Source organism: Corynebacterium sp. zg254 (genome assembly GCF_024701495.1).
Taxonomy (GTDB): domain Bacteria; phylum Actinomycetota; class Actinomycetes; order Mycobacteriales; family Mycobacteriaceae; genus Corynebacterium; species Corynebacterium zhongnanshanii.
The window spans coordinates 1-56071 of the sequence record NZ_WIAR01000003.1 but is presented as its reverse complement, the minus strand read 5'-3'; the positions used below and the strand labels follow the sequence as shown (position 1 = coordinate 56071).

Here is a 56071-nt window from a genome sequence, read left to right as displayed (position 1 = left end):
AGGAACGTGGCCAGGGTGGACCGCCGCCCCCAACGCTCGATCAGGAACGCGCTGACCGCGTAGCCCGGCAGCTGCGCCAGGGTGATGATGAGCGTGAAGGAGAAGCTCTTCACCAGCGTGAACCCCTGGGCGTGCAGGATGGACGGGATCCAGATGAACGCGCCGTAGTAGCTCAGATTGATGCAGAACCAGATGATCCACAGTGCCGCGGTGCGCTTCCGTAGATGGGCCGACCAGATGCTTTTTTCTTCGACGCCCAGCGCGCCGTCCCGATGCTCCTCGTCCTCATCGCTCGTCCTGTTGAACAGCGGGATCGCCGGCGAGTTCTTGAAGCTGTCCACCACGCGCCGGGCCTCCTCGTGGCGGCCTCTGCTCTCCAGGAAGCGGACGGACTCCGGTAAGCCGAGTCGCACCACCAGCGCGTAGGCCGCGGGGATGCAGCCCAGCGCCAGCGCCCAGCGCCAACCCTCGTCACTGGCTGCCACCACGAACGTGCCGATGGCCGCCGCAGCGATCCACCCCACGGCCCAGAACGCCTCCAGCAGCACCACCATGCGCCCGCGGATCCGGCGCGGGGAGAACTCGGAGATCAGCGTGGAGGCCACGGGCAGCTCTGCCCCCAGGCCCAGGCCCACGAAGAAGCGGAAGATCATGAGCACCGCCAGGCTGCCCGCCAGGGCCGAAGCGCCGGTGGCCAATCCATAGACGAGGAGTGTGAGGGCGAAGACTTGGCGTCGTCCTAATTTATCGGCCAGCAGCCCGCCGAGCGTGGCACCCAGCGCCATCCCCACAAACCCGATGGAGCCCAGCCAGGAGGTCTGCGTGGCGGACAGGCCCCAGTGGGCGGCCAGGGCGGCCATGATGAAACTGATCAATCCCACGTCCATCGCGTCCAGCGCCCAGCCGATGCCGGATCCGCCCAGCATGGTGGCGTGTCTGCGGGTGACGGGAAGCTCATCTAATTCTCGACTCAGAGACGACATGTAGCGAATAGTACATTGTGGCCCTGACATATAGAATGGTCAGGTACATTTTTCACGCGGGTACAACCCACGAATTGAGGTAACACAACTATGGCCGGTAACTCCCAACGGCAGGGCGCTGTCCGCAAGAGCAATAAAAAAGGCTCCGCGAAGGGCTCTGGTGGGCAACGCCGCCGCGGCCTGAGGGGCAAGGGTGCCACCCCGAAGGCGGAGGACCGCGTATACCACGCGGCGTATAAGAAGAAGCGGGCGGCGCAGCGCCGCGCCTCCGGTGCTCACGATCGCCGCCGCGGTGGCGTGGAGGAGCAGATGGAATTGGTGGTGGGCCGCAACCCGGTGGTGGAGTGCCTGCACGCGAAGGTTCCGGCCACGGCGCTGTACGTGGCGGAGGGCTCTAAGAGCGATCAGCGCCTGGCGGAGGCCGTGCACACCTGCGCGGACCGCGGCATTGCGGTGCTGGAGGTCTCCCGCCAGGAGCTGGACCGCATGACGGGCAACGGCATGCACCAGGGCATCGGCCTGCAGATCCCGCCGTTCGACTATGCGGAGGTGGAGGACCTGATCGAGAAGGCCGCCACCGCCCCCACCCCGGGCATGATCGTGGCGCTGGACAACATCACGGACCCCCGCAACTTGGGCGCGGTGATCCGTTCCGTGGCGGCGTTCGGGGGCCACGGTGTGGTGATCCCGGAGCGTCGATCGGCCTCGGTGACTGCGGTGGCGTGGCGCACCTCGGCGGGCACGGCGGCGCGCCTGCCGGTGACGAAGGCCACGAACATGGTGCGGTCTTTGAAGCAGTTCCAGCAGGCCGGCTACCAGATCGTGGGCTTGGACGCCGGCGGCGAGCACACCCTGGACACCTACGACGGCACAACACCTGTGGTCATTGTGGTCGGTTCGGAGGGCAAGGGCATGTCCCGCCTGGTCCGGGAGACCTGCGATAGCATCATGTCCATTCCGATGGCCCCGTGGGTGGAGTCCCTGAACGCCTCAGTGGCAGCGGGCGTGGTGCTCAGCGAGTTCGCGCGCCAGCGTCGGGCGCCTTCAGCCCGTCGATGACGATCCGCGTCATCTGAGACATGAACTGGGGTGCTTCCGCGTTGATGGGCTGGGGGAGCGGCCGGGAGGTGGCCGCGAGGATGAGGTGAAAGTCCAGGGGGGTGAGGTCGTCCCGGATGAGCCCCCAGCGCCGGCCGCGGTCCATGAATGTGGTGGCGGCGCCGAGGAGCTCCGCGAGTAGTTGGTCGGCCTCGCGGGTCCTTTTGCCGTCGACCAGCAGCGTGGGGATGAGCTGCGTGGCGAAGGCGCCGATGCCCAGATCGATGATGCGGGTGATGATGTCCTCCCACGCCTGCGTGGCCGTATCGCGCGCGTCCCACGCGTCCGGGTGGGCTGTGTAGAGGTCCGCCACCAGGGTTTTTCCGTGCTCGATCACGCCCATGGCGAGATCCTGCTGGGTGGGGAAGTGGCGTTGTAGTGTTGCGACGCCGACGCCGGCCTCCTTCGCAATAGCGCGCCGGGAGACGTCGATGCCGTGCGTGGAGAACAGCCTCCAGGCGGCATTCAGGATGGCTTCTCGATTTTCGACGGCGTCTGCGCGCACGATTGTTGCCTTCTTTCAGGTGTTTTCTTCGGTTGCTTGCATCCTACATAAGTGGAGCGTAATGTTCCATTTGTATGAAGCGGAACATGGTGTTCCAGTTAAGGAGAACCGACAGTGATGAAGAAACTTCTGATCACAGCCCTTGCCCTACCGGCCGTGGTAGCCCTCATGCTCCTGGCCTTCCTGGCCCCCACCATCAACTCGGGTCCGGACGACCTCCCGCTGGCCGTCGCAGGACCTCAGCCCGCCGTGTCTCGGGTGACCGGCATGTTGGAGCAGAAGAGCCCCGGCGCCTTCGAGGTCACCACCTATGACTCGCCGCAGGCGGCCACGGAGGCTGTGCGTGAGCGCGACGCCATCGGCGCGCTCAACCTTGGGGCCGACGGCGTGGAGGTCATCGTCGCCAGCGGTGCGGGAACGCCCTACAAGAATGTGCTCACCGGCATGGCCGAGGGTCTGAAGGCCACGGGCCAGACGGTGACCATGACGGACGTCGCCCCACTTCCCGAGGCTGACCCCGCCGGATCGGCACTCGCCATGCTGGGCCTGCCGGTGGCCTTCGGGGGCATCGCTTCGGCACTCGCCGTGTCCCGCCTGATGAACCGTCGCCTGTTGCAATTGGCCGGAGTGCTCGCGACCGCCGTGGTGGCAGGCCTGGCTGTGGCCGCGATCATCCAGTTCGGCTACAACGCCGTGGAGGCCAACTACTGGGCCTTCGCCGGAGTACTCACGCTCGGAATCGCCGCCACCAGCCTGTTTGTCCTGGCCTTGGAGAGCCTGTGGGGACTTAAAGGCATCGCGCTCGGCGCCATCGTGACGATGTTCGTGTCCAACCCCCTGTCCGGCCTGGCGACCGGATGGCAGTGGCTGCCCAAGCCCTGGGGTGCGATGGGCCAGTTCCTGCCCCTCGGCGCGGCCGGTGACGCGGCTCGCTCCGTGGCCTACTTCGACGGCGCCGGCGCGGCCGGCTCCGTGTGGATCCTCCTAGGCTGGATCCTCGTCGCAGTGTGTGGCGTACTCCCGCTGGCGCACTTCATCGGCGTTCAGCGTGCGTCCGCGCAGCCAGGCGATGCCGCGGCAGATTAGGTAGATCACGAAGCTGAGCGTGGTGACGAACACGGACACGGGCAGGCCCGGTGCCAGGGAGAGCACCAGCCCGCCCACGGCTGCGATCATGGAGAACGCACCGGACAGTATCACCGCCATCGCGGGGCTGGACGTCACCTTCACGGCCGCAGCCCCCGGCGTGATGAGCAGCGCGATGAGCAGCAGCGCGCCGACGATCTGCACGCCCTGGCTCGCCACCACGCCAATCAGTGCCGCAAAAACCAAAGACAGCGTGCGCACCTTCACCCCACGCGTGGCCGCCAGAATCGGGTCCACCGTGGAAAATAGCAGCGGCCGCCACAGCAGCGCCATGACCGCCACCACCAGGATCGTCACAATTATTAGCGCCCGCATATTCGCGGAGCTCACGCCCACGATCTGGCCTGTGAGCAGGCTAAACGCCGAGGACGACCGGCCAGGGTAGAGGTGGATAAACAGCACGGACAGGCCCATTCCGAAGCTTAAGACCACCGCCACGATGGAGTCCTGCTCCCTATTGCCCAGCAGCGTGAGTACCACCGCCGCCAGCACTGCGCCGAATAGCGCGCCCCAGCTCACCCCGATGCCGCACAGCAGCGCCGCGGAGGCACCCATCAGCGCCAGCTCGCCCGTGGAGTGCGCGGCGAAGCTCATCTGCCGCATCACAATCAGCGGCGCAATGGCGCCGGACACAATCCCCAGCAGCAGCGCCGCCAGGATCGCATTCTGCACGAAATCCACGCTCAGCAGGGAGACGGTATCGTGCCACCAGTTGCCCGTGAACATCACACCACCACCAACTTGCCTTCCACGTTGAGCACTCGCACGTCCGTGCGGTAGAGCTCACTGAGCGTCTCGGAGTTCATGACGTCCGCCACCGTCCCAATCGTGTGCGCGTGCGGGGTGAGGTACAGGACCCGGTCCGTGACGTTGAGGATGGGGTTGATGTTGTGGGTCACGAACACCACCGATGTCCCTTTTTCCTTCCGACGCCGATCCAACAGCTCCACCGTGTTCTTTTGCGCACGCATATCCAACGAGAGGGTCGGCTCGTCACACAACAGCAACTCGGGGTCGTTGGCCAGGGCCTGCGCCTGCCGGATGATTTGCTGCTGCCCACCGGACAGCTCGCCCACGCGACGGTCGGCGAGCCCCAGGGCGCCCACTTCCTCCAGGGCGGCGTTCACCACTGAGGCCCGGGGGCGTCGGTTTTTCGAGATTCCGGATGCGACGGACAGGCCCACCAGGTCGCGGGCGCGGATCGGCAGGTCGGGGTCGAACATGCGCTGCTGGGGGATGTAGCCCACTCGCCCATCGACGGTGCAGGTGCCCTGGGTGAGCGACCGGATGCCGAGGGCAACATGCAGCAGCGTGGACTTGCCCACGCCATTAGTGCCAAGAACCGCCAGGAACTCCCCGGGCTGGACGTCAAGATTCAGTCCGCGCCAGAGGGGTTCCACGGCGGCGTTGTGGAAGTGAAGAGTCATCCCTACTTGGAGGCCTCTTCAAGATCGTTGATGACGGTGTCCACGTAGCCGAAGTAGTCCTGGCCGTTGTCCGGGGTTTCGTTCACGTTCACGATGGGGGTCTTGTGGGACTTCGCGGCCTCGATCAGGGTGTTCGCGGCGGCGGTGTGGGACTGCTCGTTGGTGATGAGGATGTCCGCCTTGCCGTCGTTGATGAGCTTCTGGGCCTCGGCCACATCCGCGGCGGACGGCTCGGACTCGCGGGCGACGGAATCGGCGTAGCCGTCGGGGGTGATGTCCTTCAGGTCGGACTGGTCGATGATGCCCTCGGCCACAGACTCGGTGAGGATCACGTTCTTGTCCTTGAGCGTGCCCATGCGCTCGGCGAACTCGTGGGTCTTGTCCGTGACAGCCGAGGTGTCGATGGAGGCATCGGGGTCGATCTTCTCGATGGCGTCCTTCAGCTGCTCCACGAAGTGGTCCACGATCGTCATGTTGAACCAGATGTGGGGGTTGAAGCCGCCGTGGTCATGGCCGTGTTCGTGCTCATGCTCATGCTCGTGCTCGCCATCGTGGTCGTGGTGGTGATGGTGGTGCCCCTCGGTCAGCTCGGTGGCGGAGACGATGGGGGTCTGGCCCTCCACGTGGTCGGTGAGCCAGTTGTCGTAGCCGCCGCCGTTGGCGACCACGATGTCCGCGCTGGAGAGGGTGGCGAGGTCCTTGGCGGAGGCCTCGTACTCGTGGGGGTCGTCCTGGTTGTTGTCCAGGATGGTGGTGACGGTGATGTTGTCGTTGCCCTCGACCAGCGTCTTGGCGATGCTGCCCCAGGTGGAGACGGAGGCGACGATGTTGATGTGGTCGTTGCCCTTGGCTGGGTCGGAGGAGCCTCCGTCGGAGCAGGAGGCCAGGGTAAGGCCCAGTGTGGACAGGAGGGCAAGTGCAGTCATCGTCTTCTTCATGGGTGCAGAGTGTAGCCCTGACCAGCACTTGTTGTCAAACGTTTTCATTAAGGTGTCATTTACGATCTGTGCAGGTCGATACGCTGTACAGTGCTAGAATCGCAAGAAGTGAGCGCACCAGGGAAGCAGAGAGGGCAGATGGATAGCAAGAGACCACGAGCACCACGCCGCCGCGGAACGCTCGCCTCCATCGCGGATGAACTAGGTGTCTCACCCACCACCGTGTCCAACGCCTACAATCGGCCGGACCAACTATCCAAAGCCCTAAGAAAACGCATCCTGGAGACCGCCGAAAAGCGTGGCTATCCCGGCCCCGATCCCCTGGCCCGCTCCCTGCGCCGCGGCCACGCCGGAGCCATCGGGGTGCTCCTCACCGAAGAGCTCACCTACGCCTTCGAGGACCAGGCCTCCCTGGAGTTCGTCTCCGGTGTGTCCATCGCCTGCTCGGAAATGAAGGCCTCCATGCTCCTCATCCCCGCCGGCGTGAACCCGGACGCCCGCTCCCAGGACGCCGCCCACCTCATCAATCAGGCCAGCGTGGACGGCTTCATCGTCTACTCCGTCGCCGCGGACGACCCCCACCTGGACGCCGTCATGCACCGCGGCCTGCCCACCGTCATCTGCGACCAGCCGGTGAACACGGCGCAAGCGCACTTCGTGGGTATCGACGACCGCGAAGCCATCAAACCCGCAGCCCAGGCAGTGGTGGACGCCGGCCACACCCACATCGGCATCCTCTGCATCCGCCTGGACCGCGACCCCAACAACGGCCCCGTCAGCCCCCAGCGCCGCACCGACGCCACCATGGACGTGCAGCGCCTCCGCGTCGCTGGTGTGCTCGACGTTTTAACCGACGCCGGCCTGGACCCCACCCACGTCCCCATCGTGGAACGGCACATCAACAACCGCGAGACGGCCTACAGTGCCGCCCAGGAACTCTTGACTGCGCACCCGGAGCTCACCGCCGTGATCTGCACCACGGACTCCATGGCCATGGGCGTGCTGGAATACACCCGTGACCAGGGGATCTCCATCCCGGACGACCTCTCCGTCACCGGCTTCGACGGAATCCCCCAGGCCATCGCCGCCGGCATCACCACGGTGCGCCAGCCCTCCCGGGAGAAGGGCCGCCTCAGCGGCACATGCTTGGCCGCCATCATCCGCGGCAACCACGACGTCCACGCCCAGTTCCTGGACACGGAACTGGTGCCCGGAACCTCAGTCCAGCCGCCGCGCCTCCACCAGCTGGGCTAGGAAATCGCGCACGGCTACCGTCCCGGACAGTCGCCGGTTCGCCCGGGAAGCCCCGGCGCCCACCTTGATACCCATGTCCGTGCGCTGGGTGTGCAGCACCCGCATCACGGACTCGTCGGTGGTATCATCCCCCGCGAACACCACCGTGGGGATGCAGTGCTCCTCACGAAACGCGGAGATGTAGTCCCCCTTGGACGTGGAGTCCACCGCAACCTCAATCACCGCCTTACCTTGGGTGATCATCACGTTGTCCATCCCCTGGGCGTGGCTCAAGAAGGACGCATGCGCCTGATCCGCCACATCCTTGTTGTCGCACGTGCGGGAGTGCAGCCCTACGGACAGCGGCTTGCGCTCCACCCATAGCCCCGGGTGCAGAGACGCCGCCGCCTCCGCCGCCACTGCCAAGGACTCATACAGCTCCCGCTGTGCCTCGGACAGGGGAGTGAAGCCCGTCCCCGCGGGCTCGGCGCCGTGGCTGCCGATCAGGTGAATCCCCGCCTCGTTGCCCTCGGACAGTCCCGTGACCTCGCGCAGCTGAGCCAGGTTCCGGCCGGAGACAATCATCGCGATCGTGTCATCCATCGCCGCCAGCGCCTTCAGGCTCTCGATGCATCCGTCCTCGGCCCGCGCACTCATGGGGTCGTCGTGAAAAGGCGCCATGGTCCCATCGAAATCCATGGCAACCAGGAGGCAGTCAGCCGCAGCCAAAGCCTCTATATCGGAGGCGCTGATGTCCGGCGCGTGGGTGGTCACTGTCTTCTCCCTACTTGTCTTCTTCTGGCTGGTGAGAGATGAATTCCACAAAAGGAGCCGTGTGAATCTCATCGTTCTCGGTGCCTATCGCTGTCAATTTTAGGCTGTTCTCGCTCGGCCTGCTCCAGTGAAAGCGATGACCGTCCAGCGCGTCCGCCATCTTTTGCGCGGTGGTGACGTCATTCGGCAGGCAGGACACGTCCGGATTCTCAATCGTCCGCACCTTGGTGACCTCTACCGTGTCATCCTTACCCCACTCAAGATCCGCGGTGAGATCCACGCACCCCGACGCCCCACGCAGCACGTCGTCACCGAATACAACGAACACGCGCCCGGCCTGCGCATCGGCCAAATAGGACCCCGTGTCCGCGCTGTCATCCACATCGTTGCTGAGCGTACCCCCGGCGGAGAGCTGCACCACCTGCCACTGGGTCGAGCCGAGCGGGGCGCTGGAGTCCCCGCCGCACGCAGCCAGCCCAAGGCCCGCCGCGGCGAGGAGGCCTGCTGCGGCCAGGCGGCGTCGGGGGGAGATCATAGTTGCTCCAGGAACGATTGAGCCCAGTGGTCCACATCATTGACCCGCACGTGCTCCCACATGGCGCGCATGCGGTGCTTCTTATCCTCCGGATCGCCGGCCATGGCGCGCTGGATGGCCAGGCCGATGGAGTCGGGGTCGTAGGGGTTGCACAGGTGCGCCTGCACCAGCTGCGTGGCAGCACCCGTGAACTCGGAGAGCACCAGCGCGCCCGAGCCATCGGAGTGGCAGGCCACGTACTCCTTGGCCACCAGGTTCATGCCGTCCTTCAAGGCCGTGACCAGCATCAAATCGGTGGCGGTGTAGAGCGCCAGCAAGCTGGTAAACGGCAGATTCGTGTGCACGTACTGCACCACGGGGCGGGTGAGGGATCCGTGGTTACCGTTGATGCGGGTCACCACCTTCTCCACCTCTTCGCGGGAGACACGGTAGTCATTGAGGCGCTCGCGCGAGGGCGTGGCGACCTGAATCATCACCACGTCCTTCGGCTCGATGGTGCCCTCGTCCAACAGCTTCTCCAGCGCGGTCAGGCGGTGCAGGATGCCCTTCGTGTAGTCCATCCGGTCCACACCGGCCAGCAAGAAGCGGGGGTTGCCCAGCTCCTCGCGCAGGCGATCCGCGGCGGCCCGGGTGTCCGGCGTGATGGCCTGCTGCTGCACCTTCGTGGAATCAATGGAGATGGGGAACACGCCCACGGTCACGGTGCGCGCGTCATCCATGCGCACATAGCCCACCGTGTGGCCGGAGTCCGGCAGGCGGGCGCCGCGCAGGAAGGCGGCGTTGTCATCGTCGTCCAGGATCTCCACCTCGTAGCCCAGGGCACGCAGGGTGATCATGAAGTTGCGGGCGCTGTCCTGGGTGTGGAAGCCCACCAGGTCCGCGCCCAGCGTGCCTTCCAGGATGTCCCGGCGCCACGGCAACTGGCGGAACAGCTCCGGGGAGGGGAACGGAATGTGCAGGAAGAACCCAATCTGCAGCTTGGGGTGGCGCGTGCGGAGCATCCCCGGAACCAGGTGCAGCTGGTAGTCCTGCACCCACACGGTTGCGTCCTCGGACAGGACCTCGGAGCAGGCGTTCGCGAAATGCTGGTTGACCTGCTCGTAGCGCTTCCACCACTGCTTGTTGTAGCTGGGCTTCACGATCAGGTCGTGGTAGAGCGGCCACAGGCAGCCGTTGGAAAAGCCCTCGTAGAACTCCTCGAAGTCCTGGGCGTTTAAGTTCACCGGCATCATCGTGATGCCGGCTTCCTCGTGGGTGGGCATGTCCTCCACCGTCACGGTGTCCGTGGATCCGGGCCAGCCGACCCAGGCCCCGTCGTGGGAGGTCAGCACCGGGCGCAGTGCCGTGACAAGCCCGCCAGGGGAGGGAGTCCATGCCTCCTCGCCAGTTTTCTTGTCCGTTGTCCGGTCCACCGGCAGGCGGTTGGCTACAACAACAAAATCACTCTTGACGGGCGTGGTCACGGGAGCTCCTCGCGTGTGGGTTAGGCCTTCTTTGTGGTCTTCTTCGCGGCCTTTTTCGTGGTTTTCTTAGTGGTCTTTTTCGTCGACTTCTTGGTTGCCTTCTTCGTGGCCTTCTTGGTCGCCTTTTTCGCAGCCTTCTTCGTGGCCTTCTTGGAGGCGCGCTTGGTGGTCTTGCGGGTAGCCTTCTTGGCTTCCTTTTCTTGGGCTTCCAGCTCTTCGACCACGCGGCGGTGGATCAGCCCGTCGGGCTCCACGCCCAGCATGCACATCAGCGTCGCTGCATCGAGGAAATCTTCCGAATAGGTGGCGACGATGCGCTGTGCTGCCTGGGCGGTCTCTGCTTCTACCGCGTGGAGAGATTCAGAATTGGCAGGACGGTTATCAGTAACCTTTGGCGGCACGTGCGCGACCCCTTAACTTCTACGTCGATCGGTGTATTGTTCGTTCCATTTTACGTTATCCCTCAGACATCCGCTCACTGTCCCCTGCATTGCTGTCTGAGCTGCTGTCGTTGAAGTCCAATTCCGTATCGTCGAACACTTCATAAATAGATGTGTCTGTGGATCGACGCCAGGCCCACGGTGCCCGCAGCCCCATCTTTGTTCCCTTGCGCCAATAGACGGGGGAGAATGCTCGCGTTTGCCGCCGGGAGCCTTCGGGGCGGATGACGGGGCGCAGGACGCGTCCGGCGCGGTGCAGGATGTGCGGGCGGCGCACGCGTCGGGCGACCCATTCGCCGAAGACCACGCCGGCGGCCAGGGCGGTGGCGGTGGCCAGCGCGAGCGCCAGGTTGGACAGCCCCTGGATGAACTCGTCGTTCAGCAGGGAGCTCATACCTCTATATAGGGCGAGGCCGGGCAGAAAGGGCACGATGCCCGTGGCGGCGGTGATCTGCGGGGGAAGCAGGAAGCGGCGGGAGAGGATACCTCCGGCGAAGCCCACGGCCAGCGCGCACACGGTGTTGGCCATCATGAGGGACAGCTGCAGCACGTCGGTGATGAAGAAGAAGGAGATGGACGCCAGCAGCGCGGTCGTCCCGGCAACCAGCGTGGCGCGCCGTTCGCAGAAGTTCGCCAGGCAGAAAAACGCCGTCGCGAACGCGCCCGACAGGATCTGCACCGCCGTCGTCCCCAGAATGCCGGAGGTTTGGCTGGTGTTCAGCGGCGGCAGGGACACACCGATGTGATCCACCGCCTGAATCCCCACCGCGATACCCGCGATGATGCCGCCCGTCATCAGGATCGTTTCGAAAAATCGTGCCGACGCCGTGATCGGTGCGCCCGTCACCCCATCCTGGATGGTTTGGACGAGCTGCAGTCCCGCCAACAGAGCCACGATGCAGGAGGCGATCACCAACGACGGCGGCAGGTACAGCCCGGACATCTGCGCCAGGGGGTAACAGATCGCTGCCGGGATCACGGCCATGAATCCGCCCAGCACGTTCTGGAAGAACATGGGCAGAGACTTGGATGCCAGCCAGGCGTTCAGCGTCATGATGAACAGCGTGGTGATCGTGGCGACCACGGCCACGGCCCAGCCACCGCCGAGCAGCAGGGACACTGCGCCGGCGAAGCCGCCCCACGCCAGGAGGGCGTAGCGGTTGCGGAAGGGCAGGGGGGACTGCTCGATCTCGGTGAGGATGGCGCGCGCCTCATCCAGTGGGGCGGCGCCGCGCACGATGGAACGGATCAGCCGGTCGAGTTCCGTGAGGTGGGAGTAGTCCGTGGAGAGCTTGTGGACCACGCGGAAGACGTTGACGGGCGGGGTGTCATCGGTCACGCGGGCGTAGACCGTGATGGTGTTCAACGTGATGTCCACGTGCGTGTAGTACAGGCCGTAGGCGGTGGTGATGGCGTGGATATGCGCGCGGGCGTCGGAATTACCCGTCCCCGCAGCCAGCAGCAAGTCCCCGATGCGCGCGGCGAGGTCCATCACGTCCTGGACCTGGTTGGGGTCGGTGAGGTCCACCGGCGCCAGCGGGGATGGAGGCGGCGCCATGCGGATGGCGTCAATGGTCGCCCGATTTCCGGAAAAGAGCAGATCGGACCCTTTGGCTAAAATCTTTGTTGCGAAGCTTCCCACCCCATTACCGTAGCGGTCTGCGGGGTGGTTTTCACAAAGACCTGTGTACTGCTAATCTCTAGGAGGCTGTACGCCATGCTGAGGTGGCGCAATTGGTAGCGCAACGCACTTGTAATGCGTAGGTTGCGGGTTCAAGTCCCGTCCTCAGCTCCATGAGCCCTGAGAATATGCACCCGGTGTCACCCAAGCTGGTCCCCGTGCGCTACGTGACGCACCTGTCGTTCTGGGCGGTGCTCATCCTGGCAGAGACTGCCGCCGGGTTCTTTGGGCACCCGTGGTTTTACGTCGGCACGGCGGTGCTCCTGGCGATCTTTGTGTGGCTGCTGTGGCTCATCCCGGCGCAGGTGCGCAACATGGGCTGGCTGGAAACCGACGACGAGCTTCTCATCACCACCGGCAAACTCTGGCACACCTTTACTGTGGTGCCCTACGGCCGCATCCAATTCGTCGACGTCACCTCCGGACCGGTGGAGCGTCTGTGGGGGCTCAAGACAGTGCAGCTGCACACGGCCTCGGCAGGTACTGATGCCAAGGTGAAGGGCCTGCCGGCGAAGGAGGCTGACGCGTTACGTGAGCGGCTGACCGTCCAAGCCCGAGAGAGAATGAGCGGGCTATGAGCGAGCAGGGTTACCGCCCGGTGCACCGCCTCACGCCGCTGCTGCGTTTCTGGACAGCCATTCTGGCGGTGTTCACGATTATGGTGCTGAATACCAGCCTGTCTACCGTATCTGACCTGGCCCATTTCTTGAACGAGGGCCACTGGGGCGCGGCCACGCGCTGGGCGCTGGTTGCCTTGGGCGGATTCGTGGCGGTGTGCGCAGGGATCTGGGTGGTCTCGGGGGTGTGGTGGCGCAGGATGGGCTACCGCCTGGGTGACGAGGAGATCGCCTTTCGCCACGGCGTGCTGACCACGGCATTGCGCAGCGCCCGCTATGAGCGCATCCAGGCGGTCGATGTGGTGGAGGACCTGATTGCCCGCGTATTTGGGCTTGCCGCGGTGCGGGTGGAGACTGCCGGCGGCGAGTCCTCGGCGATCCAGATCTTGTACCTGAAAAAGCAGGTGGCGGAGAGCGTGCGGCAGGAGATCCTGTCCCACGTGCACAGTGCTCCTGCTGAACCTACCGACGCCGACGCCAGGCCCATGATCGAACAGGTCCCCATCCAACGTACGATGGTTGCCGAGGCACTTCGACCGGGAACATTGCTGACGGTGGCGGCCGCCGTGGCGGTGGTGTTCACCCCCTTGAGCCTGGCGGCACTGGTGCCTTTCCTGGTGGGCATGGTGCCGACGGTATGGAACTTGGTGGATACGTCCTGGAAGTTCACACTGCACTGCGATGAGGCCGATGGGGACACGGTGTTGAACCTGTCCTATGGCCTGGCGGATAGGCGCCGGCAAACCATCCGCTTGGACCGCATCCACGGGGTGCGGGTGAGCCAGCCGCTGTTGTGGCGGCTGTTCGGGTGGTACCAGGTGCACGTCTCGGTGGCGGGCTATGGTGCTGTGGCCGGCAAGGCGTCCGGCACCACGCGTATCTTGCCGGTCGGTACGCGCGAACAGGCACTGGAGCTATTTGAGCTGGTCTCGGCGCTGTCCGCAGCCGATATCGAGCAGTACGCGCGCCCGGAGGGACACACCCGGCCCACGTACACCTCACCGGACAGGGCGCGGTGGGTCTCCCCGATGGATCTGCGTCAGCAGTCCGTCACGTTGCATGAGGGCGTGGCCATTGTCCACGAGGGCAGGCTGTCGCGGCGAGTGATGGCGGTGGAGACGTCTCACATCCAGGAGCTGACGTACATGGCCGGGCCATTCAGCCAGATGCTGGGCCTCGCCACAGTGAGCTTCGAACTGGTAGGCGGCCCGGTGCGCATGGCGGGGCGCAACCTGGATTCTGCCGACGCCGCCGCCCTTCTCACGCGCCTGCGCCAGCGCCGCCTGCCGGATATGCCTGCGGAGAAATAGCTGAGCCTACCCTAATCTATGATGTCATAAGCTATACTATGTTTGCCGTTAGATCCCGAAGGTAAGGATTAATCATGGGAATCTATGAACTGCTCATTATTATTTTTGTGGTTCTACTGCTGCTGATCGTTCCAACCCTGCTTGTCCTTATCCTCTTAAAGTTGAGAAAATAACGCAGGCGCACAACGAAAAAACCGCCCCTTGGGGGCGGTTTTTATGCGAGGTGGTTCTTAGTAGATGAAGACCTTGTCGCCTGGGTTCAGGTGGTTGAAGAATGCGCGGGCGGAGTCGGCGTCGAGGCGCACGCAGCCTGCAGACTGAACCGTTGGGTCACCCTGGTGGAAAGCGTGACCGGAGTTGGTGAAGTAGGTTGCCCATGGCATCGGGGCGTTGTTAAATTCGCGGGATACTTCATCCTTCACCTTGTACTGGATGGTGAAGGTGCCGCGTGGGGTCTCCTGGCCTGGGCGGCCGGTGTTGGAGCGCACGGGACCGTAGACGGTACGGCCGCCATCCTGGAGCCAGGAGCGGTGGCCGGCGATGTCTACGCAAGCGCGTGCCCATGCGGGGCATGGGGTATTCGCGGTGTTGGTGGCGCGGCGTGCCGCGTCCTGCTCTGCTGCGATGCGGGCCTGCTCGGCGCGGGCTGCGGCGTCGCGGCGCGCGGTCTCGTCGGCGCGTGCCTGCAGGGCGCCTGGTGCCACGAAGTTGGTGGTGTTGTCGATGGCGTCACGCACAGGGCCGCGGAACTGCTCTGGCAGGGCGTCGGCCTGGGCGCTCAAGTTGTCGCGCTGGTCCAGAACCCAGTTGTTGAAGTCACCCTGGGTAGGGGCCGGGGCGCTGCCAGGAGCTGCTGGCTGCGCGGAGGCGATTCCGGTGGACATGCCGGCGACCGTCAAAGCAGACAGTGCCACTGCGGCGACCTTGCCGCGGACGGAGTTCTTGCGATGGGAGATCATGGGGAAAGTATAAAGATTAGCTGAGAATTTGCCAAGTTGAGTCTCGGTGTGTCTCGAATCTGCGTTCACAGCGAACTTCCAGCTAGTATTCAGATTATAGAGACGTCGCTGTTCAACTATGGAGTCTATGACCATGCCTCAATCCCAAGCGATCAAAGTCCTCGTCGTTGATGACGAGGCAAATATTTCTGATCTCATCAAAGTGAGCCTCAAGTTCCAGGGCTTTGACGTGGAAACCGCGGACTCCGGACTCAAGGCCCTGGAGATCGCCGAGGAGTTCCAGCCGGACGCCTTCATCCTGGACGTGATGATGCCTGGCATGGATGGGTTCACACTGCTGTCCAAGCTGCGCGCCCGCGGACACGAGGCACCCGTGCTTTTCCTCACCGCCAAAGATGGCGTGGAGGATCGCATCCACGGCCTGACCATCGGCGCCGACGACTACGTCACCAAACCCTTCAGCCTGGAGGAAGTTATCACCCGCCTGCGCGTGATTCTGCGCCGCGTGTCCGTGGAGGACACGGAGGAGGATTCCTCCGTCCTCACCTATGAGGACATCACCCTGGACGACGATATGCACGAGGTCACCAAGGGCGGCGAGGTCGTGGAGCTGTCTCCCACGGAGTTCAAGCTGCTGCGCTACCTGATGGTCAACGCGGAGGTTGTGCTGTCGAAGTCCAAGATCCTGGATCATGTGTGGAACTACGATTTCGGCGGCGACGGCAACGTGGTGGAGTCCTACGTGTCCTACCTGCGCCGCAAGATTGATACGAAGGAACCACGCTTGATCCACACCGTCCGCGGCGTGGGCTACGTGCTGCGGAAGCCGCGAGTCTAGTGCCGAAAACAACGCGCAAAGTAAAAGGTATCCTGGCGCGCTTCCCCCTCAGGGTGTCCTTGGTGCTGCTGATCACCGTGATCGTGGCCATCGGGCTGTTCCTGTCCAGCCTGGCCGTCACTGGAATCCTCCAGGGCTTCCTGGTTCATCGCGTGGATCAGCAGCTGGAGCAGGCCACCCGCACGTGGGCGTTCAACCACTCCACGGATGAGGACTCCCACGGCGACGCCACATCGGAGTGGGGCAGCACCATGCCCCAGACGGGGCCGGACCACCCGCCGTCGAAGTTCGTGGTGCTCAAAGTCTCCGGGGACACGGTGTACCAGTACCTCAACTCGATTAACGACTCGAAGCCGGACCTCACCACCCTGATCGAGCCCACTGGCCCCGTGACCGTCCCCGCGCAGCAGGGCTCCGCCTCCTCCGACCCGTGGCGCGCGATTAGCGTGCGGGATTCGGACGGCATCGTCACCATTGTCGCGTTGCCCCTGTCCGACGAGAACCGCATCATCCGGCACCTCCTGTCCCTGCAGTTCTTCATCGGCGCGGGCGTCCTGATCCTCGTGATCGTGTTCAGTATGCTGCTGGTCCGCCGCGCCCTGCGGCCGCTCAACGAGGTGGAGAACACCGCCTCCCTCATCTCCCAGGGCCAGCTGGATCAGCGCGTGCCGGCCCTGCCGGAGCACACCGAGGTGGGGCGCCTGTCCGCCGCCCTGAACCGCATGCTGACCCAGATCCAGTACGCGTTCATGGCCGTCGCCGGCTCCGAAAAGGCCGCGCGCCAGTCCGAACAATCGATGCGCCGCTTCATCGGCGACGCCTCCCACGAACTGCGTACCCCCCTGACCTCCGTGCGAGGTTACGCTGAGCTGTACCAATCTGGTGCCACCGACGACGCCGACATGGTGCTCGCCAAGATATCCGAAGAATCCGCCCGCATGTCCTTGCTTGTGGAGGACCTCCTGGCGCTGGTGCGCATGGACGAGGGTCGTCCGCTGGTGGAGGAGAAGGTGGACATGCTGGAGCTGGTGCTGGAGTCCGCCGATTCCGCCCGCGCCGGGTTCCCCGACCGCACCATCACCGTCAACAACCGCACCGGCTCGATCCCCGTGGTGATTGGCGACGTCAACCGCCTCCACCAGGTGGTGGGCAACCTGCTGACCAACTCCCTGCGCCACGGCGGCGAGGACGCGGAGGTGAGCATCGTGCTGGACAAGAGGGACGACCAGGTGATCCTCGACGTGGTGGATAACGGCGTGGGCATCGCCGAGAAGGACCTGCCGCACCTCTTCGAGCGCTTCTATCGCCCGGACGTCTCCCGCAGCCGCGCCTCCGGAGGCTCCGGCCTGGGACTGTCCATCGTGAAGGGACTTGTGGAGGCGCACCGCGGAAAGATCACGGTCGACAGCACCCTCGGGGAGGGCACCACCTTCCACATCACCCTGCCCGCCGCACCGGACAGCGACTAAGAATGCTGCGGCGGGTGCTCTAGCGCGTACTTCACCATGCGCGCCACCTTGTTATTCCGCAGCAACATGTTGTGCGCCACCCGCAACTCCGGGTAGTACTGCTGCACCAGCACCAGCCGCAGCGGCCCGGGGTGCGCGGGCAGGCCCGTCAGCTCGTTGTCATCAGCCAAGGAAAACGCTGCCTCCACCGGCACCGTGCGGTCGTACTGCGTGGCAATCTGCGTGATGGGCACAGTGCAATCGCCCACCTCGCGCAGCATCGTCTCCAACTGAGGCGAGCCCGCGATCTGCTGGGCAAACGCCGGACCCGCAACCCCCTCGACGACCTGGTTGAACCACGCGCGCCGGGCGTCGGGCAAGGAGGACCATGGCATCCGCACCCCGCGGAAGTCAGCGCCCAGGCCCACAATGTGATGGATCAGGTGGCCCGCCGTGGGGCGGGACGCCACCGCCAGCGACTGCAACCCACCCTGGGAGTGCGCCACCACGTCGAAGCTGCGGGCCTTCGTGGAGGACTGCAGGGTGAGCAGCTGCTGCTCGATCTCCTCCAGGGACTCCAGGAGGTGCGTGGTGCCGTTGTCCCCGTAGGACACGCTGAACACGCGGCGCGAGCGGCCGTCGAAGCGGGAGCGCAGGTACGGCACCAGGCGGGCGAAGTTGCCGCGCCCTCCCACGGTGCCATGGATCACCACCACGGGGCGGGGCTCAGACGGGGAGACCGGGTAGTCCGGTGATTCCTCCCAGTGGCCCACCTCGTTGATCCGTCGGATGAAGGAATTGGGCATCGGGCGCCTTATACCCCCGTGGCGACACCCGCCGAGGACAGTGCCGCGCGGATACGTTCGGCGGCGTCGTCCATTTTCTGCGGATCGGTCTCGTTCATCCCGAGTGCCTTGCTGAAGTCGTAATCGCTCATCTTCGACGTGGGGAACACGTGGATGTGGGTGTGGGGCACGTCGAATCCGGCGATGATGTAGCCGGCGCGCGGGGAGCCGAACGCGGCGATCACGGCTTGCCCGATCTGCTGCGCCACCTCGTTGAGGTGCGCCCACGTGGCGGGATCCAGGTCGGTCCACTTGTCCGTTTCCTCGATGGGGACGACCAGCACGTGACCGTAGGCCAGCGGCTCGATGGTGAGGAATGCGACCACGCTGTCGTCGCGGTAGACGAAGCGGCCGGGCAGCTCACCGTTAATAATCTTCGTGAATACACTTGGCATACTGTTCGATGGTAGCGGGCGGTAGTATTGTCTGCATGCGCATTCTTGTCATTGGTAATGGAGCCCGCGAACACGCGTTGGCTTATTCTTTGTCTTCCGATCCTCGCGTGAGCGACGTGCACGTCAGCCCTGGCAATGCGGGCATGACCGGCTGCGCCACGATCCACCCCGACGCCGACCCCGTAGAACTTGCGAAGCAACTCCAGCCTGAGCTGGTTGTTATTGGCCCGGAGATCCCCCTGGTGGCCGGTCTGGCGGACATGCTGCGCGCGGAGGGCTTCTCCGTGTTCGGCCCGTCGAAGGAGGCCGCGCAGATCGAGGGCTCGAAGGCGTTCGCCAAGGATATTATGCTCCGTGCGGGGGTGAAAACCGCCCGTGCTCAGTCCCTGGAACCTGGTGCGCGTGATGAGGATATCGACGCCGCCCTCGCCCACTTCGGCCCCACCTTCGTGGTGAAGGACGATGGCCTGGCTGGCGGTAAGGGCGTGGTGGTGACCGAGGACCGCGAGGCCGCCGTGGCGCACATTAAGTCTGTGCATCAGGCCGGCAACCCCGTCCTGCTGGAGAGCTTCCTGGAGGGCCCGGAGATCTCCCTGTTCTGCCTGGTCGATGGCACTACCGTGGTTCCGTTGCTGCCCGCGCAGGATCACAAGCGCGTGGGCAACAACGACGAGGGGCCGAACACCGGCGGCATGGGCGCGTACACCCCGCTGCCGTGGCTGCCGGCTGATGGCGTGGAGACCATCGTGAACGACGTGGTGAAGCCTGTAGCGGAGCAGATGGCCGAGGACGGCGTGCCGTTCAGCGGCCTGCTGTACGCGGGACTGGCGTGGGGTGCCGAGGGCCCCGCCGTGGTGGAGTTCAACTGCCGCTTCGGTGACCCGGAGACCCAGGCGGTGCTGGACCTGCTGGAGACCCCGCTGGCCGGTGTGCTGTCCGCCGTGGCGGAGGGCACCTTGGATCAGCTGCCTCCATTGGAGTGGAAGGATGGCTACGCCCTGACCGTGGTGCTGGCCGCCGAGGGCTACCCGGAGTCCCCGAAGACCGGCGCAGAGATCACCGGCGCGGAGCCCGGCAGCGAGGAGCGCGGCATCCGTGCCGCGGGCGTGGCCGAGAAGGATGGGAAGCTTGTCTCCGCCGGCGGCCGTGTGCTGAACGTGATCGCCCGCGGCGAGACCTTGGAGGAGGCCCGCCACGCGGCCTATCGCGTCCTGGACACCGTGGATCTGCCGGGCGGCCACTACCGCACGGATATCGCGCTTCCGGCCGTGGAAGGCCGCATCGAGATCTAGTGCCCGAAGGTCACGTGATTCACCGGCTGGCCCGCATGCTCACCACCGAGTTCGCGGGCCAGCCGGTGCATGTTTTTTCGCCCCAGGGTGTGTTCGCATCCCAAGCCGCGCTCCTTGACGGCACAGTCCTGGAGCGCGCCGAGGCCTTCGGCAAGCACCTGTTCATCCACTTCAGCGCCCCGTCCCCCGAACGCATCGTCCACATCCATCTGGGCCTGATCGGGTCGCTGGGGTTCCAGGCTGCCGACCGTCCCCTCCAGGGGAAGGTGCGTCTTGCCCTGTCCAACGACGCCCAAGTTGCCCATCTCCACGGCCCCCAATGGTGCCGACTGATCACGGAGGAGGAGATGGCTGCTGCCACCGCGAAGCTCGGCGCGGATCCGTTGAGAACCGACCAGGACGAGAAGCGTGCCGAGATGCGCGCCCGTGTCCTGAAGTCCCGCCGGACGGTGGGTTCCCTGTTGATGGATCAGGGGCTGTACGCGGGCGTCGGAAATATATATCGAGCGGAGACCCTGTTTCGCCTGGGGATTCATCCGGATGTGCGCGGCGTGGACTTGGAGCCGGCGCAGGTGGATGCTGTGTGGGAGGACTTGGTGGCGCTGATGCGCGCGGGGGAGGCCGCGGGTCGGATTGATACGGTGCGGCCGGAGCACATGCCGGAGGCGATGGGGCGAGCGCCGCGCAAGGACGACCATGGCGGCGAGGTGTATGTGTATCGACGTGCAGGTTTGCCGTGTTATGTGTGCGGCGCGGAGATTCAGGAGCGGGTGTTGGAGGGGCGCAATCTGTTTTGGTGTCCAGGCTGCCAGGGGCGGTAGGGGTGCATAGTGGGAATGCTTACTAATTGCGTAGGAAACCTGTAGTTGCTTTTCAGCTTTTTGGCAGAATCGGGCTTTAGATTAGGTCTCACTGGTTCGAAAAGTTGAGCTGGTAACCATCGACTCCCACGTGAAAGGTGAATGCTACGAAGTAACGGTCTAACTCTCCTCTTGAAACGTCAGCACCTCAACCCCGATCCCTCCGGACCGGGGTTGAGGTGTTTCTTGCGAAAAAGTTGTATCGAACACTTGACCTAATGTGTTGTGTGTTGTAGGCTTGTGCGCAAGGGAGTTGAGGGGATTCAACTCAGAAGAATAGAACACTATAATGATAGAAATAGGGGGAAGGGGGAGACCGCTATGGTGTACCGTCCACCGTATGCACGCGCCGGGGCCTGCTGGATCCTTGCTGCGGAGAATGACGAGCTAGCCGAGCTGGGGCGCAGCGCTAACCGCGTGCACGTCCAGCGCATGATCGCAGCGATTCCTGCCGAGGATGACTATGTGTGCGACCATGCCACGCGCATCGCCGCGCGGCTGGGGCTCACGAATTATCAGGCGGAAAAGCTCAGCGTGGAGGCCATGGTGCTGGCCAGGTATCCGGAGGTGATGGGGCTGCTCGTGACGGGGCATTACACTCCGCAGGCTGTCTCGAAGCTGGCGGATTGCCTGTCCTACGTTCCGGATGGTCTGGAAGGGGAAGTGGAACCCGACGTGCTCGTGGCACTCGCGCCCATCGTGGTGAACCAGTGCCCCTTGTCCCCAGCGCAGGTAGTGAAGAGGATCTTTGCTGTGCTGGAGGTGCACTGCCAGGACGCTCTACCCCGCGAGATGAAGCGCAAGAAGCCTGAGTTTCGCGTTACGCGAGGCGAGCACAGCGCCGAGATCACTGTGAACCTTCCTCTCATCGAAGGCCATGCGATCGAACAGCTGGTCCGGAACACAGCAGAGAAATATCACATCTCCACCGGCGAGGCCGTGGTGCGCCTGATTCTGGGGCAAGCCGATGTGCGGATCACGCTGAACCTCTTCAAGAGCGAGAGCGGACAGGTGTTCGCCAACGGCATTCGCCTGGATGAGGAGGACGCGGCGCGTTGGGAAGATCGCGCCACGCACGTGCGGGACCTGGCACCCTCCGAGACTGACGGCTACACCCCTACGGAGGCCCAACGGGCCTTCGTGGAGGGGCGCGACATGCACTGCCGCTTCCCCGGCTGTGCTGTTCCCGCGCATCAGTGCGACATCGACCACATTCACCGCTACAGCGATGGCGGCCCCACCCACACCGACAACCTGCACCTGCTGTGCCGCAGGCATCACCGGTTGAAGACCGCGGGAATCTGGGATGTGGCCCGCTACCCGGACTCCACCGAAGTCTGGACCTCGCAGGGCGACGGACACACGGTCTCGACCACCGCCGAAGGGCCCCTCGCCCGAGCGACCTTCGCCGAGAGGTTGTCCCGCAAACGCGCCCGGGCCCAGGACACGCCGGCCGACCCTATCCGGCCTGCCTACCTGGACGGGGAGGACCTCCTCAACGCCGAGGTGACCGTGCTGGGGCATCTGCAGTTCGGCATGCCCGGGGATCCGGAGGAACTCGCGGTGTTTCGCAGCAAGCTCGCGCACCTCTATTACTGGGGTGAAACAGCAATCTAAAAGTATGGGATAATGACAGTCGTGCCTGCAAAGAAGAATATTTCCAACGTCCTAGCCAACCGATACGCCTCCCCGGACATGGTGTCCATCTGGTCTCCCGAAGACAAGATCATCCTGGAGCGCCAACTGTGGATCTCCGTGATGAAGGCCCAGGCATCCCTGGGAATCGACGTGCCCGAAGACGCCATCGCCGCCTACGAAGCTGTCATCGACCAGGTTGATCTGGACTCCATCGCCGAGCGCGAGAAGGTGACCCGCCACGACGTCAAGGCCCGCATCGAAGAGTTCAACGCCCTGGCCGGCCACGAGCACATCCACAAGGGAATGACCTCCCGCGACCTGACGGAAAACGTGGAGCAGCTGCAGATCGTCACCGCATTGAAGCTAGCCCGGGACAAGGCAGTTGCCGTGCTCAACCGCATCGCGAAGCGGGCAGGGGAGTACCAGTCCCTCGTCATGGCCGGACGCTCCCACAACGTGGCGGCGCAAGCAACCACGCTGGGCAAGCGCTTCGCCTCCGCGGCGGATGAGCTGATGGTCGGCCTGGAGCGCCTCGAGGATCTGCTGTCCCGCTACCCGCTGCGCGGCATCAAGGGGCCCATGGGTACCTCGCAGGACATGCTGGACCTCGTGGGCGGCGACGAATCGAAGCTGGGTGAGCTGGAGCAGAACATCGCCTCCACCCTGGGCTTCACCCGGGTTTTCGACTCCGTGGGTCAGGTCTACCCGCGCTCCCTGGACATGGACGCCCTGTCTGCCCTGGTGCAGGTGGGTGCGGCGCTGTCCTCTCTGTCGATGACCATCCGCCTCATGGCCGGCAACGAGACCGTGACCGAGGGCTTCAAGGAAGGTCAAGTGGGATCCTCCGCGATGCCACACAAGATGAACGCCCGCTCCTGCGAACGTGTGGGAGGCATGCAGATCCTCCTGCGCGGATACCTCACCATGGCCGCGGACCTCGCCGGCGCGCAGTGGAACGAAGGCGACGTGTTCTGCTCCGTGGTGCGCCGCGTTGCACTGCCGGATGCGTTCTTCACCTTCGACGGCATGTGCGAGACCTTCCTCACCGTCTTGGATGAATTCGGTGCGTTCCCCGCAATGATTGAGCGCGAGCTCGATCGGTACCTACCTTTCCTGGCAACCACCCGCATCTTGATGGCGGCGGTGCGTGCTGGCGTCGGACGGGAAACGGCACATGAGGTCATCAAGGAAAACGCAGTGGCGGTGGCCCTGAACATGCGGGAAAACGGTGGTGAGCAGGATCTGGTGCAGCGTCTGGCGGCCGACGAGCGGCTGCCGATGAGCGAGCAGGACCTCGAGCAGGCGCTGGAAGACCGTCACGCGTTCATCGGTGCGGCGGAGTCCCAGGTAGCACGGGTGCTCGAGCGTGCGGATGCGATTGTGCAGAAGTATCCCGAGGCCGCTCGCTACACCCCGGGCGACATTTTGTAGGGCGAGGGGAAAGGTCTAGACTGTTCAGTCATGCGTCCAGAACTCTGTGAGTATGAGCACATTTCTGCTGGAAAAGTGCGCGAAATTTATGAAATCGATGAGGACAACCTGTTGATGGTCGTCTCCGATCGGATCAGTGCCTACGATTTCATCCTGGAAACCGAGATCCCGGATAAGGGCCGTGTCCTCACGGCCATGAGTGCCTTCTTCTTCGAGCAGATCGACTTCCCCAACCACCTGGCGGGAGCGCTGGATGACGAGCGGATTCCGCAGGCGGTGCTGGGTCGCGCGATGGTGTGCAAGAAGCTGGATATGATCCCCTTCGAGTGCGTGGCACGCGGCTACCTCACCGGATCGGGGCTGAAGGAGTACCAGGAGACGGGCTCCGTCTGTGGGGTGGAGCTTCCGGAGGGGCTCACTGAGGCGTCGAAATTGCCGGAACCCATCTTCACCCCGGCCACGAAGGCAGAAGTAGGAGACCACGACGAGAACGTGTCCTTCGACGTGGTGGTGGACGCGCTGGGCGAAAAGCGTGCCACGGAGCTGCGGGATGCCACCCTGGCGATTTACTCTGCGGCGGCGAAGATCGCGGAGGAACGTGGCGTGATTCTGGCGGACACGAAGTTCGAATTCGGCCTGGACGACGAGGGTAACCTGGTGCTGGCCGATGAGGTTCTGACCCCGGATTCCTCCCGCTACTGGCCAGCAGACGAGTACGAAGAGGGCAGGGTACAGCCGTCCTTTGATAAGCAGTACGTCCGTAACTGGCTGACCGGGCAGAAGTCCGGCTGGGACAAGAATGAAGGCACTCCGCCGCCGGCCCTGCCCGGATCTGTGGTGGAGGCGACCCGCTCCCGCTACGTGGAGGCGTACGAGAAAATCTCCGGTAAGCGCTTTTCCGACTGGATTGGTAGCTGCGTCTAGTCAGTAACGTAAGCAATAGCTAAGATATTCCTCAGAGACTTTCATCTGAGGAGTATTTTTATGCGCGCTGTGCCTAAGACCGCCCTCGTGGGCGTGATGTCCGCCGGAATGATTCTTCTGGGAGGCTGCTCCCAGCCCACTCTCACGGAGGGGAACTGGGCATTGACGAACTCGGCGTCGGAGGATGACAATGATGACGGCGATGACGGCGCCACCATCTCCAAGCACAAGGGCGATCACCGCAGCGCCAAGGATTTCAAAGATGGCGGCAAGTACGTGGTGGAATCCGCGGACGGCTCCGTTGCCTGCACGATCGGCCGCGGCTCCGTGGACTGCGACGTGGACTTCGCCGACCCACCGATCTACTACGAGCAGGGCGTGGACACCATCTACTCCAACAAGGTGAAGTGGAAAGGCGAGCTGGAAATGTTCCAGCCAGTGGTGTCCAACAAGTCAGCGACCTCAGGAGAGCGCCTGAAAGTGGGCGAGAGCTTCACCTTCAACGGCATCCGGGTAGAGCAGACCGACGACGTCACCATTCAGGTCACCCGCGGCGGGCACTGGTTTAAGGTCTCGGGAGGCGAGTACTACTCTGACTCCTTCCCTCAGGAGAAGGATGCCAACGGCCGCGGCCTCACCGGCACGGTCTGCGGCACCATCGAGAGGGGCGAAAAGGGCTTCCTGGATGACTGGGGCTACGTCTACGCCGCGAAGGACGGCACGGATTGCGTGCGCGCCATGGAGGTGTTCCGCGCGTACATCAGCGAGGCGCGGGATAGTTCCAGCCAGTGGTCTCGGTGGGGCTGGATCTGCGCCGGCGATTCTCCACTTCCACGCCCACGCTGCAGCAACGGGGACAGCGACGTGTTCTGGGTGCATCCTCGACGGGGCTAGTGTGCCACCCGCCCTGTAGCATATGGGGCTATGTCTACTGTTGAGTCTGCATCTGCCCGCCCGCCACAGCCGAAAAAGGTCCTGCACCGCCGTGAGCATCACGGCAGGGTGTTCGAGGACAATTATGAGTGGATGCGGGAGAAGGACTCGCCGGAGCTGCGAGCGCACTTGGAGGCGGAGAACGCCTACACCCAGGCCCGCACCGGCCACCTAAAGACCCTGTCGGAGAACATCTTCCAAGAAGTGAAGGCCCGGGTGCAGGAGACGGATATGACTCTGCCGGTGCGCAACCGCCAGTGGTGGTACTTCTCCCGCACGCAGGAGGGCAAGAGCTACGCCACGATGTGCCGCATCAAGGTGGAGGATCCGGATGATTGGACACCACCCACGATTGATCCCGCCACCCCTCACCCGGATGAGGAGGCGTTCCTGGATTGCAATGAACTGGCCGAGGGCCACGAGTTTTTCAACCTGGGTGCGGCGAGCCTGAGCTTCGATGGTTCACTGTTGGCGTACTCCGTGGACACCACGGGTGATGAGCGTTTCACCTTGCGGATCAAGGACCTGACCACGGGCGAGCTGCTGGATGACCAGATCGATGGCATTTTCTATGGCGCCACCTGGGTGGGCAATGACACGATTTACTACCAGAGGGTGGATGATGCGTGGCGTCCGCATGAGATTTGGAAGCACACGCTGGGTTCCGAGGAGGATCAGCTGGTCTACCGAGAGGACGACGAGCACTTTTGGACGTCCGTGTCCACCACCCGCAGTGAGCGTTTCCTGCTGATCGGCGCGGGTTCCAAGGTCACGTCTGAGGCGTGGTTCCTGGACTTGGAGGACCCGAATGCCGAGCTCACGTGCATCCTTCCGCGTGAGGACAACGTGGACTACGGGGTGGACCACGCGATCGTGGGCGGGGAGGACATGTGGTTGATCGTTCACAACCGCAATGGGGTGAACTCGGAGTTGGCGTACCACCCGGTGGGGGTGGTGAACTCCCTGGACGATGCCACCACGCTGGTTGCGCACCGTGACGATGCCCGGGTGGAGGGGGTGAGCGTTTTCGCGAATCATGTGGTGCTGGAGAGCCGCGAACATGCGATCGAACGTGCCTTCCTGATGTCCCTGAATAACGACGCCGAACATCCCGGCGCCCAGGCCTTCACCGAGTTTGAGGAGATCACGTTCGACGAGGAACTGGCGTCCGTGATCACGGGGAATAATGGTGAGTGGAACGCGCCTGTGTTGCGCGTGGGAGTGTCGAGCTTCACCACCCCGGCGCGGGTGTTCGATGTGGACTTGGCGACGGGGGAGCGGCACTTGCGGAAGCAGCAGGTGGTGTTGCCGGGTCCGGATGGTCGGGAGTTTGACCCGTCGGAGTATGCGGCGGAGCGCCGGTGGGTGACCAGCCGTGATGGTGTGAAGATTCCGGTGAGTGTGATTCACCGGGCGGATGTGGATGTGAACGCGGAGAACCCGGTGTTGTTGTATGCGTATGGATCGTATGAGACCAGTATGGATCCGGGCTTTAGTGTGTTCCGTCTGTCCATGTTGGACCGCGGCGTGGTGTACGTCATCGCTCACGTTCGGGGTGGTGGTGAGATGGGCCGCGCGTGGTATGACACGGGTAAGGGCTTGCTCAAGAAGAACACGTTCCACGACTTCATTGATGTGGCGGACTATCTCATCGCGGAAGGCATGACCACTCCGGAGAAGATGGTGGCGGAGGGTGGTTCTGCCGGCGGCATGCTGATGGGTGCTGTGGCGAATATGGCCGGGGATCGCTTCGCGGGCATTGAGGCGGTGGTGCCGTTTGTGGATCCGCTGACCAGCATGTTGATGCCGGAGTTGCCGCTGACGGTCACGGAGTGGGACGAGTGGGGCGATCCGTTCCACGATCCGCAGGTGTATGACTACATGGCGAGCTACGCGCCTTACGAGAATATCTCTGCGGACAAGACGTATCCGCCGATCCTGGCGATCACGAGCATCAATGACACGCGCGTGCTGTATGTGGAGCCGGCGAAGTGGGTGGCGAAGCTGCGCGAGGTGGCCGGGGCGGATGTGCTGCTGAAGTGCGAACTCTCGGGTGGTCACGGGGGCGTGTCCGGCCGTTATGAGAAGTGGCGACAGGCTGCTTTTGAAACGGCGTGGGAGATTGACCGCATGGGGCTCCAGGACGGTTAAGGTGTTAGGATTGTGCAGGTAGAAAACTTGGATCAACTCATTTTGGGAGCACACTAGAGCCATGGCCCGTGTTGTAGTTAACGTCATGCCGAAGCAGGAAATTCTCGATCCCCAGGGCCAGGCTGTGGTCCGCGCGCTGGGGCGCATCGGAATCAGCGGAGTGAAGGATGTCCGTCAGGGCAAGCGCTTCGAACTCGAGGTGGAGGACGGGGTGTCCTCTGAGGACCTGGAGAAGATCGCCGCTGATCTTCTGGCCAACACTGTCATTGAGGACTACGACATCGTAGTCGAGTCTGCACGCAAGGAGGCTTAGGGCTGTGACTGCACGCATTGGCGTGATCACCTTCCCCGGCACTCTGGATGACGTCGACGCCGCCCGCGCCGTGCGTCTCGCCGGAGGCGAGCCAGTGGAACTGTGGCACGCGGACGAGGATCTGAAGAAGGTCGACGCCGTGGTCGTCCCCGGAGGCTTCTCCTATGGCGACTATCTGCGCGCGGGTGCGATCGCGTCGATCGCGCCGGCGATGCGTTCCGTGGTGGAGGCGGCCGGGCGCGGTGTTCCTGTGCTGGGCATCTGCAACGGTTTCCAGATCCTGCAAGAGGCGGGGCTGCTGCCGGGCGCGCTGACGCGCAACGAGGGTCTGCACTTCATCTGCCGTGATGTGTACCTGGACGTGGAGAGCACGGACACGCCGTGGACCAGCGGTTTTGAGAAGGGCTCGAAGATTCTTGTGCCGTCGAAGCACGGCGAGGGCCGCTTCCAGGCGGATGAGGAGACTCTCAAGGAGCTCGAAGGGGAGGGCCGCGTAGTATTCCGCTACCAGGTCAACCACAACGGGTCCCGCAACGCGATCGCGGGCGTGAGCAACAAGCAGGGCAATGTTGTGGGCTTGATGCCGCACCCTGAACACGCTGTGGAGGAGCTGACCGGCCCATCGCTGGATGGTTTGGGGCTGTTTACGTCTGTACTGAGGAGCTTTTAAGATGATTAAGAACGATACTGTTGCGGACGCGCAGGCCAACCCGGATGTTGAGCAGCCCTACGCGGAGCTGGGTCTGAAGGACGACGAGTACGCGCGCATCAAGGAGATCCTGGGCCGCCGTCCCACGGACGCCGAGCTGTCCATGTACTCCATCATGTGGTCGGAGCACTGCTCCTACAAGTCCTCCAAGACGCACTTGCGCTACTTCGGTGAGACCACCACGGAGGAGATGAAGTCCAAGATGCTGGCCGGCATCGGTGAGAATGCCGGTGTGATTGACATCGGGGATGGTCACGCGGTGACGTTCAAGGTGGAGTCCCACAACCACCCGTCGTATGTGGAGCCGTACCAGGGTGCGGCCACGGGTGTGGGCGGCATTGTCCGCGACATCATGGCGATGGGCGCCCGCCCGGTTGCTGTGATGGATCAGCTGCGCTTCGGCCCGGCCGAGGCTCCGGATACTGCGCGCGTGCTGCCGGGCGTGGTTGCTGGTGTGGGTGGCTACGGTAACTCGTTGGGCCTGCCGAACATTGGTGGCGAGACAGTCTTCGACGAGTCCTATGCAGGAAACCCCCTGGTCAACGCCCTGTGTGTGGGTACGTTGAAGGTGGAGGACCTGAAGCTAGCCTTCGCCTCGGGTACGGGTAACCGTGTGATCCTCTTCGGATCCCGCACGGGGTTGGATGGCATTGGTGGTGTGTCGGTGTTGGCGTCGGACACCTTCGAGGAAGGTGCCGAGCGCAAGCTTCCCGCCGTGCAGGTGGGCGACCCCTTCGCGGAGAAGGTGCTCATCGAGTGCTGCCTGGATCTGTACCGCGCCGGAGTGGTGGTGGGTATCCAGGACCTCGGTGGCGCGGGCCTGACGTGTGCTACCTCCGAGCTGGCGTCCGCCGGTGACGGCGGTATGCACATCAACCTGGACAACGTGCACCTGCGCGCGGAGAACATGACCGCCACGGAGATTCTGGCGTCCGAGTCCCAGGAGCGCATGTGTGCTGTGGTGACCCCGGATAACGTGGACGCGTTCATGGAGATTTGCCGCAAGTGGGATGTGCTGGCGTCGGATATTGGGTGCGTGACGGATGGCGATCACCTGGTGATTGAGCACCAGGGCGAGATCGTGGTGGACGCCCCGCCGCGCACCATGGCCGAGGAGGGCCCGGTGTACGAGCGCCCGTATGAGCGCCCGGCCGAGCAGGATGACCTGCAGACCGAGGCGGATCTGGAACGGCCGACCACCAGCCAGGCGGTGCGCCAGACCGTGCTGGACATGGCGGCGTCCCCGGCGCTGTGCTCGCGTGAATTCATCACCGAGCAATATGACCGTTACGTCCGCGGTAATACCATCGCCGCGAAGGATGCCGACGCCGGCGTGCTGCGTATCGACGAGGAGTCCGGCCGCGGCATCGCGGTGTCCACGGACGCCTCCGGCCGATACACCCGCCTGGATCCGTACATGGGCGCGCAGCTGGCGTTGGCTGAGGCCTACCGCAACGTGGCCATCACGGGTGCTACTCCGGTGGCTGTGTCCAACTGCCTGAACTTTGGTTCCCCGGAGGAGCCTGCGGTGATGTGGCAGTTCAAGGAGGCCGTGCATGGCCTGGCGGATGGCTGTGCCACCATGGAAACCCCCGTGACCGGCGGAAACGTGTCCTTCTACAACCAGACCGGCAGCACCGCGATTCTGCCCACCCCGGTGGTGGCGGTCCTGGGCACCATCGATGACGTGGCCACCCGGATTCCTCAGCGCGTGCCGGCCTCCGTGGAAGAGCCGCTGCACCTGATCCTGGCGGGTGCCGAGACCCAGGACGAGCTGGGCGGTTCCATCTGGCAGCAGGTGGCGCACCAGAATCTCTCCGGCCTGCCGCCGCAGGTGAACCTGCAGGTGGAGAAGCAGCTGGGTGCGTTCCTGTCCGCGAACCGCGAGCGCATCGTCGCCGCACACGACCTGTCTGAGGGAGGCCTGTCCCAGGCCGTCGTGGAAATGGCCGTGCCGGGCGCGGGCCTGGGCATGACGCTCAACCCTGTGCTGTCCCTGCACTACTCCGCGGTGCTGCGCAACGAGGAGGACGTCGATGCGATGGATCGCATCGTCGCCCACGAGATCGGCGCGGTACTGGAGGGCGAGGAGCTGGGCGAGGAAGCCCTGCAAAAGCTCACGGAGCAGGTGAACCAGGCCGACAAGCTCAGCCTGGTGGAGCAGGGCTTCATCTCCCTGTTCTCCGAGACGGCCTCCCGCGTGCTGCTGGCCGTGCGCCCGTCCGAGTACAAGGACGTCATGATGTCCCTGGCGGACCACGGCCTGACCGGCGGCTGGATCGGCCTGACGGGCACCACCGACCAGGAGGGCGAGCCTGTGGTGCGCTACTCCGACTCGGCGTTCCCCGCCACCCCGTTCGCGGATGGTGCCGCGCTGGATCAGTCCCGGGCGGTGGAGTCCGCGGACTCCTTCGACATCACCTTCAGCGTGGAGGAGTTGCGCACCGCGTGGACGTCCACGCTGCCCGCGCTGTTTAGCCACGCGGCGGGCAACAACTCGGTGATTGAGTAGCCGACCTACTCCGCGAGGAACTTAAAGTCCAGCGGGGTGGGCTCCACCAGCGGGATGGGCTCGTACTCCTTGCGGAGCTGGCGCAGGGTCGTGGCGTGCTGCGCCAGGGCCTTGTCCTCGTCAGTGATGGGGGTGTACTCACGCGCGGCCAGTGGGTTGCCGTCGATGTCCGTGGCCACGTAGGTCATGGACGCGTGGATCGCGGTCGGCAGCTCGTCGATCTGCTCGCGTGGATCGCCGGCGCGCAGGTGTACCATCACGGTCATGGAGCGGGCGTCGGTGCGGATGAGCCGGGCGTCGACCTCCACAAGGTCCCCGATCTGCACCGGACGGTAGAAGCGGATGCCGCCCGCGTACACGGCGACGGTGCGCTCGCCGGACCAGGACATCGTCACGTTCGTGGCGGCCTCGTCGATCCACTGCATCGCGGTGCCACCGTGCACGTTGCCACCCCAGTTCACGTCCGTGGGCTTCGCCAGGAAACGGTGCGTGACGCGCGGCGCGGTGGAGTTGTCCGTGTAGTTCTGCCGCAGCATCTCCTCTTCGATCTCGCGGCGCAGCTGCACGCGGGACAGGGCGGCGCGCTCCTTGCGGATCTCCTCCTCGGTGGTGGGGGTGAAGGTGGGGACGGGCTTCGGCTTACGGTTTTCGTCCATCGCCACGAAGATCACCAGGCAGTCGCAGGCTCGGGTGAACACGCCCTCGCGCGGGTCGGCGGAGAGCACTTCGTTGACGATGTGCATGGAGGAGCGGCCGGTGTAGACGATGCGGGAGCGCACCTCCACCATGTGGCCGGAGGGGATGGGGCGGGTGAAGTGAATGTGACCCACGTAGGCGGTCACGCAGTAGGAGCGGGCCCATCCGGTGGCGCAGGCGTAGGCTGCCTTGTCGATCCACTCCAGCACGCGGCCACCGTGCACGCCCATGGCTCCGGCCATGAGGACGTCCGTGGGGGCTGCGAGGAATCGCAGAGTTACGGCAGGATTAGGGGTGTCGGTCACTTCTGAGCGAACCTTTCAACAAATCAAAGAAAATGGAATCATAACTAAAGTATCTATGCTAACGGGGTTTGAGTAATCTTGGCACCTGTGAGCCCTCAACTATCCGGTCCGGAGCTGATTTCTGCCACGCGCGACGCTCTCGAGCGCGTCCTCCCCTGGGTGCGCGACCCCGAACGCGTTGCCCGTCCCGGCCGCGCGGAGGTGGCGCAGGCTGTGCGCCTGTCCATCGCGCTGCTGGGGCAGAGCGTGCCCGGCCACACGCTGGAGGTGCGTGTCCCGCCGTTCGCCGCCGTCCAGTGCCTGCCGGGGCCCGAGCACCGCCGTGGCACCCCGCCCAATGTTGTGCAATGCTCGCCCGTGACGTGGCTGCGTCTGCTGGTGGGGGAGGAGACATTGATGAATTCCGACGCCGAAGTCTCCGGTTCCCGGGCCTCCGAGCTCGCGAAGCACCTCCCGTTGCTGCGGTTTCGAGGCTGACATGTTGGGGTTTTTCCCCGATTGCGGGTATCGTTAGCAACCGTGACTATGAAGGAAAGTTACGCCGCTCCGTACGATGACCACGGGGACACGGAACCCCGCGAAGAGTGCGGTGTTTTTGGTGTATGGGCTCCAGGGGAAGATGTCTCGAAGCTATCCTATTACGGGCTGTACGCCCTGCAGCACCGCGGCCAGGAGGCCGCCGGTATCGCTGTTGGTAATGGGGAGCAGATTGTTGTCTTTAAGGACCTGGGCCTGGTGAGCCAGGTCTTTGACGAACAATCTCTGGAATCTCTGAACGGGCACATCGGCTTGGGACATTGCCGCTACTCCACCGCAGGTGGGGCCAGCTGGGACAATGCCCAGCCGATGTTTCGCATTTCCCCGAATGGCACGGACATCGCCCTGGGGCACAACGGCAACCTGGTGAACTACCAGGACCTGGTGCGCGAGGCGGCGGACAAAGGGCTGGTGAACCCGACTACGCACCCATCGGATTCCGACGTAATGTGCGCGCTGCTGGCGGACGCCGTGGATGGCGAGACCACCGTGGAGGACGCGGCGGCGGAGCTGTTCCCGCGCGTCAACGGCGCGTTCTGCGTGCTGTTCACCGACGGTGACTCCCTGTACGCCGTGCGCGACCCTCATGGTGTGCGCCCCCTGTCCTTGGGCCAGATGCCCGGCGGCGGCTGGGTGGTGTCCAGTGAGACTTCGGGCCTGGACATCGTGGGCGCCGAGTTCGTGCGGGACGTGGAGCCCGGCGAGATGCTCATCATCAACCAGGACGGCGTGCGCTCCCGCACGATCGCCCAGGCCACCCCGAAGGGCTGCGTGTTTGAGTACGTGTACTTGGCCCGCCCGGACTCCGTGATCCAGGGGCAGTCCGTCAACGGCACCCGTGTGCAGATCGGCCGGGCGCTGGCGCAGGAGTCCAGCGCGGAGGGTGACCTGGTGATCCCCGTGCCGGAATCCGGAACGCCTGCGGCCGTGGGCTACGCCCAGGCCTCCGGCATCCCCTTCGGGCAAGGCCTGGTGAAGAACGCCTACGTGGGCCGCACGTTCATCCAGCCCAGCCAGACGATCCGCCAGCTGGGTATCCGCCTGAAGCTGAACCCGCTGCGCGAGGTGATTCAGGGCAAGCGGCTTGTGGTGGTGGATGACTCGATCGTCCGCGGAAACACCCAGCGCGCCCTGATTAAGATGCTGCGGGATGCCGGCGCTGCCGAAGTGCACGTCCGTATCGCCTCACCGCCGGTGAAGTGGCCATGCTTCTATGGCATTGACTTCGCCTCCCCCGACGAGCTCATTGCCAACACCGTGGATCAGAAGAATCCTGTGGAGGCGATCTGCGAGGAGATCGGGGCGGACTCCCTGGCGTTTGTCTCCGAGGAGGCGATGATCGCCGCCTCGGGCCAGCCGGAGAGCCAGCTGTGCAAGGCGTGCTTCGACGGCCACTACCCGCTGGGCCTTCCGGGCGGCAATCCCCATTCGGAGGCGGTCCGGCGGCTGCAGGGCAGTGCGTGCGATACAGCCGATGAGCTCGACCATTTTGTCACTGACGTAGAACAACACTAGTAGAAGAACACTAACGGAAGAACACGGAACAACTCATGAGCCAGAACACCAACCCTTCCCAGGGCACCTCCTATGCCGCGGCCGGCGTGGACATCGAAGCCGGCGATAAGGCAGTAGAGCTGTTCGCACCGCTGGCGAAGAAGGCCACCCGCCCCGAGGTGCGTGGCGGCCTGGGTGGCTTCGCCGGACTGTTCGCGCTGGGCGAGTACGACAAGCCGCTGCTGGCAGCCTCCTCCGACGGCGTGGGCACCAAGCTCGCCGTGGCACAGGCGATGGATAAGCACGACACCATTGGTAAGGACCTGGTGGCCATGTGCGTGGACGACCTGGTGGTGTGCGGCGCGGAGCCTCTCTTCCTGCAGGACTACATTGCGATCGGCAAGGTTGTCCCGGAGCACGTGGCCTCCATCGTGGCCGGCGTGGCCGCGGGTTGTGAGGACGCCGGCTGCGCCCTGCTGGGCGGCGAGACCGCCGAGCACCCCGGCGTGATGAAGGAAGGCGAGTACGACGTCTCCGCCACCGCCGTGGGTGTGGTGGAAGAGGACAAGGTGCTGGGCCCAGACCGCGTTCGCCCCGGTGACGTGGTCATCGCCATGGCCTCCAGCGGACTGCACTCCAACGGCTACTCTCTGGCACGCCACGTGCTGCTGGACACCGCTCAGCTGCCGCTGGATGGGCACATCGAGGAGCTCGGCCGGACCCTCGGCGAGGAGCTGCTGGAGCCCACCTACATCTACGCGAAGGACTGCCTGGATCTGGCGGCGGAGTGCGAGGTGCACACCTTCGCACACATCACCGGTGGTGGACTGGCGAACAACCTCGCCCGCGTGATTCCAGAGGGTCTGGTTGCAGAGCTGCAGCGTAACAGCTGGACGCCTGGTCCAATCTTCGACCTGATCGCGCGCACCGGCAACGTCGCCCAGGAAGAGATGGAGAAGACCTTCAACATGGGCGTAGGTATGGTTGCCGTGGTATCCGAAGAGGATGCTGAGCGTGCCATGGCGATTCTCACCGCACGCCACATGAAGGTATGGCGTTTGGGTGAGGTGCGTACTGTGGCTGATGGGGAAGAATCCGGGGCGTTCCTCAGCGGATCCCACCCTCAGGTGTAGGGATTAGCGCTGAGGCTCGTCCTCATCGTCGTCGATGTACTCGGACCATGGCTCGTCGGAGTACTCGTCGTTGTACTCGTCAGCCTGCTGGTCACGGTCGGACCCCCCGGCCAGCTCTCGCTGCAAACGTTCCAGATCCATCTCTGGAGTGTTGTACTTCAGCTGACGAGCGACCTTTGCCTGCTTTGCCTTAGCGCGACCACGACCCATGAACTGACTCCCTTGGGGGTTTCTTACTTGTATTATTCCTGACCTACACCATAGCGGTTCTATATACGATTTGCTTAAACGAGGTGGATAATCTCGGAAAAACAAAGGTCAGACAGGGGTAGGGGGCGTGTTGATGCCCCGTCTAGTCCACGCGTTTCAGGCGCTTGATCGCCGCGCGCCCGGGCGCCTCCCGCTCGTCCTTCACCATGTCCGCGGGGTCAATCGCCACATCAATCCCGTCGGCCTGCAGCGGCGGAACCTGGTCCGGATCCGTCGCCAGCTTCTCCACCACCGCGCGCTTGATGAGAGCCAGCGCGATGGGCCCCTCCTCCCAATGGTGCGTGGAGGAGCCCACGCGCCCCACCGTGCGTCCGCCCGCGGTGACGTCAGCACCCACCTCCGGCAAGCGATTCACCGAACCGTCCAGGGTCAGCAGCACCAGCACACGCGGGGCCTTGCCTAAGTTCTGCACGCGGGATACCGTCTCCTGGCCGCGGTAGCACCCCTTGTTCAGGTGCACCGCCGCATCCGTGGGGCCTTCCTCTTCCACCTCGCGCTGCGTGGCACCCACCGCGCCGGCGCCGATGAACGCGGGAACCTCGTGCGGGATGGTGCGCTCGTCAAGATCCTCCAGGCTGGGAACCCGCGCCTCAAGGCGCACCGCTCGCGCAGCCATCGCGCCGGTGGGACGCGCCTGCTCCCGCAGGCCATCCCACGCGGACGTGATCTTGTCCCTAGAAAACCACAGATCCCGCACATGCCACGAGCCCACGCGGCGGTCGGAGGCCAGGAGGGCAGCAGGCTGGGCGTCGGGGATAGGATGGCGAGCAATCAGGCTCAGGCGGGACCAGGGCACCTGCTCCACCTGCACATCGGCCCAGAAGATCATGCGGGTCAGATAGGTCAGCAACGCCTCGGCGCGGGACACGTGCACGTCTAAAACCAGCGCATCCTCGGTGGCGGTGATGCCAAAATAATGCTCAACGTGGCCCTGCGCGGACAGCACCAGCCCCTCGGTCACCTGCTCCGGCCGCATGGCATTGACCTTCTGCGAAATCAGCGAATTCAGCCACGTCAGCCGCTCGCCCCCAGTGATGCGGATCGCCACCCGATCCCAGCCATCCACCAGCCCCACCGCCCCCGGCTTGTCCAGGCGGGACTGCTCCACCAGCGGATCCCCGTAATGCCAGGCAGTGAGGGCGTGCGCGCCATCGGCAACATTGCTGGCGCCTGGTTCGTGGTCAAGGATCGGGCTCAGTTCGGAAGAATCCAGCATGACCCCATCGTAGCCGTACTCTAAGATCAGTGGCATGAGTTCACACCTTCCCTCCCAACTGGTCCTCGACGTGCTCGGCACGGACACCCCGCACTTCGTGGACGCGGACGCCCCCTTCATTTACTCCGACGACCTCGCCGCCGTGCGCGGAGACGGAATCTTCGAAACGCTGATGCTGCGGGATGGGGATGTGAAGAACGTTGAGCTGCACTTCAACCGCTTTGTCAACAGCTCCGCCATGCTGGACCTGGACGCCCCGGACCGGGAGACGTGGTTGACAGCCACCGCGATGGCCGCCGAGGAGTTCACCCGGCGCGTGGAACAGGCCCGCGCGCAGGGGGAGGACGTGCCGAACGAGGCGGCGCTGCGCTGGGTGTACTCCCGCGGCCGCGAATCCACGGGGGCCGCCACCGGCTGGATCACCATCAGCCCGGCGTGGCCGCAGCTGATGAAGGACCGCGCCGAAGGCGTGCGGGTGATGACCGCGGAGCGCGGCTTCCGCATCGATCTATCGCAGCGCTCCCCGTGGGCGCTGGTGGGGGCGAAGACGCTGAGCTACGCCGCGAACATGGCCGCCCTGCGCTACGCGAAATCCCACGACTTCGACGACGTGATCTTTGTCTCCGACGAAGGCCTGGTCTTGGAAGGGCCCACCTCCACCGTCATCGGCGTGGATGGGAAAACCCTGGTCAGCCCGCCGGTGGAGGCGGGAATTCTGCCGGGAACCACCCAGGCAGCCCTGTTTAAGGTGGCCGAGGCTCGGGGCTGGACCGTGGAATACCGGCCGCTGACCGTGGAGGAACTCACGGCGCTCGACGGGGTGTGGCTGGTCTCCTCCGTGCGCGTCCAAGCGCGCGTGACCCACGTCGATGGACACGAAATGCCTCGACCATCCTGTGCAGAGGAGATCGAGGCCATGGCGTGGGAGGCCGTGAGCTAACCGGCCACCCTAGCCAACCACACGGTGCAGCTGCGCGGACTGCCACGGCACCATCTCGCCGTCGATCATGCGCTCGTCCACCCAGCCCAGGTCGTTGTTCGGCATCAGGCCGTACAAGCGCTTGCCGGGGCCCAAGGCCGCAGGCCCCGTGGCCGTGACCATCGTGGAGGCGGACTCCAGCTCCCAGGCGCGCTCCGACAGCGGCTTGCCGTACAGAATCTCCACCATGCCGTCCGAGTGGGTGATGATCAGCTCGATCTCGTCGGCGTCGTTGATGCGCCAGAAGCCGGTCTCGCGGCGGCCCGGCGTGTCCAACGGCTCGCCGTCCTCGCCCATCCGCCAGGTGCGGGACTCAAAAGAGATGCGGTTCTCGCCGTCGTGGGCGAACACCAGCTGCTGGCCGAAGGTAAACTCCTCCTCGCCGGGGTGGGCCGCCTGGCCCTGCCCACGCCACACGCCGATCAGCGGCAGCAGGGCCAAAAGCCCGTCGTGCAGGTTGGGGCCCAGGCGCAGATTCGCGGTGTCCGCGGGGATTGGCAGATCGCCGAAGTCCGGCACGTTCTTATCGGCGGTGTTCTTCGCCGCCTCCGCCGCGCGGTCCAGCGCAGCATCGGGATTCAGCTTGTCTCCTGGGGTGTTCTGGGTATCAGTCATGGCACCCAGCGTACAGCTATAAGCCGGGGCGTTCCTCCTCAGGGAGTGGCTCCACGTGCGGTGTCAGGTCGTCCAGGCTGACCGTGGTGTAAAACTGCTCGGATTCCACATAGATGGACCCGCCGGAGACATACACGCGCATCGGGGATTTCCGCAGGGGCAGCTCAGCACCGGAGAGTTTCAGGGTGAAGGCCTCGCGGAAAGCGCGCTGGGCGTCGGGACTCAAATCATCCCCATCCACAATCTTCGCGGTAGCGGACGTGGAATCTGGCCCGTCGATCACGCGGGTGGGGGTGATGTACACGTCGCCCGCCTTGATCCTTAAGGACACGGCCACGCTCACCGGGCGTTTGTATCCCTTGGGGGAGCCCTGCAGGATCGCCTCGGTCTCCCAGCCGCCGCGGGGCGAAATGTCCTCCAGATTTTGAATGTGCAGGTCGTTCAAGCCCATCCGGGAGCCAATGGACACGCCATCCAGCTGCAGGCGGGTAAACATCTTGCGGGCGGGGGCGTTCTGAATATCGCCGGAGAACACGGCTGCGCGGGGGATCGTCACGTACTGCGCGGAGGTGTACACGCTGACCAGCCCAAAGCCGGGAACATCCAGGTCCTTCGCGTTGACCGTCACGGCCTGCAGCTCGTGGCTGACCGCTGCCCACACGTAGGGGTACCCGGCCAGGTGCACATCCGGGGGTGAGGGCAGGTTGGACTGCTCGTAGAGATTCTGGCTGATCTTATGCTCCACACGTGCGGCGATCAGGGCGTCCACAAGAGTTGCGCCGAGGACAATGCCGATCAGCGTGCCCAGCGCCACCAGCGTTCTTTTCCAGCCGCGGCTGAGGTGGGGTGTGGCAATGTCTCTCTCGTTCATTATTCTTATTATTACCCCACTTTCCTTGTGCGAGTACAGAAGGGCGACACAGGCGTTGAAGATATCCGTGATTTCAGAAACTCAGGATGTAGCCGACATCATCCCTGCCCTGGCGCTGCTCAACCACAGCACGCACGTCCTGCCTTTCGATGCGCAATCCATCAAGAAGCTCGACGAGTGCGACGTAGTGCTCATCGACACCACCGGCACGAACCTGCTCAACGCCCGCGACCTATGCCGCGCCGTGGCCGCCGCCTACCCCGCCCTGCCCGTGGTCATTGCGATCGACGAGGCGAGCCTGATCGCCGTGGATTCCTCCTGGGCCGTGGATGAATTCTTCCTGCCTACCACGTCCCCCGTTGAGTTCGACGCCCGGCTTCGCTTGTTGATGACCCGCCAACCCGTGCCGGTGGAGGAGGCGGAGGATTCGTCCGTCGCGGCCGTGGGCAAGCTCATCGTCGATGAGATGACCTATGTGGCGCGTGTGGCCGGCACCCCGCTGGATTTGACCTACAAGGAATTCGAGCTGCTGTTCTTCCTGGTGAAAAACGCCGGGCGGGTGTTTTCCCGGGAGCAATTGCTGCAGGAAGTGTGGGGCTATGACTATTTCGGCGGCGCGCGGACCGTCGATGTACACGTGCGGCGGCTGCGGGCGAAACTGGGCCATGACTACGAGCATCTCATCGCCACGGTGCGCAACGTAGGTTACAAGGTGGTGCCGCTGGAGGAGTCCTAACGGGGCTGAATTTGGCGAAAACTGTGGCAGGGCGTGCGCGAAATAGGGAAGATGGACAGCATGGATACTTCCCGAGATGCCAGCCCGTTTAGTATTGAGCCCCGCGAGCACCTCTATTCCTCGCCGGAGGTGGTGGAGTCCGTGAAGGAGTTCCTCGCGGATGTGGAGGACTACGATAAGGTCGCAGCACTCAGCGAGGCCTTCGTGCGGGGGCTCTCGGACGATCGGGGACACCGGCACCTCATCGCCCGGACTGCGGGGGACGATGTGGTGGTGGGTGTGATCGCCATCAACGAGGATCGGGTGGTGGAGCTGGCCGTATCCCCGCAGTACCGCCACGCGGGACTGGCGGTGAAGCTCATCGAGGGACTGCGGGATGAGCTGGGGATCACGGGAGCCATCGACGTGTGGGCGCACGGCGACCTCCCCGAGGCGCAGCGCTTCGTCTCCCGGCTGGACGCGCGCCGCACGCGCGAGCTGCATAAGATGTCCGTCCAGTGCGCGCCGGGTTCGCCGCGCCACGCCCTGTTTGAGAAGGCCACGAAGGACGCGCACGAGCGTGCAGAGTCCCTGGACTTCAGCATCCTGACCTATGAGCAGGCCTGTGAGCGTTTCGGGAAGGACGTCACGGACGAGGAGTGGCTGCGCGTGAACAATGAGGCCTTTGCGTGGCATCCGGAGCAGGGCGGATGGTCCCTGGAACAGCTGACGGAGGCGCGAAACACGGCGTGGTTCGATCCCCAGGGCGTGCTGATGGCCTGGAAGGAGGACGGGGAGCGGACCCACTGCGTGGGCTTCCACTGGACGAAGATCCCTGTCGACCAGCGGGAGGTGGACGAGGGGCAGCGCGCCGGCGAGGTGTACGTGGTGTGCGTGGCCGACGAGGCCCGGGGCACGGGGATGGGCAGCGCGATGACGTCGTTGGGCATCGGCTACCTCCTGGACCACGGGTGCGGCCTGGTGGAGCTGTATGTGGAGGGCGACAATGCCCCGGCGGTGGCGACGTATCGGAAGCTGGGCTTCGATGTGGTGCACACTGATGTGGTCTACCGCGGACAGCTATAGGTGAACGTGAGGTGAACCCGCGGGCGCTTCTCTGCGCGTGCGGGCCGGGGAAGGGGTAGCGTTCGGGGGTATCTCATGTGGGGGATGCGCGCAGGTCAACGGCCGAAAAGTGGTTGTTAACCCTCCATTAACCCTGTGCCTGCTTCGTGTCCATCATGGATTTGTACAGTGCCTGGTAACGACGAATGTTTTTTGACGCATACCTACTCGGAAGGCACACTACTGTGAAGCAGACGACTAAGCGCTCGAGCGCTGTAGCCGTATCCTTGTTCGCCGGCGCCCTGGCATTGAGCTCGTGCTCCAATGCAGCCAACGATTCCGCACTGGGGGGAAGCGGAGAAAACGCTGACAAACTCGCGACCGACGCCTCCGGAGAACTGCGCGCCGAGGGATCCTCGGCACAGCAAAACGCCATGGACAACGTCTTCAGCCCCGCGTTTTCCGCCGCCACCGGCGCCCAGCTGGCGTACAACGCCACGGGATCCGGCGCGGGACAGACCCAGTTCATCTCCGACCAGGTGGACTTCGCGGGCTCCGATTCCCCTCTGAAGGACGACCAGGTGGAGGCCGCCGCGAAGCGCTGTGGCGGCAACGAGGCCTGGCACCTGCCCATGGTGATCGGTCCGGTGGCCGTGGCCTACAAGCTGGACGGTGTGGAGGAGACCCTGAACCTGTCCACGATGACGATCGCCAAGATCTTCAAGGGCGAGATCACCTCCTGGGATGACCCAGCCATCAAGGACGAAAACCCGGGCGTGAACCTGCCTGCCGTCCCCATCTCCGTGGTGTACCGCGCCGACGAGTCCGGCACCTCCGATAACTTCCAGAAGTTCCTCCGCGCCTCCACCGACGGCTACTGGACGGACGAGGGCAAGTCCTTCCCCACGGCAGTGGGCGCCGGTACCAACAAGTCCACCGGTGTGGCCCACCAGGTGGCCGTCACCAACGGCGCCATCACCTACGTGGAGTCCGGCTACGCCAAGGAGCGCGAGGGCGATATGAACATCGCCAAGATCGACTTCGGCAAGGGCCCCGTGGAGCTCAACTCCACCAGCGTGAACAAGGCCCTGAACAAGGTTGCCTTCAGCGGAGAAGGCCACAACCTGGTGGTGGATTCGGACGCGCTCTACGCCTCCAAGGAGGACGGCGCCTACCCGCTGGTGCTGACCACCTACGAGATCGTGTGCTCGGCGGGCTACGACGAGAACACGGCCAAGCTGGTGAAGAACTTCCTGTACACCATGCTGGATAACCAGAGCGAGGACCTGGAGAACGAGGGCTACATTCCTGTCGACGGACAGTTCAAGGACAAGCTGACCGCCGCTGTTGACGCACTGTAACCCCCGCGACACTCCACTTCTTGTAAGGAAACCTCATGGCTTTAGCCACCCGTCCTGACACGGACGCGCGCGCCGCGTCCGTAGAGGAACCTCTCCCGACGACCCACAGCCAGCGCGCGGGCGGATCGACCGTCAAGCGCGTGGGGGATGTGACCTTTGAATCCCTGGCCAAGGGATCCTCCATCCTCATCACGGTCATCATCGCGTTGATCGGCCTGTTCTTGGTCTTCCGCGCGATCCCGGCGCTGTCCCGCCTGCGCGACGGATTCATCAGCTTCTTCACCTATGGTGAACGCTGGAACACCAACTACACCGTCAATGACGGTGGCTGGATGCAGTTCGGTATCCCGAACCTGTTCTTCACCACGGTGATGGTCTCCCTGCTGGCCCTCATCATCGCGATGCCGGTGGCCCTGGGCGTGGCCATCTTCCTGTCCAACTACTGCCCCAAGCCGCTCATGAAGCCCCTGGGCTTTATGGTGGACCTGCTTGCCGCAGTGCCGTCCATCGTCTTCGGTATCTGGGGTAGCCAGGTCTTGGGTCCGGCGATGGGGCCGTTCTACGAATGGCTCTCCGGCTGGGCCGGGGGATTCATCCTCTTTAACTTTGACCAAGGAACCTCCCCGGCCACGTCCACCAGCCGCAACATCTTCACCGGTGGTGTGGTGCTGGCCATCATGATCCTGCCGGTCATCGCCGCGACCACCCGCGAGGTGTTCATGCAGACCCCGAAGGGGCATGTCGAGGCTGCGCTGGCGCTGGGAGCGACCCGCTGGGAAGTGGTGCGCATGACCGTGCTGCCGTTTGGTATGTCCGGCTTCGTCTCCGGTTCCATGCTGGGACTGGGCCGCGCCCTGGGCGAGACCATGGCGCTGTACATGGTCATCGCGTCCTCGCCGGGATTCCGCGGATCCCTGCTGGACGGTGGTACTACCTTCGCGACCGCCATCGCCAACGCCGCCCCGGAGTTTAACGATAACCTCAAGGCCGGCGCGTACATCGCCGCAGGTCTGGTGCTGTTTATCTTGACCTTCCTGGTCAATGCCGCTGCCCGTGCCGTCGTCGCTCAGAAGCACTAGGAGACCCCGCCCCATGACTACTACTGAGATGTTTGTGCCCATCTCCACCACGCGCAAGGCCAAGGACAAGGTTGCGACGGTGTTGATCTACGGCACGATGGTTCTGGCCCTACTCCCACTGGTGTGGTTGCTGGCCACCGTGGTGATGAACGGCCTGTCCGCCGTGCTGGACCCCGCCTGGTGGGGATTCGACATGGCCGGCCAGCCGGTGAACCGCGCCGGCGGCGGTATCGCCCACGCGATCATCGGCACCCTGGTGCAGGTGGCCGTGACGTCGATCATCTCCATCCCGATCGGTGTGCTCACCGCCATCTACCTGGTGGAGTACGCCAACGGCTCCCTGCTGGGCCGCGTCACCACGTTCATGGTGGACATCCTGACGGGCGTGCCGTCCATCGTGGCCGCGCTGTTCGTCTACGCCATGTGGATTACTATGTTCGGCTTCAACCGCTCCGGCTTCGCCGTGTCCATCGCACTGGTGCTGCTGATGGTTCCGATCATCGTCCGCAACACCGAAGAGATGTTGCGCATTGTGCCGATGGAGCTGCGCGAGGCCTCCTACGCACTGGGTGTTCCGAAGTGGAAGACCATCTGCACCATCGTGTTACCCACCGCGCTGTCCGGCATCGTCACCGGCATCATGCTGGCCGTGGCCCGCGTGATGGGAGAGTCCGCCCCGGTTCTGATTCTTGTGGGATCCACCCCGATCATCAACTGGAACGTCTTTGAGGGCAACCAGAACTCCCTGCCGCTGTTCATGCTGCAGATGTACGGCGCTGGTAGTAGCGACTACGTGCTCCAACGCCTTTGGGGAACCGCGCTCACCCTGGTGCTGTTGGTGGCCTTCCTGATGCTGAGCGCCCGCTTTATTTCCAAGAAGTTTTCGGTGAAGCTGTAACCGCATCCGCACTCGACGAGGAGTACACACATGGCCAAGCGCCTTGATCTTAAAGACGTCAATATTTACTACGACCAGTTCCACGCGGTGCAGAATGTCAACCTCACCATTCCACCGAAGTCCGTCACCGCTTTCATCGGCCCGTCCGGTTGTGGTAAGTCCACGGTGCTGCGCACCTTGAACCGCATGCACGAGGTTATCCCCAACGCTCGCGTGGAGGGCGAGATCCTCCTGGATGGGGAGGACATCTATGGCCCGAAGGTGGATCCGGTGGCGGTGCGCAACACCATCGGCATGGTCTTCCAGAAGGCCAACCCGTTTCCCACCATGTCCATCGAGGAAAACGTGGTGGCCGGCCTGAAGCTGGCTGGAGAGAAGAACAAGAAGAAGCTGCGCGAGGTTGCGGAGAAGGCTCTGCGCGGTGCGAACCTGTGGGAAGAGGTCAAGGACCGCCTGAACAAGCCCGGCGGCAGCCTTTCCGGTGGTCAGCAGCAGCGCCTGTGTATCGCCCGGGCCATTGCGGTGGAGCCGCAGGTGTTGTTGATGGACGAGCCGTGCTCCGCCCTGGACCCCATTTCCACGCTGGCGGTGGAGGACTTGATCCACGAGCTGAAGGAACAATTCACCATCGTGATCGTCACGCACAATATGCAGCAGGCCGCGCGTGTGTCCGACCAGACGGCCTTCTTCTCGCTGGAGGCCACCGGCAAGCCAGGCCACCTCGTGGAGGTGGGCCCCACGGAGAGGATCTTCGAGAAGCCGCAGAAGAAAGAGACCGAGGATTACATCTCTGGCCGCTTTGGATGAGCCACGGACTGCGCGAACTCCTCCGGCTGCATGGCGGTGGCCATGAAGATTACTCGATTGCCGACGGAGACGGCGTGGTCGGAATAGCGCTCAAACATCCGGCTGAGCTGGGTGACGTCCACGGCCTCGCGCGCTGAGTAAGGCCAGTCCTTCGCCGTGGCGAGGTTGAACAGCTCATGGTGGATCCGGTCCACCTGATCATCGTCGCCCTCCAGCGCCAGGGCTTTCTGTGGGTCGGCGTCCTCCATGATGGACGTCACCATCAGAGCGGCGTGACACCCCAGGGAAGACATCTCCTGGATGCGGGGGCGGAGCTCGTCGGGGACCGCGCATTGCGGGTGCCGGCGTCGGGCTACTTTGGCCACGTGGATACCCAGCAACGCCATGCGGGCGAAGCTTCCCACGATGTGAATGCCGGAGACCACGTGGCGCAGGTCGCGGGCCACGGGTGCCTCCAGGGCGAGCATGGCAAACGCCGCTTGCTCCCCGTGGTCCTTCAGCTCGTCCACCTCGTCGGCGCGGGCGACGATGGATTCCGCCAGCTCCAGGTTGGACGTCAGGAGCGCCTCCGTGGCCTGGCTCATGAGGTCGTGAGCCAGGTCGGCCAGGGCGCGTTGGTTGTGGTTAAAGGCGTTCAGTCTTTGATTGTAGAGTTCACGCATGATGTCACCCAGTCTAGTATCTAGCCCCCGGAATGCATGATATCGGCGCCCTCGGGCACGGCATCATCCTCGGGGTCATCCAACCAGCCCTCGGGTAGGAGCACCTTCGCGGGCGAGCCCTGGCGTCCGCGGGCGCCGTCGGCGTCGTCGGCGGTGGCGGGGGAGTCCCAGATGTCCTCCAGGGCGTGGCGTAGCTCGTCCAGGGACGTGATTGTCGCCAATGTCCGACGCAGGTCTCCGCCCGCCGGAAAGCCCCGCATGTACCAGGTCATGTGCTTGCGCATATCGCGGCAGCCCTTGGTTTCGCCCTCGTGGTCACACAAAAGCTCCGCGTGGCGCAGGATGATCCGGGCCACGTCCCCCAGGGTGGGCTCCGCCGGGACGGGCAGGCCGCGCAGCTCCGCGGAGAGCTGGGCGAACAGCCAGGGGCGGCCCAGGCAGCCGCGCCCCACCACCACGCCGTCGCAGCCGGTGCTGTCCATCATCGCGCGGGCGTCGGTGGATTTGAAAATGTCGCCATTGCCGAGCACGGGCACACGTCCGTCGATGTGCTCCACCAGGCGGGCGATTTCGTCCCAGTTCGCCTCTCCGGAGTAACGCTGGGAGGCGGTGCGTGCGTGCAGGGCCACGGCGGCGGCGCCTTCGTCGGCGGCGATGCGGCCGGCGTCGAGGTGCGTGTGGTGGTCGTCATCGATGCCGACGCGGAATTTCACGGTCACGGGGATATCGGTGCCCTCGGTGGCCTTGACGGCCGCGGCGACGATGTTGCCGAACAGGCGGCGCTTGTAGGGCAGGGCGGCACCCCCGCCGCGGCGGGTGACCTTCGGGACGGGGCAGCCGAAGTTCATGTCGATGTGATCGGCGAGGTTTTCCTCCACGATCATCTTCGCTGCTCGGTAGGTGTATTCGGGGTCGGTGGTGTACAGCTGCAGGCTGCGGGGGTCTTCGTCGGGGGCGAAGGTGGTCATGTGCAGCGTTTTGGGGTTGCGCTCCACCAGGGCGCGCGCGGTGACCATTTCGCACACGTACAGGCCGGCCACGCTGCCCATCCGCTGGCGCTCTTGTTCGCGGCAGAGGGTGCGGAAGGCCACGTTCGTGACCCCGGCCATGGGGGCCAGGACCACGGGGCTGTCGAGCTCTAAGGAACCTATTCGCAATGCGCTATTCACGCGCTCAATTGTCACACCCGAATGGTGGGAAGGCAAAAATTTTCGGGGTGTGGTGGTTGTAACAGAATGCTTTATGTAGTCTTGTGTCCAAGAGGTTTTGCGCCCTTTACCTGCGGTTATAGTTTTATCACTATTGATTTAAAACTATTTATGTACGCGGGCTGTGGCGTCGAACATAATTCACAACTACAGGAGGAACAACAGGATGTCCGAGCGCATCGCACACGCCGAACTGCAGTCCAAGGTCATGACCGCGGACGAAGCCGCTCAATTCATTAACAACGGCGACAATGTCGGCATGTCCGGCTTCACCGGTGCCGGCTACCCCAAGGCGCTCCCCACGGCCATCGCCAACAAGGCCAAGGAGGCCCACGAACGCGGTGAAGAGTTCGCCATCAACGTCTTCACTGGCGCCTCCACCGCACCCGACTGCGACGGCGTGATGGCCGAGGCTAATGCGATCAACTACCGCACCCCCTACAACTCGGATCCCGGCCTGCGCGGACAATTCAACGACGGCACGGCGCGCTACCAAGACATCCACCTCTCCCACCTGGGCCTGCAGGTCGAACAGGGCTTCTTCGGTGACTTCCAGGTCGCCATCATCGAGGCCGTGCGCATTACCGAAGAGGGGCACATCGTTCCCTCCTCCGCGGTGGGCAACAACGTGGAGTACATCAACGCCGCGGACAAGGTGATCGTTGAGGTCAACGAGTGGCAGTCTCTGGACCTTGAGGGCATGCACGATGTCTACAAGGTGCCGAACCTGCCGAACCGCACCCCGATTCCTATCCAGAACCCTGGCGACCGCATCGGCACCACCTACATCCCGGTCGATAGCTCCAAGATCGTGGCCGTGGTGAAGACCAATGCCCCCGACCGCAACGCCCCGTTCAAGCCGCTGGATGAGACCTCCAAGCAGATTGCAGGGCACTTCCTGGACCTACTGGAGGGTGAGGTCCGCGCCGGGCGCCTGGCCTACGACCAGTACATCATGCAATCCGGCGTGGGTAACGTGCCCAACGCCGTGATGAACGGTCTGCTGGACTCCAAGTTTGAGAACATTCAGGCCTACACCGAGGTGATCCAGGATGGCATGATCGACCTGATCGACGCCGGCAAGATGACCGTCGCCTCCGCCACCTCCTTCGCCCTGTCGCCCGAATATGCGGACAAGATGAACGATGAAGCCGCGCGCTACCGCGAGTCCATCGTCCTGCGCCCACAGCAGATCTCCAACCACCCAGAGGTCATCCGTCGCGTGGGTCTGATCGCTACCAACGGCATGATCGAGGCTGATATTTACGGAAACATCAACTCCACCAACGTCACCGGCTCCAAGGTGATGAACGGCATCGGCGGCTCCGGAGACTTCACCCGCAACGCCTTCATCTCCTCCTTCATCTCGCCGTCTCAGGCTAAGGACGGCGCGATCTCCGCAATCGTGCCGTTTGCCTCCCACATTGACCACACGGAGCACGACGCCATGGTGATCATCACCGAGTACGGCTACGCTGACCTGCGCGGCACGGCGCCACGCGACCGTGTGAAGAAGATGATCTCCATTGCGCACCCGGACTACCGTCCGCTGCTGGAGGAGTACTACGAGCGGGCCACCAAGGCCGGTAACGCGCTGCACACCCCTCACGACCTGGCTACGGCCTTCCAGTTCCACACAAACTTCTTGGAGAAGGGAGACATGCGCGGCTAGTGTTGTCCAGCTAGGTGCATGTAACTCTGGCCGCCCCCCAACGCGGGGCGGTTTTCTTTTATGGTGGCTTTTTCGCTAGAATGTTGAAGGCGTTGGGCCTTTAGCTCAGTTGGTAGAGCTACGGACTTTTAATCCGCAGGTCCCGGGTTCGAGCCCCGGAGGGCCCACAGCACGCACGTGAACCCCGCGCAGCAGCGCGGGGTTCACGTGTTTTTGACGGCATACATAGTGGGTGTGACCAGGCGATTTGTGCAAAAGGTGCTTTATTGTTTAAGCTAAGCGGGCTGCTAAAGAAGTTGGAAACAACGTCGTTAGTATTGCTCCCATCGTCTAGGGGCCTAGGACTCCGCCCTTTCACGGCGGCAACACGGGTTCGAATCCCGTTGGGAGTACGGCCCTGTGGCGCAGTTGGTTAGCGCGCCGCCCTGTCACGGCGGAGGTCGCGGGTTCAAGTCCCGTCAGGGTCGCAAGGTGAAAAACCGGTGCATCGGATAGTGAGATGCGCCGGTTTTTTCGTGCGCGCTTTAGCCTGCCCTTGGGGTATGCAAAATGCTTCTCTGACCTGGTGATTTGTACTCTCTAGGCATGTGCCTATATAGTTACTTCTCGTGCACATGAGCGTGAATAACGCAGTGTATGTGGCCCTGTGGCGCAGTTGGTTAGCGCGCCGCCCTGTCACGGCGGAGGTCGCGGGTTCAAGTCCCGTCAGGGTCGCGTCGAATTAAAGATTCCACACAGAGTTTTTATTTCGAGGCCAGATAGCTCAGTCGGTAGAGCGTTCGCCTGAAAAGTGAAAGGTCGCCGGTTCGATCCCGGCTCTGGCCACACTCACCGCCCATCCTCACTATGGAGGATGGGCGGCTTCGTGTTTTTCGGTAGGGTGGGGGCATGTCTGATACCACACCACAGAAAACTGTTGTTAAAGAAGAAGCCCGCTATGTCATCCAGGTGGATGGGGCAGAGGCCGGCTACGCCGAGTTTGTGGAAAACGGCTCCGTGCGGGACTTCAACCACACTGTTGTGGATTCCGCCTACCAGGGTCAGGGATTGTCCAAGCTGCTCATTAAAGAAGCCCTCGACGACACTCGCGAGGCTGGGATGACCATCATCCCTACCTGCACGGCCGTGGAGGGCTTTATCGCCAAGAACCCGGAGTACCAGGACTTGGTGAAGAAGTAGGTTCTAAATGTTGTTCTGGAGGTCGTCAACCCACTTGACGGCGTCCACCAGAGGCGTGGTCTGAGAGGGCTTGCGCGGCCGTGGCTGCGCCGGAATGCCCGTCAGGATGGAATGCGGTGGGGCGTCCTTCGTCACCACCGCATTCGCGCCCACAGCGGAGCCCTCACCGATGGTGACGGGGCCCAGCACCTTGGCGCCAGCGCCGATCATCACACCGTTGCCGATGGTGGGGTGGCGCTTGCGCTGAACCAGCTCGGAGCCGCCGAGGGTCACGCCGTGGTAGAGCATGACATCGTCGCCGATTTCGGCGGTCTCGCCGATGACTACGCCCATGCCGTGGTCGATGAAGAACCTCCGGCCAATGGTGGCGCCTGGGTGGATTTCGATGCCCGTGAGCGCGCGAGTGATTTGGCTCAACACGCGGGCGGGACCGCGGAGCCCCTTGGTCCACAGAACGTGGGACACGCGATGCGCCCAGATGGCGTGCAGCCCGGAGTACACAATGGCGTTTTCTAGGTCGCCTCGTGCTGCGGGGTCGTGCTGTCGGGCGTTGGCGAGGTCCTCGCGAATGCGTCCGATAATGCTCACAGATCGAATCCTTAAAAACTAGTCGCGCAGGTCTTCGAACAGAAGGGTGGAGACGTAGCGCTCACCGAAGTCAGGGACGATTACCACGATAGTCTTGCCGGCGTTCTCAGGCTTCTTTGCCTCCTGCAAAGCGGCCCAGACGTTGGCGCCGGAGGAGATTCCGGACAGCACGCCCTCTTCAGCGGCCAGCTGGCGAGCGGTCTTCACAGCATCGTCCAGGGCAACGTCGTACACGTCGTCGATGATGTCCTTGTTCAGGTTCTCTGGGAAGAAGTTGGTGCCCAGGCCCTGGATCTTGTGAGGTCCGAAGCGTCCCTCGGTCAGCAGTGGGGAGTCGGCTGGCTCCACACCCACGATGCGGATGTCTGGGTTCTGCTCCTTCAGGTACTTCGCAGCACCGGAGACGGTTCCGCCGGTACCCACACCTGCGACGAAGATGTCTACCTTGCCGTCGGTGTCTTCGTAGACCTCGCGGCCGGTGGTGTTGTAGTGCACCTCAGGGTTGGCTGGGTTGGAGAACTGGCGGGCCAGGATGGCGTTGTCGGTGGACTCCACGATCTCGTTGGCCTTGTCCACAGCACCCTGCATTCCGCCTGCACCTGGGGTCAGAACCAGCTCTGCACCCAGCGCGCGCAGCATGATGCGGCGCTCGTTGGACATGGTCTCTGGCATGGTCAGGATGACCTTGTAGCCCTTGGCTGCGCCGACCATGGCCAGTGCGATTCCGGTGTTACCGGAGGTTGCTTCCACGATGGTGCCGCCTGGCTTCAGGGAGCCGTCCTTCTCTGCAGCGTCGATGATGGCCTTACCGATGCGGTCCTTGACGGAGTTGCCGGGGTTAGCGGCTTCCAGCTTCAGCAGAACGGTGGCGTCGCCGTCGTTGACTTTGTTGACCTTGAGCAGCGGAGTGTTTCCGATGAGATCAGTGAGGTTGTCGTAAATCTTTGCCATGTGGGGACATCCTTTCCGAGTTTTGTTGTCTATGTCCAATGAACAGACTGATCGGTCTGTTTTTAGATCCTACACTTCATCCCCCGGTGGCGCCAGGGGTGATCTTTTTGGGACAATGGGAGCCATGACTAACAGCACCGAATTTGAAACCATCCTCGTCGACGTTGCCGACCACGTCGCCACCATCACCATCAACCGACCCAAGGCCCTCAACGCCCTGAATTCCACCGTCCTGGCCGAAGTCACCGCCGCCGCTGAGAAATTTGATTCCGACGCCGAGGTGGGCGCCATTGTGCTCATCGGTAGCGAAAAAGCCTTCGCAGCTGGGGCCGATATCAAGGAAATGAAGGATCAAACCTACCCTGAGGTCGCCGATCAGCGACTATTCGCGGAATGGGAGAAGCTGGCGTCGTTATCTACCCCGCTGATCACCGCAGTATCCGGATTCGCCCTGGGCGGCGGGTGCGAGGTGGCCATGCTCGGCGACATCCTCCTGGCGAGCGAGTCAGCCACGTTCGGCCAGCCCGAGATCAACCTCGGCGTCATCCCAGGAATGGGGGGAACGCAGCGCCTCACCCGCGCGGTCGGCAAGTACAAGGCCATGGACCTGATCCTCACCGGACGCATGATGAAGGCCGACGAAGCAGAGCGGGCAGGACTCGTGTCCCGCGTGCTGCCCACCGAAGGATTCGCCGAGGAAGTTCATAAGATCGCGGCAGGCATTGCCTCCAAATCCCACGTGGCGCTCGAGGCGGCGAAGAAGACTGTCGACGCGGCCTACCAGACCACCCTCACCGAGGGGGTGGAGCTGGAGCGCCAGCAGTTCTGGAAGCTCTTCGCTACGGAGGACCAGAAGGAAGGCATGTCCGCATTCGTGGAGAAGCGCGATCCGGAGTGGAAGCACCGCTAAATGGCTAAGAAACCTCAAGGGAAGATCTTTAAGCGCGACCTGCCTGTGCCTCTGGCCGAGGCGCACCGTGTGGTGAGCTCGCGCACCTACCTGTGTACCGACGAGGACATGGCGCGGCCCGAGCAGAACAGCACGGGCGCGGAGATCTTCCACGCGGACTACACCGTGGATGACGAGGGCGTGACGCACGCCGTGGTGCATATGCGCAGTGTGGATGGGCCGGAGGGTTCGGAAGCGCCGGAAACGGGCCAGGCGGTGGCGGTGCAGCCGCTGGAGGAGGACGGCTTCTCCATGCACACCCTGGTGTCCCTGCCCCATAGGATTGGCAACCTCCGCACGGTGCTGACCTTTGAACCCTCGGCGACGCCGGACGTCGTGCGCGTCACCGCGTACGTGGAGGCGGACATTCCCGTCAAGGCGGTGGGCAAGGCCCTCACGAAGAAGCTGCTCGCGTCTTCTCCGGACAGCGTTGACCGTGGTCTGGAGCGCATTGTGCGCCTCAGTGCGCGCGAGGATCTTTAGGAGTGGGGGCAATTTTGGGGGTATAGGGGGTGTGGCATATACTCACTGGGACAGTGCCCTGGAATCTAGGATTCCCCCCGTGAGGGCACCCGGTGTGAGGAGTAACTACGTGGAGCAGCAACGCCACCGCGATGACGAGGACGCAATCTTTTCCGCTTTGAACTCGTTGAAAAACGCGACGGGCATCCCCGCCACGATGTATGGAGCCGTGCAAACAGACGGAAAGTTACGCATCAACAAGTGGGTGGGCCTGCGCACTCCGGCGCTCCATAACCTCGAGATGAACGTGGGGGTAGGTGTGGGTGGCCGCGTCCTGGCAACCCGCCGCCCCGTGGGCGTATCCGACTACACCCGCGCGAAGTCCATCACCCACGATTTCGATCGCCACATCCGGGACGAGGGGCTCCACTCCATCGTCGCGGTGCCGGTGATCGTGAACCGGGATATGCGTGGCGTGCTCTACGCCGGCGTGCACTCCAAGGCCCGCATGGGGGACAAGGTCCTAGAGGAAGTGACGATGACAGCCCGCTGCCTGGAGCAGGACCTGGCGGTACTGGACGCGTTGCGTCGTCATGATGGCGCGCGTAATAGCAGCTCCGCCGCAGCCGCCAATGCCAACAGCGCCACCAGCAGCGCCGCCTCCCAGGCGGCGGCCCCGAAGCAGAATCGCTCCATGTCCGGCGCGGAATGGGAGCAGGTGCGCGCCACCCACTCCAAGCTGCGCATGTTGGCCAACCGCGTGGAAGATGAGGCGCTTCGTAGGGATTTGGAAGTCCTGTGCGACCAGATGGTCTCGCCAGTGCGGGTGAAGCAGACCACCAAGCTGTCCGCCCGCGAGCTGGATGTCCTGGCCTGCGTGGCCCTGGGGCACACCAATGTGGAGGCGGCCGCGGAAATGGGCATCGGTGCTGAGACTGTGAAGAGCTATCTGCGTTCGGTGATGCGCAAGCTGGGAGCGCACACGCGCTACGAAGCGGTCAATGCAGCGCGCCGGATTGGTGCCCTTCCCTGATCGGTTGTTGGTTGGTTCTTTGACGGCATCTGCGGTGAATATTGTCTACTGTGGAGGTCGTGAAAGACAGCTTTATCGTCACGGGAGGCGCGCGCCTAAGCGGTGCGGTACGGGTACACGGCGCAAAAAACAGTGTGCTCAAGTTGATGTCTGCAGCTCTACTGGCTGAGGGCACCACCACGTTACACAACTGTCCGCAGATCGCTGACGTGGCGTATATGGCCGATGTCCTGCGGGGACTGGGCTGCGAGGTGCAGGTGGATGGTGCGACGATTCACATCACCACGCCCGCGGAGATTGAATACAACGCGGACTTTGACGCGGTGCGGCAGTTCCGGGCGTCGGTCGCTATTTTGGGGCCACTGACCGCCCGGTGCCACAGGGCCCGCCTGGCCCTTCCCGGCGGTGACGCCATCGGTTCCCGCCCCCTCGACATGCACCAAACAGGCCTGGAGAAGCTGGGTGCACACACCCGTATCGAGCACGGGTGCGTGGTGGCGGAGGCCGATCACCTGCGCGGGGCGCACATCAAGTTGGACTTTCCGTCGGTGGGGGCGACGGAGAACATACTGACCGCGGCCGTGCTGGCGGAGGGGACCACCACGCTGGACAATGCGGCGCGTGAGCCGGAGATCGTTGACCTGTGCAACTTCTTGAATGAGATGGGCGCGAAGATCTCGGGCGCGGGCTCCAACGTGATTACGGTGGAAGGGGTGGACAGCCTGCGCGCCTGCGAGCACGACGTGGTGGGCGACCGCATTGTGGCCGGAACCTGGGCGTATGCTGCGGCGATCACGCAGGGCGACATCACGGTGGCGGGCATTGATCCGCAGCACCTGCACCTGGTGTTGGAGAAGCTGAAGCTGGCGGGCGCACAGGTAGAGACCTACCCGTCCGGCTTCCGGGTGGTGCAGAATGCGCAGCCTACGGCGGTGGATTATCAAACCCTGCCGTTCCCCGGATTCCCCACGGACCTGCAGCCCATGGCCATCGCGCTGTGCGTGGCCTCGGAAGGAATGTCCGTCATCACCGAGAACATCTTCGAGTCCCGTTTCCGCTTTGTGGATGAACTGATGCGTCTTGGTGCCGACGCCAGCATCGATGGCCACCATGTGGTCATTCGTGGTGGACGTCCGTTGTCTTCCGCGCCGGTGTGGAGTTCCGATATTCGCGCGGGTGCCGGGTTGGTGCTTGCTGCGCTGGTGGCTGAGGGCGATACAGAGGTGCACGACGTCTATCACATCGATCGCGGCTACCCGGGCTTCGATGAACAGCTCCGTGCGTTAGGTGCGGGGATTAAGCGCGTTAAACGTTAGTTTTAAACCGTTCATTTTCGCGCCATGACCTGGGGATTTGTGTTGTGTGTGGGTTGTGTGTAGATTAGTTCAAGTCAGAGCGACCGACACCGGCTCCCGGACAGGCCACACAGAGTGATTGTGTGGGGTTGTTGTTAGGGGAGGGGCAGGAAAACGGCCCTGATGATCTGTACTGGAACGTTATGGTTTCTGGTTTTGCTTCATGATTTGCATTCACTGTTGTGTGGGTGTGGTTGTGTGTGCGCAGGTTGTTTGAGAACTCAATAGTGTGATGAACCAAGTTTAATTTGTTTCCACAGTACTGACACGCCTGTTGTTGGTGTGTTGGTGTGAGGACATGGTTGGTGGATGCCCCTTTTTGCATGTTGTGGTGGCCTGGCGTCGTGTTGCTGGGTGGGTGTTCATTCTCATGATGATGCTTTTGTGTTGTTGTGGGGCTGTTTGTGTGCCAGTGTGCGGTAGCGCGCATGTGACACGGGAATAGTAATCGATGATGGCGCATGCAGGTTTTTGTGTGTGTTGTTGTTGTCTGACTGTGGCTTGTTGTTGTTGGAGGTCCCTTCTTCCCGTCGGGGCTGGTGATGGCAGTGACAGGTTTTTGAATGATTTATT

The 56071-nt window shown here is 63.6% G+C and carries 55 protein-coding genes, 6 tRNA genes and 1 pseudogene (1 of these 62 cut by a window edge); 39 read left to right on the top strand and 23 right to left on the bottom strand.

Annotated elements, in window-relative coordinates; genetic code table 11:
• Window positions 1–983: the 5' portion of an MFS transporter gene (locus GC425_RS07860; protein WP_151844609.1), read on the bottom strand. Its footprint begins 334 nt before the window's first position; only the first 983 of its 1317 coding nucleotides appear in the window; the start codon lies at window positions 981–983; the stop codon falls past the left edge of the window.
• 90 nt (window positions 984–1073) lie between these two features.
• Between GC425_RS07860 and rlmB the strand changes: the two genes are divergently transcribed.
• A complete protein-coding gene (gene rlmB, locus GC425_RS07855) occupies window positions 1074–2042 on the top strand; it encodes a 23S rRNA (guanosine(2251)-2'-O)-methyltransferase RlmB (RefSeq protein ID WP_151844608.1) in 969 nt (322 codons plus the stop codon).
• Here rlmB and GC425_RS07850 read toward each other — a convergent pair.
• Both GC425_RS07850 and GC425_RS09970 read right to left on the bottom strand, forming a co-directional pair.
• On the bottom strand, window positions 1996–2418 hold the full coding sequence (locus GC425_RS07850; protein WP_231699773.1) for a hypothetical protein: 423 nt from the start codon (window positions 2416–2418) through the stop codon (window positions 1996–1998). The two genes, rlmB and GC425_RS07850, sit on opposite strands and share 47 nt — an antisense overlap.
• Window positions 2419–2439: 21 nt before the next feature.
• Window positions 2440–2586, bottom strand: a pseudogene (locus GC425_RS09970) (helix-turn-helix domain-containing protein); the annotation flags it as partial.
• 117 nt (window positions 2587–2703) lie between these two features.
• Between GC425_RS09970 and GC425_RS07845 the strand changes: the two are divergent.
• The gene (locus tag GC425_RS07845) at window positions 2704–3672 is read left to right on the top strand and encodes an ABC transporter permease (protein WP_231699790.1); all 969 of its coding nucleotides are present in this window, start codon (window positions 2704–2706) and stop codon (window positions 3670–3672) included.
• Here GC425_RS07845 and GC425_RS07840 read toward each other — a convergent pair.
• Genes GC425_RS07840 through GC425_RS07830 form a run of 3 tightly spaced genes read right to left on the bottom strand, consistent with a single transcriptional unit; the run spans window position 3571 to window position 6097 of the window.
• Window positions 3571–4458: a metal ABC transporter permease gene (locus GC425_RS07840; RefSeq protein ID WP_151844607.1), complete on the bottom strand. Its 888-nt coding sequence runs from the start codon at window positions 4456–4458 to the stop codon at window positions 3571–3573. The two genes, GC425_RS07845 and GC425_RS07840, sit on opposite strands and share 102 nt — an antisense overlap.
• Entirely contained in the window at window positions 4458–5159 is a 702-nt protein-coding gene (locus tag GC425_RS07835) for a metal ABC transporter ATP-binding protein (protein ID WP_151844606.1), read from the bottom strand. Before GC425_RS07835 ends, GC425_RS07840 begins: the two co-directional genes overlap by 1 nt.
• 2 nt (window positions 5160–5161) lie before the next feature.
• Window positions 5162–6097 carry a metal ABC transporter solute-binding protein, Zn/Mn family gene (locus GC425_RS07830; protein ID WP_151844605.1) on the bottom strand — a complete coding sequence of 312 codons (936 nt, stop codon included), beginning with the start codon at window positions 6095–6097 and terminating at the stop codon, window positions 5162–5164.
• Window positions 6098–6235: 138 nt separating this feature from the next.
• On the opposite strand from GC425_RS07830, the gene GC425_RS07825 reads away from it, so the two are divergent.
• Complete coding sequence (locus GC425_RS07825) at window positions 6236–7351, top strand: LacI family DNA-binding transcriptional regulator (protein WP_151844604.1); 1116 nt, start codon at window positions 6236–6238, stop codon at window positions 7349–7351.
• Here the strand turns inward: GC425_RS07825 and otsB are convergent.
• From otsB to GC425_RS07800, 5 genes are read right to left on the bottom strand one after another with little or no spacing between them, the layout of a single operon-like run.
• Window positions 7316–8104: a trehalose-phosphatase gene (gene otsB / locus GC425_RS07820; RefSeq protein WP_192930422.1), complete on the bottom strand. Its 789-nt coding sequence runs from the start codon at window positions 8102–8104 to the stop codon at window positions 7316–7318. The genes GC425_RS07825 and otsB overlap by 36 nt on opposite strands.
• Window positions 8105–8114: 10 nt before the next feature.
• Window positions 8115–8639 carry a hypothetical protein gene (locus GC425_RS07815; RefSeq protein WP_151844602.1) on the bottom strand — a complete coding sequence of 175 codons (525 nt, stop codon included), beginning with the start codon at window positions 8637–8639 and terminating at the stop codon, window positions 8115–8117.
• Window positions 8636–10102 carry a trehalose-6-phosphate synthase gene (locus GC425_RS07810; RefSeq protein ID WP_151844601.1) on the bottom strand — a complete coding sequence of 489 codons (1467 nt, stop codon included), beginning with the start codon at window positions 10100–10102 and terminating at the stop codon, window positions 8636–8638. Before GC425_RS07810 ends, GC425_RS07815 begins: the two co-directional genes overlap by 4 nt.
• 20 nt (window positions 10103–10122) lie before the next feature.
• Window positions 10123–10503 (bottom strand): hypothetical protein, encoded by a 381-nt coding sequence (locus GC425_RS07805; protein ID WP_151844600.1) that lies wholly within the window; start codon window positions 10501–10503, stop codon window positions 10123–10125.
• A 55-nt stretch (window positions 10504–10558) separates the two neighbouring features.
• Entirely contained in the window at window positions 10559–12100 is a 1542-nt protein-coding gene (locus GC425_RS07800) for a threonine/serine exporter ThrE family protein (protein WP_151844599.1), read from the bottom strand.
• Window positions 12101–12261: 161 nt separating this feature from the next.
• Here GC425_RS07800 and GC425_RS07795 point away from each other — a divergent pair.
• The 3 genes from GC425_RS07795 (at window position 12262) to GC425_RS07785 (ending at window position 14150) form a co-directional block, all read left to right on the top strand.
• Window positions 12262–12337, top strand: a tRNA-Thr gene (locus GC425_RS07795).
• Between the two features lie 14 nt (window positions 12338–12351).
• Window positions 12352–12801 carry a PH domain-containing protein gene (locus GC425_RS07790; protein WP_151844761.1) on the top strand — a complete coding sequence of 150 codons (450 nt, stop codon included), beginning with the start codon at window positions 12352–12354 and terminating at the stop codon, window positions 12799–12801.
• Window positions 12798–14150, top strand: coding sequence for a PH domain-containing protein (locus GC425_RS07785; RefSeq protein ID WP_151844598.1), 1353 nt, complete (start codon window positions 12798–12800; stop codon window positions 14148–14150). Before GC425_RS07790 ends, GC425_RS07785 begins: the two co-directional genes overlap by 4 nt.
• A 230-nt stretch (window positions 14151–14380) precedes the next feature.
• Here the strand turns inward: GC425_RS07785 and GC425_RS07780 are convergent, their stop codons facing one another.
• Window positions 14381–15109 (bottom strand): L,D-transpeptidase, encoded by a 729-nt coding sequence (locus tag GC425_RS07780; protein WP_151844597.1) that lies wholly within the window; start codon window positions 15107–15109, stop codon window positions 14381–14383.
• A gap of 127 nt (window positions 15110–15236) precedes the next feature.
• Here GC425_RS07780 and GC425_RS07775 point away from each other — a divergent pair, with 127 nt between their 5' ends.
• Window positions 15237–15947: a response regulator transcription factor gene (locus GC425_RS07775; protein WP_370451981.1), complete on the top strand. Its 711-nt coding sequence runs from the start codon at window positions 15237–15239 to the stop codon at window positions 15945–15947.
• Window positions 15947–17416, top strand: coding sequence for a cell wall metabolism sensor histidine kinase WalK (locus tag GC425_RS07770; RefSeq protein WP_225723529.1), 1470 nt, complete (start codon window positions 15947–15949; stop codon window positions 17414–17416). The genes GC425_RS07775 and GC425_RS07770 overlap by 1 nt, the downstream gene beginning before the upstream one ends.
• Here the strand turns inward: GC425_RS07770 and GC425_RS07765 are convergent.
• Complete coding sequence (locus GC425_RS07765; protein ID WP_151842497.1) at window positions 17413–18201, bottom strand: triacylglycerol lipase; 789 nt, start codon at window positions 18199–18201, stop codon at window positions 17413–17415. The two genes, GC425_RS07770 and GC425_RS07765, sit on opposite strands and share 4 nt — an antisense overlap.
• 8 nt (window positions 18202–18209) lie before the next feature.
• Window positions 18210–18635 carry an HIT family protein gene (locus GC425_RS07760; protein ID WP_151842496.1) on the bottom strand — a complete coding sequence of 142 codons (426 nt, stop codon included), beginning with the start codon at window positions 18633–18635 and terminating at the stop codon, window positions 18210–18212.
• Between the two features lie 35 nt (window positions 18636–18670).
• On the opposite strand from GC425_RS07760, the gene purD reads away from it, so the two are divergent.
• From purD to purL, 10 genes are all read left to right on the top strand, one after another.
• Window positions 18671–19927, top strand: a complete 1257-nt coding sequence (purD, locus tag GC425_RS07755; RefSeq protein ID WP_151844596.1) for a phosphoribosylamine--glycine ligase — start codon at window positions 18671–18673, stop codon at window positions 19925–19927.
• Window positions 19927–20748: an Fpg/Nei family DNA glycosylase gene (locus GC425_RS07750; RefSeq protein ID WP_151844595.1), complete on the top strand. Its 822-nt coding sequence runs from the start codon at window positions 19927–19929 to the stop codon at window positions 20746–20748. Before purD ends, GC425_RS07750 begins: the two co-directional genes overlap by 1 nt.
• Before the next feature lie 360 nt (window positions 20749–21108).
• Window positions 21109–22404, top strand: a complete 1296-nt coding sequence (locus GC425_RS07745) for an HNH endonuclease signature motif containing protein (protein WP_151842493.1) — start codon at window positions 21109–21111, stop codon at window positions 22402–22404.
• Between the two features lie 12 nt (window positions 22405–22416).
• Window positions 22417–23856, top strand: coding sequence for an adenylosuccinate lyase (gene purB / locus GC425_RS07740; RefSeq protein WP_192930421.1), 1440 nt, complete (start codon window positions 22417–22419; stop codon window positions 23854–23856).
• A 30-nt stretch (window positions 23857–23886) separates the two neighbouring features.
• The gene (locus tag GC425_RS07735; RefSeq protein WP_151844594.1) at window positions 23887–24780 is read left to right on the top strand and encodes a phosphoribosylaminoimidazolesuccinocarboxamide synthase; all 894 of its coding nucleotides are present in this window, start codon (window positions 23887–23889) and stop codon (window positions 24778–24780) included.
• A gap of 60 nt (window positions 24781–24840) precedes the next feature.
• Window positions 24841–25674 carry a hypothetical protein gene (locus GC425_RS07730; protein ID WP_151844593.1) on the top strand — a complete coding sequence of 278 codons (834 nt, stop codon included), beginning with the start codon at window positions 24841–24843 and terminating at the stop codon, window positions 25672–25674.
• Window positions 25675–25704: 30 nt separating this feature from the next.
• Window positions 25705–27864, top strand: a complete 2160-nt coding sequence (locus tag GC425_RS07725) for a S9 family peptidase (protein WP_151844592.1) — start codon at window positions 25705–25707, stop codon at window positions 27862–27864.
• Between the two features lie 61 nt (window positions 27865–27925).
• Window positions 27926–28177, top strand: a complete 252-nt coding sequence (gene purS, locus GC425_RS07720; protein ID WP_151842488.1) for a phosphoribosylformylglycinamidine synthase subunit PurS — start codon at window positions 27926–27928, stop codon at window positions 28175–28177.
• A gap of 4 nt (window positions 28178–28181) precedes the next feature.
• Window positions 28182–28847 carry a phosphoribosylformylglycinamidine synthase subunit PurQ gene (gene purQ, locus GC425_RS07715; RefSeq protein ID WP_151844591.1) on the top strand — a complete coding sequence of 222 codons (666 nt, stop codon included), beginning with the start codon at window positions 28182–28184 and terminating at the stop codon, window positions 28845–28847.
• A gap of 1 nt (window position 28848) precedes the next feature.
• Window positions 28849–31398: a phosphoribosylformylglycinamidine synthase subunit PurL gene (gene purL, locus GC425_RS07710; protein ID WP_231699772.1), complete on the top strand. Its 2550-nt coding sequence runs from the start codon at window positions 28849–28851 to the stop codon at window positions 31396–31398.
• Between the two features lie 5 nt (window positions 31399–31403).
• On the opposite strand, the gene GC425_RS07705 is transcribed toward purL, so the two are convergent.
• Complete coding sequence (locus tag GC425_RS07705; protein ID WP_151844590.1) at window positions 31404–32399, bottom strand: acyl-CoA thioesterase; 996 nt, start codon at window positions 32397–32399, stop codon at window positions 31404–31406.
• A gap of 87 nt (window positions 32400–32486) precedes the next feature.
• On the opposite strand from GC425_RS07705, the gene GC425_RS07700 reads away from it, so the two are divergent.
• The 3 genes from GC425_RS07700 to purM are packed head-to-tail and all read left to right on the top strand — an operon-like array spanning window position 32487 to window position 35563.
• Window positions 32487–32876 (top strand): sterol carrier family protein, encoded by a 390-nt coding sequence (locus GC425_RS07700; protein ID WP_151842485.1) that lies wholly within the window; start codon window positions 32487–32489, stop codon window positions 32874–32876.
• A gap of 48 nt (window positions 32877–32924) precedes the next feature.
• Complete coding sequence (gene purF / locus GC425_RS07695; protein WP_151844589.1) at window positions 32925–34451, top strand: amidophosphoribosyltransferase; 1527 nt, start codon at window positions 32925–32927, stop codon at window positions 34449–34451.
• A gap of 35 nt (window positions 34452–34486) precedes the next feature.
• On the top strand, window positions 34487–35563 hold the full coding sequence (gene purM, locus GC425_RS07690; protein ID WP_151842484.1) for a phosphoribosylformylglycinamidine cyclo-ligase: 1077 nt from the start codon (window positions 34487–34489) through the stop codon (window positions 35561–35563).
• Between the two features lie 3 nt (window positions 35564–35566).
• Here the strand turns inward: purM and GC425_RS07685 are convergent, their stop codons facing one another.
• Together GC425_RS07685 and GC425_RS07680 are read right to left on the bottom strand one after the other, a co-directional pair.
• Complete coding sequence (locus GC425_RS07685; RefSeq protein WP_151842483.1) at window positions 35567–35773, bottom strand: DUF3073 domain-containing protein; 207 nt, start codon at window positions 35771–35773, stop codon at window positions 35567–35569.
• A 142-nt stretch (window positions 35774–35915) separates the two neighbouring features.
• Window positions 35916–37085 carry a folate-binding protein YgfZ gene (locus GC425_RS07680; RefSeq protein ID WP_231699771.1) on the bottom strand — a complete coding sequence of 390 codons (1170 nt, stop codon included), beginning with the start codon at window positions 37083–37085 and terminating at the stop codon, window positions 35916–35918.
• On the opposite strand from GC425_RS07680, the gene GC425_RS07675 reads away from it, so the two are divergent.
• Window positions 37084–37989 carry an aminodeoxychorismate lyase gene (locus tag GC425_RS07675; protein WP_151844588.1) on the top strand — a complete coding sequence of 302 codons (906 nt, stop codon included), beginning with the start codon at window positions 37084–37086 and terminating at the stop codon, window positions 37987–37989. The genes GC425_RS07680 and GC425_RS07675 overlap by 2 nt on opposite strands.
• A gap of 9 nt (window positions 37990–37998) precedes the next feature.
• Here GC425_RS07675 and GC425_RS07670 read toward each other — a convergent pair whose 3' ends face one another.
• Together GC425_RS07670 and GC425_RS07665 are read right to left on the bottom strand one after the other, a co-directional pair.
• Entirely contained in the window at window positions 37999–38643 is a 645-nt protein-coding gene (locus GC425_RS07670) for an FABP family protein (protein WP_151842481.1), read from the bottom strand.
• A 16-nt stretch (window positions 38644–38659) separates the two neighbouring features.
• Window positions 38660–39514, bottom strand: a complete 855-nt coding sequence (locus GC425_RS07665; protein WP_151842480.1) for a DUF2993 domain-containing protein — start codon at window positions 39512–39514, stop codon at window positions 38660–38662.
• A 67-nt stretch (window positions 39515–39581) separates the two neighbouring features.
• On the opposite strand from GC425_RS07665, the gene GC425_RS07660 reads away from it, so the two are divergent.
• The 6 genes from GC425_RS07660 to pstB all read left to right on the top strand — a co-directional run bounded on the left by GC425_RS07660 (window position 39582) and on the right by pstB (window position 45439).
• Entirely contained in the window at window positions 39582–40250 is a 669-nt protein-coding gene (locus tag GC425_RS07660; protein WP_269434234.1) for a response regulator transcription factor, read from the top strand.
• A gap of 60 nt (window positions 40251–40310) precedes the next feature.
• Window positions 40311–41315 carry a mycothiol synthase gene (gene mshD / locus GC425_RS07655; RefSeq protein WP_151844587.1) on the top strand — a complete coding sequence of 335 codons (1005 nt, stop codon included), beginning with the start codon at window positions 40311–40313 and terminating at the stop codon, window positions 41313–41315.
• Between the two features lie 224 nt (window positions 41316–41539).
• Window positions 41540–42655, top strand: coding sequence for a phosphate ABC transporter substrate-binding protein PstS (pstS, locus tag GC425_RS07650; protein WP_231699770.1), 1116 nt, complete (start codon window positions 41540–41542; stop codon window positions 42653–42655).
• A 35-nt stretch (window positions 42656–42690) separates the two neighbouring features.
• Window positions 42691–43734 carry a phosphate ABC transporter permease subunit PstC gene (gene pstC, locus GC425_RS07645; protein WP_151844585.1) on the top strand — a complete coding sequence of 348 codons (1044 nt, stop codon included), beginning with the start codon at window positions 42691–42693 and terminating at the stop codon, window positions 43732–43734.
• Window positions 43735–43747: 13 nt separating this feature from the next.
• Window positions 43748–44632: a phosphate ABC transporter permease PstA gene (gene pstA, locus GC425_RS07640; protein ID WP_151842475.1), complete on the top strand. Its 885-nt coding sequence runs from the start codon at window positions 43748–43750 to the stop codon at window positions 44630–44632.
• 30 nt (window positions 44633–44662) lie between these two features.
• A complete protein-coding gene (gene pstB, locus GC425_RS07635) occupies window positions 44663–45439 on the top strand; it encodes a phosphate ABC transporter ATP-binding protein PstB (RefSeq protein WP_151842474.1) in 777 nt (258 codons plus the stop codon).
• On the opposite strand, the gene GC425_RS07630 is transcribed toward pstB, so the two are convergent.
• Complete coding sequence (locus GC425_RS07630) at window positions 45415–46101, bottom strand: PhoU domain-containing protein (protein ID WP_151844584.1); 687 nt, start codon at window positions 46099–46101, stop codon at window positions 45415–45417. The two genes, pstB and GC425_RS07630, sit on opposite strands and share 25 nt — an antisense overlap.
• Window positions 46102–46121: 20 nt before the next feature.
• Window positions 46122–47270: a tRNA dihydrouridine synthase DusB gene (gene dusB, locus GC425_RS07625; RefSeq protein WP_257822879.1), complete on the bottom strand. Its 1149-nt coding sequence runs from the start codon at window positions 47268–47270 to the stop codon at window positions 46122–46124.
• A 205-nt stretch (window positions 47271–47475) separates the two neighbouring features.
• Between dusB and GC425_RS07620 the strand changes: the two genes are divergently transcribed.
• From GC425_RS07620 to GC425_RS07590, 7 genes are all read left to right on the top strand, one after another.
• Window positions 47476–48981 carry an acetyl-CoA hydrolase/transferase family protein gene (locus GC425_RS07620; RefSeq protein WP_151844583.1) on the top strand — a complete coding sequence of 502 codons (1506 nt, stop codon included), beginning with the start codon at window positions 47476–47478 and terminating at the stop codon, window positions 48979–48981.
• Window positions 48982–49075: 94 nt separating this feature from the next.
• Window positions 49076–49148: transfer RNA gene (locus tag GC425_RS07615), tRNA-Lys, on the top strand.
• Window positions 49149–49300: 152 nt separating this feature from the next.
• Window positions 49301–49373: transfer RNA gene (locus GC425_RS07610), tRNA-Glu, on the top strand.
• Between the two features lies 1 nt (window position 49374).
• Window positions 49375–49448: transfer RNA gene (locus GC425_RS07605), tRNA-Asp, on the top strand.
• A 173-nt stretch (window positions 49449–49621) separates the two neighbouring features.
• Window positions 49622–49695: transfer RNA gene (locus GC425_RS07600), tRNA-Asp, on the top strand.
• Window positions 49696–49733: 38 nt separating this feature from the next.
• Window positions 49734–49806: transfer RNA gene (locus GC425_RS07595), tRNA-Phe, on the top strand.
• A 63-nt stretch (window positions 49807–49869) separates the two neighbouring features.
• Window positions 49870–50160 carry a GNAT family N-acetyltransferase gene (locus GC425_RS07590; protein ID WP_151842471.1) on the top strand — a complete coding sequence of 97 codons (291 nt, stop codon included), beginning with the start codon at window positions 49870–49872 and terminating at the stop codon, window positions 50158–50160.
• A gap of 3 nt (window positions 50161–50163) precedes the next feature.
• On the opposite strand, the gene epsC is transcribed toward GC425_RS07590, so the two are convergent.
• Window positions 50164–50748 carry a serine O-acetyltransferase EpsC gene (epsC, locus tag GC425_RS07585; protein ID WP_151842470.1) on the bottom strand — a complete coding sequence of 195 codons (585 nt, stop codon included), beginning with the start codon at window positions 50746–50748 and terminating at the stop codon, window positions 50164–50166.
• Between the two features lie 18 nt (window positions 50749–50766).
• The gene (gene cysK, locus GC425_RS07580; protein WP_151842469.1) at window positions 50767–51699 is read right to left on the bottom strand and encodes a cysteine synthase A; all 933 of its coding nucleotides are present in this window, start codon (window positions 51697–51699) and stop codon (window positions 50767–50769) included.
• 124 nt (window positions 51700–51823) lie between these two features.
• On the opposite strand from cysK, the gene GC425_RS07575 reads away from it, so the two are divergent.
• From GC425_RS07575 to murA, 4 genes are all read left to right on the top strand, one after another.
• Window positions 51824–52609, top strand: a complete 786-nt coding sequence (locus GC425_RS07575; protein ID WP_374707645.1) for an enoyl-CoA hydratase-related protein — start codon at window positions 51824–51826, stop codon at window positions 52607–52609.
• On the top strand, window positions 52610–53131 hold the full coding sequence (locus GC425_RS07570) for a hypothetical protein (RefSeq protein WP_151844581.1): 522 nt from the start codon (window positions 52610–52612) through the stop codon (window positions 53129–53131).
• A 109-nt stretch (window positions 53132–53240) separates the two neighbouring features.
• Window positions 53241–54143 carry a helix-turn-helix transcriptional regulator gene (locus tag GC425_RS07565; RefSeq protein WP_151844580.1) on the top strand — a complete coding sequence of 301 codons (903 nt, stop codon included), beginning with the start codon at window positions 53241–53243 and terminating at the stop codon, window positions 54141–54143.
• Window positions 54144–54202: 59 nt separating this feature from the next.
• The gene (gene murA / locus GC425_RS07560; protein WP_151844579.1) at window positions 54203–55459 is read left to right on the top strand and encodes a UDP-N-acetylglucosamine 1-carboxyvinyltransferase; all 1257 of its coding nucleotides are present in this window, start codon (window positions 54203–54205) and stop codon (window positions 55457–55459) included.
• The last annotated feature ends 612 nt before the right edge of the window (window positions 55460–56071 follow it).

What these genes read in the sequence shown, in the direction of transcription:
- GC425_RS07675 (WP_151844588.1), top strand. Translation starts at nt 37,084, where the DNA reads ATGAGTTCACACCTTCCCTCCCAACTGGTCCTCGACGTGCTCGGCACG.
- purL (WP_231699772.1), top strand. Translation starts at nt 28,849, where the DNA reads ATGATTAAGAACGATACTGTTGCGGACGCGCAGGCCAACCCGGATGTT.
- pstC (WP_151844585.1), top strand. Translation starts at nt 42,691, where the DNA reads ATGGCTTTAGCCACCCGTCCTGACACGGACGCGCGCGCCGCGTCCGTA.
- GC425_RS07745 (WP_151842493.1), top strand. Translation starts at nt 21,109, where the DNA reads ATGGTGTACCGTCCACCGTATGCACGCGCCGGGGCCTGCTGGATCCTT.
- GC425_RS07590 (WP_151842471.1), top strand. Translation starts at nt 49,870, where the DNA reads ATGTCTGATACCACACCACAGAAAACTGTTGTTAAAGAAGAAGCCCGC.
- purD (WP_151844596.1), top strand. Translation starts at nt 18,671, where the DNA reads ATGCGCATTCTTGTCATTGGTAATGGAGCCCGCGAACACGCGTTGGCT.
- GC425_RS07670 (WP_151842481.1), bottom strand. Translation starts at nt 38,643, where the DNA reads ATGACTGATACCCAGAACACCCCAGGAGACAAGCTGAATCCCGATGCT.
- GC425_RS07800 (WP_151844599.1), bottom strand. Translation starts at nt 12,100, where the DNA reads ATGGCGCCGCCTCCATCCCCGCTGGCGCCGGTGGACCTCACCGACCCC.
- purB (WP_192930421.1), top strand. Translation starts at nt 22,417, where the DNA reads ATGACAGTCGTGCCTGCAAAGAAGAATATTTCCAACGTCCTAGCCAAC.
- GC425_RS07845 (WP_231699790.1), top strand. Translation starts at nt 2,704, where the DNA reads ATGAAGAAACTTCTGATCACAGCCCTTGCCCTACCGGCCGTGGTAGCC.
- GC425_RS07620 (WP_151844583.1), top strand. Translation starts at nt 47,476, where the DNA reads ATGTCCGAGCGCATCGCACACGCCGAACTGCAGTCCAAGGTCATGACC.
- GC425_RS07830 (WP_151844605.1), bottom strand. Translation starts at nt 6,097, where the DNA reads ATGAAGAAGACGATGACTGCACTTGCCCTCCTGTCCACACTGGGCCTT.
- GC425_RS07815 (WP_151844602.1), bottom strand. Translation starts at nt 8,639, where the DNA reads ATGATCTCCCCCCGACGCCGCCTGGCCGCAGCAGGCCTCCTCGCCGCG.
- GC425_RS07735 (WP_151844594.1), top strand. Translation starts at nt 23,887, where the DNA reads ATGCGTCCAGAACTCTGTGAGTATGAGCACATTTCTGCTGGAAAAGTG.
- GC425_RS07765 (WP_151842497.1), bottom strand. Translation starts at nt 18,201, where the DNA reads ATGCCCAATTCCTTCATCCGACGGATCAACGAGGTGGGCCACTGGGAG.
- GC425_RS07825 (WP_151844604.1), top strand. Translation starts at nt 6,236, where the DNA reads ATGGATAGCAAGAGACCACGAGCACCACGCCGCCGCGGAACGCTCGCC.
- GC425_RS07785 (WP_151844598.1), top strand. Translation starts at nt 12,798, where the DNA reads ATGAGCGAGCAGGGTTACCGCCCGGTGCACCGCCTCACGCCGCTGCTG.
- GC425_RS07775 (WP_370451981.1), top strand. Translation starts at nt 15,237, where the DNA reads ATGACCATGCCTCAATCCCAAGCGATCAAAGTCCTCGTCGTTGATGAC.
- GC425_RS07665 (WP_151842480.1), bottom strand. Translation starts at nt 39,514, where the DNA reads ATGAACGAGAGAGACATTGCCACACCCCACCTCAGCCGCGGCTGGAAA.
- GC425_RS07680 (WP_231699771.1), bottom strand. Translation starts at nt 37,085, where the DNA reads ATGCCACTGATCTTAGAGTACGGCTACGATGGGGTCATGCTGGATTCT.
- rlmB (WP_151844608.1), top strand. Translation starts at nt 1,074, where the DNA reads ATGGCCGGTAACTCCCAACGGCAGGGCGCTGTCCGCAAGAGCAATAAA.
- GC425_RS07685 (WP_151842483.1), bottom strand. Translation starts at nt 35,773, where the DNA reads ATGGGTCGTGGTCGCGCTAAGGCAAAGCAGGCAAAGGTCGCTCGTCAG.
- mshD (WP_151844587.1), top strand. Translation starts at nt 40,311, where the DNA reads ATGGATACTTCCCGAGATGCCAGCCCGTTTAGTATTGAGCCCCGCGAG.
- GC425_RS07570 (WP_151844581.1), top strand. Translation starts at nt 52,610, where the DNA reads ATGGCTAAGAAACCTCAAGGGAAGATCTTTAAGCGCGACCTGCCTGTG.
- GC425_RS07630 (WP_151844584.1), bottom strand. Translation starts at nt 46,101, where the DNA reads ATGCGTGAACTCTACAATCAAAGACTGAACGCCTTTAACCACAACCAA.
- purM (WP_151842484.1), top strand. Translation starts at nt 34,487, where the DNA reads ATGAGCCAGAACACCAACCCTTCCCAGGGCACCTCCTATGCCGCGGCC.
- purS (WP_151842488.1), top strand. Translation starts at nt 27,926, where the DNA reads ATGGCCCGTGTTGTAGTTAACGTCATGCCGAAGCAGGAAATTCTCGAT.
- GC425_RS07725 (WP_151844592.1), top strand. Translation starts at nt 25,705, where the DNA reads ATGTCTACTGTTGAGTCTGCATCTGCCCGCCCGCCACAGCCGAAAAAG.
- GC425_RS07840 (WP_151844607.1), bottom strand. Translation starts at nt 4,458, where the DNA reads ATGTTCACGGGCAACTGGTGGCACGATACCGTCTCCCTGCTGAGCGTG.
- purF (WP_151844589.1), top strand. Translation starts at nt 32,925, where the DNA reads ATGAAGGAAAGTTACGCCGCTCCGTACGATGACCACGGGGACACGGAA.
- GC425_RS07730 (WP_151844593.1), top strand. Translation starts at nt 24,841, where the DNA reads ATGCGCGCTGTGCCTAAGACCGCCCTCGTGGGCGTGATGTCCGCCGGA.
- GC425_RS07780 (WP_151844597.1), bottom strand. Translation starts at nt 15,109, where the DNA reads ATGATCTCCCATCGCAAGAACTCCGTCCGCGGCAAGGTCGCCGCAGTG.
- pstA (WP_151842475.1), top strand. Translation starts at nt 43,748, where the DNA reads ATGACTACTACTGAGATGTTTGTGCCCATCTCCACCACGCGCAAGGCC.
- GC425_RS07575 (WP_374707645.1), top strand. Translation starts at nt 51,824, where the DNA reads ATGACTAACAGCACCGAATTTGAAACCATCCTCGTCGACGTTGCCGAC.
- cysK (WP_151842469.1), bottom strand. Translation starts at nt 51,699, where the DNA reads ATGGCAAAGATTTACGACAACCTCACTGATCTCATCGGAAACACTCCG.
- GC425_RS07790 (WP_151844761.1), top strand. Translation starts at nt 12,352, where the DNA reads ATGCACCCGGTGTCACCCAAGCTGGTCCCCGTGCGCTACGTGACGCAC.
- pstB (WP_151842474.1), top strand. Translation starts at nt 44,663, where the DNA reads ATGGCCAAGCGCCTTGATCTTAAAGACGTCAATATTTACTACGACCAG.
- GC425_RS07835 (WP_151844606.1), bottom strand. Translation starts at nt 5,159, where the DNA reads ATGACTCTTCACTTCCACAACGCCGCCGTGGAACCCCTCTGGCGCGGA.
- GC425_RS07760 (WP_151842496.1), bottom strand. Translation starts at nt 18,635, where the DNA reads ATGCCAAGTGTATTCACGAAGATTATTAACGGTGAGCTGCCCGGCCGC.